Below are 57,671 nucleotides of genomic sequence, written 5' to 3' on the forward strand. Positions count from 1 at the left end.
GGGCGAAGTCATGATGGCGTACCTGTACAAGGTCAAGAAGATTGCCGGCATCGTTCTCGATGGACCGATGCGTGATATCGATGAAATCGGTCATTGGGACTTCCCGGTGTACGCAACCGGAACGACCCCGGGCGGCCCTTACAAGGAAGGCCCCGGCGAAGTCAATGTACCGGTTTCCTGCGGTGAAGTGAGCGTCAATCCCGGCGACATCATCCTGGCGGATCCGGACGGTGTCATCGTCATTCCGAGAAAAGACGCGGCACAGATCCTGAAAGACGCCCAAGCTTTTAAAGCCAAGGACGGCGGCAAACTGGAAGCTACCCTGAACGGGACAATCAACCGCTCCTGGGTAGACAAGCTGATCAAAGAAAAGGAATTTGAGATTATCGACGACGTGTATGATAACGATTAAAACCAATTAGGGAAAGGCTGAGGTGACAATAATGACAATTCGAGCGCTGATGAATTCAATGCTGCTGCTCTCCTTCTTTATGCTGGTGGGCTTCTTTCTTAGAGAAAAAATCAAGATTTTTCAAAAGTTATTCTTGCCATCGTCCCTGATTGGCGGCGTCCTGATGCTTATCCTGGGCAAACAGGTGCTGGGTGTCCTCGAAGTTCCGGCTGCTTTCAAATCCATGCCGGGCGTCCTGATTGATGTCGTTATGGCTTCCCTGGTCTTCGGCGTGACGTTCAACAAAGAACGGCTCAAGGGTTATCTCGATTATGTGTGCGTCCCGATGCCGGCTTATGGCCTGCAAATGGGATTAGGTACGGTCATCGGCGCGGTGCTGACGAACTTCTGGCCCGATCTGCCGAAAGGCTGGGGCGTCATGGGCGTGTTCTCTTTCCACGGCGGGCATGGTACGGCCGCTGCTGCCGGTGCTTCTTTTGCCAAGTACGGTATTGAAGGCAACATGGCCATGGGCATGGTACTTTCCACGCTGGGTCTGATTATTGCTATGGTTGTCGGTATGGCGCTCGTCAACTTTGGTGTCCGCAGAGGCTGGGCGACCTACGTAAAGGAACCGAAAGCACAGCCGGCGTACTTCTACGGCGGTCCGCTGCCGGAATCCGAAAGAAAGCCGACCGGCCACCTTGTGACAACGAGTATCAGCATCAACCATCTGGCGCTGCAGTGCTCCTGGCTTCTGTTCTCCGTCCTGATTGGTAAATATATCTTCACCGGTCTTGGTATGATGTGGGCTGGCTTTAAAGTCCTCCCGAGCGTACTTCACGGCGTAATCGGCGGTGCGGTGCTTTGGAAACTCATTGAAGTCTTCCATCTTGAAAAGTATGTCGACATGAAGACCATTAAGATGCTCAGCGGTTTCTTCCTGGAACTTGTAGTCTTCACGGCAATGGCTACGCTGAATTTGAAATTTGTGTCCACCTTCGCAGTACCTATCATCATCTACACCATTATTCTTGTCACACTGACCCTGCCCCTGGTTGTTTTCTGTGCCCATCGCTTCTGTGCGGAAGAATGGTTTGAAAAGGCCTGCATGGCTTTCGGCGCTGCTACCGGCAACACCTCTACGGGCCTTGCCCTGGTACGTGCCGTCGACCCGGATTCCAAGTCTTCTGCCGGTGACAGCCACGGCGTTTATTCAACGCTGATGAGCTGGAAGGATGCCTTCGTCGGTCTGACTCCGCTCTGGCTCATGAGCGGCATTACGCTGACCGCCGGTGTCGGCTTTGGCATCATGATTGCCTTCCTGGCTATCGGATTTATGTTCTTCAATACCCATAGATCTTTCTCCGGTAAGGTAAAATAAAAATAGAGCAGGGCTGTCGTTACAAGCGGCAGTCCTGCTTACTGCGTCATAAAACAATTGATTTTAAGGCAAGACAATCTTGCCGATTTCCTCTAACCTTTCCTAATCTATCGCAAAATGAGCTGTAAAGGAGTGTGGATGATGCTCAAACTCATGGACTGCACACTACGTGACGGTGCTAACGTGGTCGGCAAAGGCTTTGATGCCGAACTGACCAACCTGATGTTACAAGGTCTCACGGAGTCCCACGTGGATTATATTGAAATGGGCAATGCCGGCGGGGCAGGGGCCTATGAAGTGGCCGGCTTTACCAAGGCACTGCCGGATGAAGAATATTTAAAAATTGCACAGCCCTATCTGCATAAAGGAAGTCTCATCGGCATGTTCCTCAATGCCAAGCGGTACCGCGAAGCATACGTGGAACGGGCGGCTAACGGGGGTCTGGATTTCTTACGGATCGGCCTTGATGCCGATGAAGTGGAGCCGGCACTGGCCCCGCTCAAAAAAATCAAAAGCCTGGGGCTGCGGGCCTTTTATTCAGCTATGAAGGCCTATCTCGTGAAGCCGGAACAACTGGCGGAAACGGCTAAAAAGCTCGAAGCAGGCGGACTTGATGAATTTACAATTATGGATTCGGCCGGCTGCATGCTGCCGGATGATGTGGCCCGTCTCGTGGAGACACTGAAAAAAGCGGTGCAGATTCCGATTGCCTTCCATGGCCATAACAATCTTTCTCTGTCGGCTGCCAACGCACTTGCCGCCTATCATCATGGCGCGGATATCCTGGACTGCGGGCTCATGGGCATGGCAAGAAGCGCCGGCAATATGCCTACGGAAGTCTGCACGGCACTGATGCAAAAGCACGGCGAACTCTCTCATGTGGATCTGTACAAGCTGCTGGATTTCATTGACGGTAAGCTCGAACCGGCAATGAAGGAAAAATACGATTATCATGACCCCATCACGGCCTTTGACCTCGCCTTTGGTATGACGGGCCTCCATTCTTCCAAAGGAAAACTCTTCAGGAAAGTAGCCGCCGAAACGGGTGTCAATGTCTTTAGACTGATGGTAAAGACGGCCGAACAGGATATCAAGAACCCATCGGAGGCACTTATGAACAAGATTGCCGCCGCGCTGCAGAAGGAGGGAAAGTAAAATGCTGAACGTCATCCTGGCAGGAACTTATCCCGAAGGAACCCTGGAAAAATTTCAACAGGCCGTAGCCGGTCTGGATATTGCCATCCGCGCCGCTGTCACGCAGGAAGAATTTGATAAAGAAAACAGGGCCGATGCCATTATTCTGCGCATACTCAAAATGCCGCGTCCGGTCATTGAAAGATTTGCACCGGGGCTCAAGATGATCATGCGCTGGGGCGTAGGGTATGATTCCGTGGATATCAAGGCGGCGAGGGAACATGGCATTGACGTCTGCAACACGCCCGGGGCCAACGCCTTTGCCGTCAGTGAACTGGCCGTTCTCTTGATGCTGGCAGTCGGGCGCAATCTCCTGTGCCACGAAGAAAAACTTCATGCTGGCATCTGGAGCCGCGAACTCTTTACCAAGACGACCCAGTCCCTCAATCGCAAAATCGTAGGCATCGTCGGCGGCGGGAACATCGGCCGCCAGGTGGCAAGAAAAGTACAGGCCTTCGGAGCCAGCGTCCAGTACTATGACCCGTTCCGCCTCAGCCCGGAAAGAGAAAAAGAATTTGCCATGACCTATGTCGACTATGATACACTGCTGCGGACATCCGACGTCATTTCTTACCATGTACCTTTGACCGATGGCACCTTCCATATGCTGAACCGGGAAAACATCAAACAGGTAAAAGAAGGTGCTATCATCGTCAACACGTCCCGGAGCGGCATCATAGAAGATGCCGCCATTGTAGAAGCCGTAAATCAGCACAAGATCCTCGGTGCCGGTCTGGACTGCACGGAAGAAACACCGATTACCAAAGAAAACCCGCTGCTCGGCAATCCGAACATCATCGTGACACCACATGTCGGCGGCACCACAAACGACATTGCTGGCAGCATCATGCCGATGATTGAAGAAAATCTGAAACTCCTGGCACAGGGTGAGCCGTTGAAATATGTTGTGAATAAGTGAAAAGAGTGTTATCAAGGCATACGTTTCTAAATGGGGGCATATGCCTTGATTTTTTATAATGGCAATTGAGTACGAAAAAGCGTACTGCCATGAATCTGGGACAGTATAAGTCTTGACTCTCTAAAATAAAAAGCCCATGATTATGTGGGGAGGCGAGAAAAGTGAAAAGAAAATATAAAAGAGTTCTGTTCCACAGTGCAGGAAAGACAGTCATGTTCGAAATGGAAAATGGCTGGTTTTATAATGTGGATATGAGGCAGCATAAAATCTTTGTTTTCTGGCTTCCGGACTTTTGCATTAAATTCAATCCGTACGTTGAAGATGACGTCCCGGAAGACGTAAAACAGAAGGCAATTAAACTGCTAGACGTATTACCACTCGAAACTGCCATGATTGGCAGATTATACGAGAGAAAATACGGCAGAAAGTACATCGAAGGAACCCCTAACCTCGACCGCATCGACGCTCGAAAGAAAGGTTTATTAAAACCGGGATTTTAGAGATGCTGTCATGAGCGTAATTTGATTAATGAGGAGGTCGCATGATCACCGAAGAAGATATCAAACGCATAGATCCTCTTGGAATGAGTGATATTGATTGCTCACTGGAACAATTTGAAAAAGAAGTGGGCCAGGTAATAAAGGAAATGCTTGAAAGAGAACCGGAGTATTGGAAGAAACAGCCAAAGAAGATTGTCAGGAAATATGCCATAGACGAAGTATGGGCCAGACATTCAAAGCATTATCGGCATAAATTTTGCGAGAGTGGTGCTCCGGACGAAATCTTTAATGAGGATGGTACTCCATATATTCCAGATGATGATGAATAAGTTCATATACAAGTTAAGCCACCTGAACAGGGTGGCTTTTGTTTTAAAAAGTGTCAAGAGACAACAAGACGAGATGAAAATCGTTGCGAAGAAACTAAGGCGCTGAATAGGTGTAGGCACCTAGCTATTGATATGTTGGATATTATAAATGCCTTTCTTGGCTTTGCCAGTCTTTAACTGCACAAGGTCAATGCCATTGGCATTTGTAAATCTCACATAGGAGTTCATCTTGTCCGTAACAAGAGTGGAATTGGTCTTAATCCTACCATCATAAATATGATGTAAATCTCTTGTAGAAACTCTACCAGTATTCGTAATCTTGGAGATAGACAAGCCATTCCTATTAACCGCACAAGGAACACATACCTTTTCTTGGGACAAGCCTCTGATATGTGTAGAATGACCACGCTTATGAGCCTTGCGTGGCATAGCAAATGTCTTACTCTTGCTATGATTGCCCTTGTACGAGATGGCGAAAAAAGTTTCGTCAGCCTCAATAATGCCGTCAAGGGTAACATCGTCTGCCATATTCTGAAGTGCATCCAAAATCTTGTGTCTCCAAAGGAATGCGGTGTTTCTGTGAATCCCACAAGCAACAGCAGTCTTACGAATGGATAAGCCAAATAAAAAAATCTGCCGTCTAGGGGCGGATTTTTTTATTTATTATTCAATTGTCGCTTTTTCGATGACCTGATTCCTGTTTTGGAAGATTATAACAAAATCAGAGTAAAATTCCTGACCGAATCACGATGCCAGGGCGTGAATGCATTGTGATTTCATTTTTCAGAGTATATAATTATTTATTATGAAACGGGATTTACACTGTATTGGGAAAAGGGTTTATTAAAAAGTTGGAGGAGAATGTGTATGGCTAACACAACTGGTAAACAACAATTTTCTTGGGTTCCATTCTACATGGAATTCGCTGACAAGCTCGTTGATTTTGAGAACAGGCAGCCTGAACTGATTGACACGCTTGAACAAGTATTTAAAGATGCATTTCCGGATCAGGATTCATCCGAGGATGATCAAAATCTACCCGAGGATGAAATACTACCTAAGCTTGATAGTAAGGAACCTTATGAAAATATAGACCCTTTTACTGTTTGTGCACTATTTAACAGGGGATATAAGGACGAAAACCGACTTGAATTATGCAAAGAGATAAAGAAAAAATTCGGAATCACAGCTGAAGTTCCTGAGTCGTTTGCGGGGATTCCAACGGTACAAAATTATAATACCGTTTTCTATCCATTTAGTAATGACTCAAATAGAAAAGGAAACGAAATTTCTAACTTATGGTCAATGTTTAAAGCTGCTCTGAATTTGGATAAACAGGATTCAGCGGGGAACCGTCAGACCTTTATGAACGAATACGATACATGCCAGAAGCAGAAGCGAATTAAATTCAATTTGACGATGGGGCTTTTTTGGATTCGACCGTATTTATATTTAAGCCTGGACAGTAAAAATCGGTGGTTCTTAAGTCGCTATGGTAATTTTTCTTCAGACCTATCTGCAAAAGCTCAGAATTTAAAGATTAGTGGAAAAGATAGTGACAAAGTGCCGTCGGCAGAGGAGTATCTTTCTCTTTCTGACATTGTGAGGAAGATGATAGATCAGGGAAATAATGAATTCCGTAGTATTCCGGAAATATCTTATGATGCCTGGAAGACGGCCGGTTATGTTAATTCCATTTTTAGCAACATTGCGGATAAGAAAGGAATGAGCGAACCGCAGAAAGTAGATGCACTGCAGAAGTACAAAGAAGAAATATCGTGGGTAAAACCTGTCATCCAGGTGCTGCAGAAAACAGGCAAACCTACAATGACCAAGGCAATTGAGGACGCACTTCGTAACGATTCAATGTATAGCAGTCAAATTCCTGACGGAACTTGGAAAGAGACGAACTTGAATCTTTTTTCTGCTCTGATTTTTTTCACCTTGGAACTATTGGAACATAAAAAATATATAGAAAGGGAAAATTCATCTGCGGAATGGAAACTTACAGAAAAAGGAAAGATCACTGATTTAGATAAACTGACAGGCGCTGATTTGGTCTTGGATGTCAAACCCGAAGATTCCACACAAGTGCATTACTGGACTTTCTCTCCCGGCGAAAACGCGGCCCTCTGGGATGAATGTTACGAAGACGGTGTCATGCGGATTGGCTGGGATGATATGGGTGATTTGAACCAGTATAAATCCCAGGCTGACACAAAGAATAAGATGAAGGAGCTTTATGGTGGGAATCCTACTAACGACGCTCTGGCGGTGTGGCAGTTTGTCCATGATATGAAAATCGGAGACATCATCATTGCCAAGAACGGAACTACGGAAATCGTCGGTATCGGCAAGGTAATTTATCGCTATGAATTTGATCCTAATCCGCATTATGCTAAATATAAACATGTGCGGCGTGTGGAATGGCTGAAAAAAGGAAATTGGACACTCACTGGAAAAGACCAATTTGCCCAAAAGACATTGACGGATATAACGGACTCGTCCGATTTTATCAACCGAATTCTTGAACTTGTGAAGAAACCTTCTGAATCTTCTGCTTCTCTTGAACCTCCGGCAGCTTCTGCAAACCCGGCATATAATAAATCCAACTTCCTCAAAGAAGTCTACATGGACGAATCCGTTTATGATGACTGCGTGGCTGAGCTCGAAGAAAAGAAAAATATCATTCTCCAGGGACCTCCGGGAGTAGGGAAGACTTTCGCAGCCAAGCGCCTTGCCTATGCCATGATGGGAGAAAAGGACGAAAGCCGGGTGGCTATGATTCAGTTCCATCAGAGCTATTCCTACGAAGATTTCATCATGGGATTCCGTCCTGTTGCAAGTGGTTTTAAGCTGCAAACAGGCGTGTTTTACGATTTCTGTAAGAAAGCGGCCATAGATCCGAAAAAGAAGTATTTCTTTGTCATTGATGAAATTAACCGCGGCAATATCAGTAAGATCTTTGGCGAGCTTTTCATGCTGATTGAGGCAGATAAGCGCGATAAGCGCGATAAGCGCGATAAGCGCAGAGAGTCTGTCCAACTGCTGTACAAGAAGAATGAATCTTTTACGATTCCGGAGAATCTGTACCTCATCGGGACCATGAATACGGCTGACCGGAGCCTTGCCATGCTGGATTTTGCCCTGCGCCGCCGTTTTGCCTTCATTGATCTGAAACCGGGATTTGATATCAAGAGTTTTACGGATTATCAAAAAGCCCTGGGCAGTGGACAACTGGACCGTTTGATTGAAAAGGTGAAAGAACTAAACGATGTCATCGCAAAGGATGATTCCCTGGGCGAGGGATTCTGCATCGGTCATAGCTTCTTCTGCAATCTGACAAAAGAAACAATCAAAGACGGTGTCCTTAAGCGCATTGTGAAGTACGAACTCATTCCGCTCCTCAAGGAATATTGGTTCGATGAATCAAATAAATTTTCCGATTGGAGTGAAGAGTTGCTAAATGCTTTACAGCCGCCGACTGCAACGCAGCCGGTTACACCGTCAACGGGCACGGAACAAAAAGGATAATGCGCTATGATTCCGATTCAGAATGTTTATTACATGCTGGCCTATGCCTTCCGCACACTCCGGGAAAAAGGGTATCAGAAAGTAGGCATGGAAAGCTTCGAGCATGTCCTTGATCTTTATACAGCGCTTTTATGCAAAGGAACTGCCAATCAAATTAAATGGGGACTGTCGCGGGAATATCTCCCACTGGAGGAGAGCACCGGAGCGCCCCATGGAAAGATCCTGCTGAGCGAATCCCTGAAGAGACGGTCGTTATTAAGAAAACAGATTGTCTGTACGTATGATGAGTTTTCGGCAGATGCCTATCTGAACCGTATTCTTAAGACGACGCTGACACTGCTCCTCAAGGCAGACATTTCCCAGAAAAACAGGCACAACATCCATCACCTGCTGCCGTACTTTGAAGGCGTGACACTCCTTGATGCGCGGCGCATTAAATGGCACCGGAGATATAACCGGAACAATCAGACCTACCAGATGCTTGTCGGAATCTGTTATATGGTGATCCACGGCCTTCTGCAGCATCAGGAGGAAGGAAACACCAAGTTGATAGTATTTTCCGATGATCAGGCGATGAGCAGACTGTATGAGAGCTTTTTACGCGCGTACTACAAGGAGGAATATCCGACAGCCAGGGTCAGCGCGAGCGAAATTAAGTGGGATGTAGAAGCAGGCGATACTTCGCTCCTTCCGGAAATGAAATCCGATGTGACGATTGACGCCAGGGAGAAGATTCTTATCCTGGATGCCAAGTATTACCAGCATATGCTGCAGGAGCACTGGAAAAAGAAAACAGTGCATTCCGCCAATCTTTACCAGATTTATGCCTACGTAAGGAACAAAGAAGCAGAGCTTCGAAAAGCAGGCAGGAATGCAGAAGTGTCGGGCATGCTGCTCTATGCCCAAACGGATGAGGGCGTTGTTCCGGACGTAGAATGTAAGATCAGCGGTCACTGGTTCCGCATCCGCGGGCTCGATCTGATGTGTGATTTTCAGGAAATCAAGAACCAGCTTGATAGGATTGCGAAAGAGATTTTGGGAATTAAAAAATCAGACATTGAACTTTAAAGTGATTAGTGAATTGATAGATTTCAAAAGTGCTGCCAGTCAAGAAATTTGACTGGCATTTTTTATTTGTTTTACTCTTATCCACAGCCACAACACCTTTCCGAGTACTATACAACGTACTCTAGATGTATTGTGTTGTTGTTTTAATCTTATCTTATCTAATCTTATCTTATCTAGCGGCGTTACATAACGTTACGGTTACGTTACGCAAATCCATCAGCTGAATTGGAGTGACTGTTCCGGTGAAATTTCCGCAGGTTTCAAGATTTCACCTTTGCCGTGGCAAACGGGACATCGATGGGCAAATTCATGGCCATCTTTTTCTTCGACCACAAATCCGCCTCGGCAATTCGGATTCGTGCACGCGATATATTCTGACTGCTCCTTTTTTATGGCACCGTTGCGAATGAGCGCAATCAGATACGCTGGCGGGTTTGTAATATACCTTTTATCCACGGAAGTGCGGAAATACTGTACCGCGTTTTCGACGGCCTGCGTTCCGAACTCATGAATGAGGTCGTCTGCCATCTTGGGACTGATTTGGTAGGCGGCAAGAGTAGCAATGAGGCCTGACGTTCCTTTGTCTGCAAGTTTCTTCCTGGTTGTGGTAAAGGCCGGCCTCGTGAGAGCAGGCGTACTCCCGGCCTTCTGCGCTGCTGCCTCAGGACGGTGTTCCGGTGCAGCCTTTTTTTGCTCATGGGAAGCGCAGCAAGTTTCTGGCTGCGGAGCCGGAGGCTCTTTTTCGCCGCTTACTTCCATCGGTTCTTCCGGGCACGCATGGACCTCTTCACAGAGCTCTGATGCTGCATTTTCCGGCGCAGGTTCTTCGCTCTTTTTCTCTTCTGCAGCCTGCATCTCATTTGCCGCGTCCTTTTCTTCTTTGCGGCGGGCTCCACGGAATCTTCTCTGGCGTTCCGCGTTAGATTCCTGGTATTTCTTTAATTTTTCGATGGCTTCTTCGTGCTGGTAACGGCCCCAGTTTTTTAACGTAATTATGCCGTGGTCCACGGTAATCATTTTCATTTCTTTAAAAAGGATCAGCGCTTCCTTGACGTCCGTTTCGGAACATTTCCAGATCAAGCTCAGATCTTCCGACGAGTAGGGGACGTCGTCAGTCAGTTCGATTCTCCCGTTTTTGTTGATTTTTCCGGCTAGTACCATGAGCTTGATCCAAAGGAGGGAGTAAAGCGCTCCCTTGGGCTTGGATGCAAGAATGATCATCTTGGGATGGTCAAAAATATTAAGCATCAAATTGATATATTTTAATTCCACTTTCGCAGTACATTTCATATTTCTCGTTCTCCTCTATCATCGGAATCCGATGCCTTTTACGGCACCGGATTTTTTTTGCCTCAAAATTGATCTTTCAGTGCGGCTCTTAAGTCCCTGAGCAGCCTTTTGATCTGGTAGTGTACTTTACTTTTTGAGATGTGGTATTCGTGAGCAATTTCGTCCATGCTTTTATTTTCTCCGTAGTAAGCGACGAGCAGCTTCCGCTCGTAGGGATATAAGTGCTTCAGAGCGAAATGGAGCGCTTTGTGGCCTTCCCAGTCGAAGGCAGTCTCCATGGTATAGGCTTCTTCCACAGGCTCCTGGGCAGCTTTTTCCTTTGTTTTCCGGATGTACTTCTCCGCGTCCTGGTAGTCGCCGGCACAATGGACAAGACACTTCCTGATATACCCCGGAAATTTCGCCGCATCCGTACCTTCGTACTTTTTCGTCTTCTCGAGCAATTTCAGCACAAGGTAAGAATGCATATCTTCCTTATTGCAGGGAATGAATTCCCAGCGCAGGAGGGAGCGGATGAGGGGCTCGAAAGCCTCTATCAACGTCATCTGGGCTTCCTGCTGCCCTTTTTTGACGAGCGGCAGGAGCCTGGCAAAATCGATCTTACGCATCAAAACATACACTTTCACAAGGAGCTTCGATGCACGCAATATCGGAAATCTGGCAGCCGAGGGCGATGCAGATCCTTTCCAAAATCAGGCAGTTGGGAAGGGCGCGTGCATATTTGGGCATAGATAAACCGGACAGATGTCGCAATCGCGAAATCGTGGTTGGATGCAGTCCGGCTTTCAGGGCTAACTCCTTCTGGGAGATATGACGTTGTTTCAATAATTCAAAAAGGGGAGAAAAACTAAGCATTTCAGTATAACTCTTTCTATTGAGAATTTTATTGGGTGTGAAAAATTTGAACCTCAATTTTCATAAAAATTCCTAACTTGGAAAGATTAATGAGATTCTCGTTTTCCTGGGGGTAGCTATTACTTTAGATGTGAGAAGAAACATGATGTAGAGCGTAACTGTTTTTTATACTAGCAAGATAAAAACAAAAAATCAACCACATTTTTCTATATTTTACAAAAACACAAACAAATTAGTATTTCGTTCAAAAATATATAAGAAAAAACTTATAAAATTAGCAAATCTGCTAATTTTTTGGACAAAACCCCATTTTTTGACACTTATATAGTGTAGGGGGTGCGAGAAACATGATGTACGTAACGAGAAAAGATGTCTATCAGATGGGCCTTCGGGCCCGGGGTAAGGTCAACCGTATTTATGTCCACTGGACAGCCGGCCGGTATGACCAGCCTTTCAAGGATTATCACCTGAACCTGACGGATGTCGGCCGGGCCTATGCGTCCTGTGAAGAATTCACGACGACGCTGGCCCACACCTGGCACCGGAACACCGGCGCCATCGGCCTGGCTCTTTGCTGCGCCAAAGATGCCGTAATGTATGCCGACGGGTCTTTTGACCTGGGCGATTATCCACCAACACCGATGCAGATTGAAGAGACAGCTATCTTATGCTTTATTCTTTCTGAAGCCTTGGGAATTCCTATCGACCCCGAGCATATCATGACCCATGCGGAGGCGGCAGATCTTGACGGATACGGGCCAGCCTTGGCGGGAACGTCCCGTTTCGAACGCTGGGATCTGTACAAATTGCTGGATTTTGACGGTGTATGGCGGAGCGGGGGCATGATCTTCCGCGGAAAGGCGCTCTATTACCAGCAGCATGCTTCTTCCGTGCTCTCTTATTTGATGTAAGTATCACACCAGGATGCGGGAGCACCGGAAGGCGCATCGGTTTTGGTTTCTATTATTTTGTCCCAATGGGTGCGCAGGCCTTAAAGGGAAGCTGAAGCTGGTGATACCGGAAGGACTTCCGCCGAACTTTTCAACATTTAAAGGAGGAACCACACATGAACATTGAATCTCTGACTCTGCAGCTTGAAAGTGATTACATGGACGGCGAAAAAGTAAAGACCAGAAAGACTACTTTCTCCGGTCTGCGTCCGGATGCAGCGGACGACAAACTGCTGGAAATGGGCCACGCCGTGGCAGAACTGATGTCTGCCCAGCCTACGGCTATGTACGCCATCAAACGCGAACTGCTCGTAGCGGGCGCTAAGGAGTAAGCCCTTGCGCTTTTTGCAGTAAGTGACTGCCGGCATGATTCCGGCAGCCAGCCCATGATTTTGTAACTTGATAAGGAGGATAACTTATGAGCAACACTCTCGAACTGACTTTCAAACTGACGAACAACAAAACGAAGAGCATCAGCATCACCAACCCGATCATGAACCCGACCCGCGATAAGGTTGAACCGGTCATGAAGAAGCTCCTGGCCCTCAACCTCTACGGCGGCGATGGTGTCGATATGGCATCCATCAAAGGCGCAAAGGTACGCCAGACTGAAGTAGTCTTCGACGCGGAAGACTAATCATGGATAACTTTTCCGTCTTGCTCGGCCAGGCGGCCCAGTACGGTTTTCCTATGGTGATCAGCTGGTATTTGCTGGTGCGTATGGAAGACAAACTGGAACAACTTACGCTGAGTATTGACTCGTTAAAAGATATTCTTATGCATAGGGCATAACTAAAAACCGCTGCAAGTGATTTTTCGCTTGCAGCGGTTTTTGTGTTAAATTATGGCACCTGTTAAGGCAGGTACTCTGTATCGGAGCACACCACGCCTTCTTGTGCGCGAGATATATTGAGCGCATAAGAAGGGGAACCGCAGTGACCGTCAATTGACTTGGCAATTGCGGTCACGTTTGCGGTGGAAAATCAGTTTGATAACAGGAAACCGAACATGATCGCACCACTGCGATTATCGCCTGCTCAAACATCAACGTACCTGTAACGGCCCGCAATATCTGCATAAAAGCAACTGATTTCTTTATTCTGACCGAATATTTACACATATAAAGCATAAATTAACATATACTGCTCTATGCAGGTATGTTATAATTTAACAAGAAAAATCCCCCTTATTGGATTGTCCATACCAGGGGGAATTCTTTTAATTAAAGTTTGAGGAGATTCATATATGTTTGCGAAAACGCATCCGTTTATAAAATGGGCTGGTGGGAAAAGACAATTATTGGATCGTCTGATTCCACTGATACCTAAAGAATATAACAGATATTTTGAGCCGTTTATAGGCGGAGGTGCGCTTTTACTGGCTGTTCAACCAGAAAAGGCAATTATCAATGATACAAACGAACAGCTTATTAATATTTATCGGCATCTCCAAAAGGATGTTGATAAAATTATTTCCTTGATTGAAGAATTTGATTCTGTTTCTTGTGATAAAGAGCGATATTTAGCAATGCGCTCCAGATATAATGAGAAAATTAAAAATCATGAACTCGATTATGAATGTGCCGCATTGATGATTTGGATTAATAAACATTGCTTTAATGGGTTGTACAGGGTCAACTCAAAAGGTCTTTTTAACGTGCCCTATAATAACAAGACGAGTGGAGCATCGATTGAACCAGACAATTTGCGGACAATAGGTAACTATTTCAAAAATTGCAACGTAGAGATCCGCCAGGGCGACTTTGAAAAAGCTTGTTCGGACGTCCAGGCAGATGATTTTGTATATTTTGATTCTCCTTATGTACCTGTGAGTGAGACTGCTTATTTTACTAGTTATACAAAAGATGGTTTTTCGCTTGATGATCATAAAAGACTCGCAGCACTTTTTAGAAAACTGGATGCCAAAGGGACAAAAATTATGTTAAGCAATCATAATGTCCCATTAGTTCATGAACTTTATGAAGGATATCATATTCACGTAGTAGATGTTAGACGAGCTATTAATCGAGATGCAGCAAAACGAACCGGAGAAGAAGTCATAGTAACAAATTACGAAATTTAAGAGGTAAATCATGAACGAATATTTTAAAACTCAAATTACTCCTTATTACACCAGTGAAAATTCTGTATTGCTTCTTGATGATACCTTTCATGCTTTGCAAAATATTCAAGATGAATCTGTTGATATGATTTTTGCAGACCCTCCATATTTTTTAAGTAATGATGGAATTACTTGTCAGGGAGGAAAGCAAGTTTCTGTAAATAAGGGAGAATGGGATAGAGCTGGAACTTTTGAAGAAAAACATGAATTTAACAGACAATGGATTCGCTTGTGCAAAAGAATTCTAAAGCGAGACGGAAGCATTTGGATTAGCGGCACATTGCATAATATTTATAGTATTGGTGTGGCGTTAGAACAGGAAGGATTTAAAATCATTAATAATATTACCTGGCAGAAAACCAATCCTCCTCCTAATTTAGGTTGCAGGTGTTTTACACACAGTACGGAAACAATTTTATGGGCTCAAAAAAATGATAAAAAGGCTCACCATATTTTTAATTACCTGGAAATGAAAGAGGAGAATGGTGGAAAGCAGATGAAAGATGTTTGGACAGGACCTTTAACTCCTCAAAATGAAAAGAAGTTGGGAAAGCATCCAACACAGAAACCTCTCTATCTTTTGAACCGTATAATTCGCGCATGCTGTCAGAAAGGAAATGTTGTCTTGGATCCTTTTTGCGGTAGTTCTACAACAGGTGTAGCTGCAATACAGAACCAGTGCAAATATATCGGTATAGATAGTAATGAGGAATATCTAGAATTATCTAAAAGACGTCTCCAAGAGGTGGAACAGTATGAGAGACTTTTCTAAATGGTTGGGAACCATGAGAAAAAGCATTAATCAGTATGACTACTATGTTGATTTTGATAAAGTATATGGAAATGTAGAAAAAATAAAAGTTGAACTGAACATGCTCAATTCTCTTATAGGTTCTAGGAATATTGAGGATGATCTTCGGCAGATTATATCTAAATACCCGGATGTAATTCATTGTATTCCTATCTTGCTGGCTGTCAGGGAATCTGAAATTTATGCTCAGGATGAAGACGGGGCCTATACTTATAATTTTAAAAAATTAAATTGTACTGTAGATGAGTATATTACCTTTATGAGAAAGACTGGACTTTTGGATTTAATATCTAATCATCTGATCGCTAATCTCTATGACTATGCCATGGGTGTTGAAACTGGCTTAGATAGTAACGGACGCAAAAACAGAGGCGGCCATCAGATGGAAAATCTAGTAGAACATTTTATCGAAAAGTCAGGAGCAGAGTATTATAAGGAAATGTACCTGACAGAAATTGAGGATAAGTGGGATGTAGATTTGTCAGCTATTTCTGCAGAGGGAACGTCAACAAAGCGATGGGATTTTGTCGTAAAAACTTTGCAAACTATCTTTGTGATTGAAACTAATTTTTACACAGGCGGCGGGTCAAAACTAAATGAAACGGCAAGAAGTTATAAAATGCTTGCAGAAGAAGCTAGTACTGTGCCTCATTTGAAATTCGTATGGGTAACCGATGGTGGCGGATGGGTTTCAGCAAGAAGAAATTTAAAAGAAACGTTTGACACGATGGATACTCTCTACAATATCAAAGATTTGGAAGATGGAGCATTTGACAGATTGTTTAAAGAGAGAAATAATCTGAAGCTTGATTACGGGAGAGTAACTAGAGAGATGGGGAAGGCTGCTGAACACCATATTGGGGAGAAGTGATCTCCGTACTTTGTCCTTAAAATTTAAATAACTCATAGCGAGTTTTGCTATGAGTTATCTTTTTGAGAATAGGATGTGACTTATGAAAAGCAAAAAAACTGCTAACGAAGATGCATGGGAAAAATTATTTGAAGAATATAACATTATTGAAAAAATAAATAAAGATGGAATCTTTCAAATTAGTGCAGACCAAATAAAAGAGCACGGGAGTGTAAAATGAAGTGTGTAAGTTACCGGTAACCAATTTACTAACTTACGCACTTCATTTTTTTGTCGAGGTGCGGTACACTATCAGAAAGCAGGTTGAAAGGAATTGAGTACAGCACTGATGAAGAAACGTAGAAACCCGAGTGAGAAAGGCCAGGCAATCGCCAAGCTCATCATGGAACAATACCAGCCGAAGACGCAGGAAGACATGCAGATAGCGCTGAAGGACGTGTTCGGTCCTATCTTCGAAGCTATGCTGCAGGGCGAGATAGATAACCATCTCGGGTATAGCTCCAATGATCATAGCAAGAAGGAAACCTCCAACCGTCGGAATGGCTATACGGAGAAAACCATCCAGACTTCGGTCGGCGAGGTCCCCATCCGCGTCCCACGGGACCGCGAATCTACCTTCGAGCCCCAGGTAGTCCCCAAACGCACCAAGGATGTCACAGGGATCGAGAGCAAGGTACTGGCCATGTATGCACGCGGCATGAGCCAGCGGGATATTGCCAAGACGATTGATGACATCTATGGATTCGAGCTGTCCGCAGAGAGCATCTCGAACATCACAGACCGAGTGATGGACGAAGTCCAGCATTGGCAGACACGTCCTCTGAACCCCTTCTACCCCTTCTTGTTCGTAGACTGCCTGTACGTCTCTGTACGCAAGGATTATGAGACCAAGAACCACGCTGTCTACGTCATCCTCGGCTATGACATCAATGGCTCGAAGGATGTCCTGGGCCTTTGGATGAACGAGACGGAGGGCAAACATAACTGGATGCAGATATTCGATGAGCTGAAGGCCCGTGGCGTTGAAGATGTCGGATTCATCTGCATGGATGGTGTCTCCGGTTTGGAAGAGGGAGCAAAGTCCATCTTCCCCCAGGTGGTCGTGCAGCGCTGCATCGTCCATCTGATCCGCAACTCCATCAAGTACATCCCATCCAAGGATTACAAGGCCTACACGACCCAGCTCAGGAAGGTCTATGGAGCCGTGAACCTGAAGAGTGCTGAGACCGAATTCGAGCGGTTCAAGCAGGCCTGGAGCCAGTACCCCGGTGCAGTAGAAACATGGAAGCGGAACTGGCAGCATGTCCAGCAACTATTCAACTATGGCAGTGCCGTAAGGAAGGTGATGTATACCACCAATGCGATAGAGAGCGTGAATTCCAGCTTCCGAAAAGTCACCAAGAAGGGCTCGTTCTCCAGCGAGGAATCTGTCTTCAAGGTTCTCTATCTCAGGGTAAAGGAACTCTATGCCAAGTGGGAAGGGCATCATATCCAGAACTGGGCGATGGTCAGAAACCAGTTGGCTATGGATGATAAGCTGCAAGCTCGTATCCTGAAATACGAGAAATTTTAAAGCCAGCAATCACTGGTAACGCATCTTCTTTTATGATACCTAAAAAAACTTACACACTTAACTTGACAAACCCAAGAGCACCGTGAACCGAGACTAATGGCTAAGTTTGATCATTCAATTAATCTTCCTGAAATTTTTCACCAAAATCATTTATCCATATTACCTATTACTCGAGGCTACTATGTAATTGCACCTATTAATACGTATGCAAAATTTGAGACTACGCATCGAAATATTACCCATTTGTCCTTACCTGACTCTATTGAAAGTCTTAGTGCAACTAATATTCCTACGGAAACAATCGCTATAAATTGTGCTTACGCCTCAGGAATATTATCTGATTTTTTAGAAGAGCCCAATTTAATGCCTACCGTGAGTGGACGGATGGGTTCCGAGAATTTTAGCTTTTTTATTAATGATACTCGTAAAGATGGAAAGTTTAAAATTGAGGTTGATAGCTCTCAAATAGAAATTGATGCGGCATATGAAGGAGGTCGGAGTTTAAATCTCATTGAAGCAAAACGTGATATTGCCGATGATTTTTTAGTTCGTCAGCTTTATTATCCTTATCGTACTTGGAATGGGAGAATATCTAAAACAGTTCGTCCTATCTATCTTGTGTACTCAAACGGGATATTTATGCTTTATGAATACGTATTTAAGAACCCTGATTTTTATAATTCCTTAGAATTAGTGAAACAGAAAAATTACTCGATAGAGGATACTGCAATTGGGATTAATGAAATCGAAGAGATTGTACATAACAAGCGGGTTCAAAAAGAGCCGGAGATTCCATTTCCACAAGCAGATAGTTTTGAGCGAGTAATTAACCTTTGCGAATTGTTGGATGGAAATAATAGTTGCCTTACTAGGGAAGAAGTAACGGAAAATTATGCTTTCGATGTCCGGCAAACAAACTATTATACCGATGCCGGACGGTATTTAGGATTGATTGATAAGAGCAAAAATGATTCGGGAGATCCTTGCTACTTTTTGACCACAGAGGGACATCGAATTATGAGACTCCCATTCAGAGAACGTCAACTGGCTTTCTGTAGTAAAATTTTAAAGCATCGCATTTTTAAGGACATTTTTAAAATTTACCTCAGTCAAGGGTCTTTACCAGATCGAAATGCAATAATAAAGAAAATGGCGAAAGCAAAGTTGTATAACGTTGGAAGTATTAGCACTATGGCTCGCCGTGCGTCTACAATTAGAGGATGGTTGAATTGGATTGTTGAGCTTACTCAAATGTAGTTTTTACTCGCTTTTTTCGGCTTGAGAAAGTATACGAAAGTAAAAAATCAGATCTCCTTGTGAGGGTCTGATTTTTTTGTCCTACGTTTAGGAGACGGCGGTAACAAGGAGTTATCGTCTATAAGCGAACTATCCTTTCGACGTATTTACCGATTTATTTTCTTGACATCTCATTCCGATCCTTGCTACGATCCATATTGAGTTTACATCCGAAAGGTGGGAATACTATGAGTTGGGAAGACGACCTGCAGCGGTATGATCTGGAAGGATATCCGCAGGAGATGGAGGCGGAGGTCAAGCTGAAGGCGATGCTGCTTCGGGAAGCGGGGATTCCGACTTTTTCGGAGTTTGCGGAAGGGTACACCGATGAATTTGGCCTGGGACCGGACCTGCGCACGCGTTACCGTGAGATGTACGGGCAGCAGATCCAGGCGATTTGCCACGAGGCGACGCGCCGTATCGATGCGGACCGGACGCTTGCCATGATTTCGATTGCGGAAGATCAGGCGTATAACATCTATGATAAATGGATGGCGGTGGAGTTTGGCGCGGCGGAAAGCTACAATGCCTATGCCGAGCATGCCCATTTGCCGCTCGTGATCATAGACCACGGTGACTATCTGTATCTAAACGAGTATTTATCTTTTGATGAGCTCGTGGTGGCGCTGCGGGTGCATGTGGACATGAAGGAATTCATGGAGTTTGTAGTGTATCATGAGTATCCGCAGACGAAGGAACTGATTGCCTACGTGGAAGGGGACAATGCCCATCCACGGCAGAAACCGTATAAGCATCCGGAAAAGGACATCCCGCGGCAGGGTGAGTTCTGGCTGCTTGGAAACCAGACCTTGGTCAAGATCGAGGCCTGCCCGGTGGAGCTTGCCGGGGACGGGAGTCTTTGCGTCGTCTATATGGACTTTGATAACAATAAGCTCATTGCGGAACGGCTGGATACGTTTCTTGCCACGTCCCATCGGATATATGAGAGCTGAAGTTGTGAGTTTTGAGTTGTGAGGCTGAGGTGACGTCACCTCACTATTTATGGTATTTTCGGCCGGTTGCTGCCCTCCTGCGAGGATGGTATGATGTTAGAAAAGGCATCTGCATCTTCAAAGGAGGGTTTATTTTATGTGGAAACGTACCTTATCCCTTGTTCTTGCCCTTGTTTTGTCTCTGACGGCCCTGTGCTTTGCTAGCAGGATCTTTCTTCCCGATGACGAAGCTGCCATCGGCGGGGTGCCGCTGGGAGCCGGCATGAGCTATGTCCGCAGCATTTATGGCGCCCCGGACGGCCGCACCTATGGCTACGATTCATTTCATCAGAAAGTGACCATTTATAGCTACGGGAAATCTTTCTTCCTGTATGCCTACGAGGGCAATGGCCAAAGCTCCGTCGGTGAACTTCTTTCGACGGCCGATAACGGGCTCAAGACCCCGATGGGCGTCACGGTGGGCATGACGGAGGACGAAGTTTTCCGTATTTACGGACAAAAAGAGCCGGAGAACACTTCTTATAGGACAAAGGAATATGTGTATACGACGGAATTAGGCCTTCACATTGAACTCACTATGCGGGAGAGGAAAGGTGTTTACCGCGTTTCCCGCATCCATATGAGATATGCAGGCTGAGTGCAGCGCACCCGTACTGCGTTTCCGGCTATTTCCCGCCGCCTTTGAAGGTGGTATGATGTAAAGAGAGGCACCTGCATCTTAAAAGGAGGGATTGCTTATGTGGAAACGTATGTTATCTCTGGTATTTGCCTTTGTGATGTCACTGTCGGCCTTGTGCTTTGCTGAACAGATTCCGCTCGGCACTGACGAAGCTGCTATCGGCGGGGTGCCGCTGGGGGCCAGTATGGGATATGTGCGCAGTATTTACGGCGTCCCGACCGGGCGCACCAATGGCACTGACACCTTCCGCAACAACGTAACCATCTACAACTACGGCGACAGTTTCTACCTGTATGTATATGAAGATGGCGACCGGAGTTACGTCAACGAACTCCTTACGACGGCGAATAACGGCCTTAAGACCCCGAAGGGCGTCACGGTAGGAATGTCGGAAGCCGAAGTCTTTAAAATCTATGGACAAATCAAGCCGAGCAGAGTCTCGTATAAAACGAGGGAATATGTGTACCTGACGGATAAAGGCATGCATATCGAGCTCACCACGAAAGAGAGCAAGAAAGTGTATTACGTCTCCCAGATCCATATGAGATTTGAAGGCTGAGAGAGCAGGTAAGTTGTGAGTTTTGAGTCGTGAGTTGTGGGGCCGGCCGCTGCATGCTGCCCGATTACAAAGAAAGGAATCTTTTCCATGAATCGTCCATTACCCAAAGCCGGAGAAATCTGGCTGCATTTTAAAAATAAACGGTATAAAATTGTAGCCTGTCCGGTCATCCATACAGAGACCAGGGAACTCTACTGCGTGTACGAAGCCCTGTACGGCGACGGCGGCATCTACTGCCGGCCCCTCGACATGTTCATGTCAGAAGTGGACCACGTGAAATATCCTGACGTGAAGCAGAAGTTTAGGTTTGAGAAAATTGATAAATAAACACAGGTTTGACCAAAACTGGTAAACCAGACTGGGTTGAAGTAATCGCTGTTTTCATTTATCATAAGAAACAAGTAGTGATTCGGAATTGACTATCAAATGGTTTTGAGAGATAAAAGATACTGAATTAGTTTGTGTATTGGGGGTACGGTGGCTGTGGTAGATAAAGATGAGGAATGTAAGGATTCCAAACAGAATAAATCCAAGAGTACTTTCAAGGAACAAGCATACGAAAAAATGAAGAATGCAATCTTGTTCAACCATTTTCGAATCGGGGCTATTTATTCGCAGGAGAGTATTTGCAAGGATTTGAATATCAGCCTTACTCCCCTCAGAGAAGCCATGTTGGAACTTCAGAATGAGGGTTATGTTTCCTATTGTCGTGGCAAAGGTGTCCTGATCAAACCAGTTAGTCGGGAAGAAGCAAGAAATATATTGCAAGCCAGGTTATGGATTGAAAAATTAACAGCCGGAGTAGCTGCTCAGAAAGCCACAGCACAAGACATAGAGGAAATGAGAAAACGGATTGATGAGCTGCAGGAAAAACTGGAAACAAGAGATGCCCAGAATTTGTATCGGATTGATCATGGGTTTCATAAAGCAATAGCCTACAGTACTCACAATCCTTATATTTACCGATTCTGTTGTTCGTTGTTAGACCATTATCTGCGCTTTGAGGTAAAGTCTGTCTACAGTAATTCAATTGATGCTAGACATGTATTTGAGGAGCACTTTAATATTTTTAAATGTATTGAAGCTCATAAGGCGACAAAAGCAGAGGAAATGATGGTAAAGCATTTAAATAATTCTTTCGAGCGTACTTTGTCGATGTATTGGGGTGAGCACCAATAAGGGTGCATCAGAATTTAACAATTTGCTATTCCCGTATGAGATTATAAAGGAGCTGTCACATTCGTTGACAGCTCCTTTTGTAATATATGAAATAGAAATTTGTATCAATAGTAATATATTACTTAATTGCATTATTAATTAAAAACAATATTTTTATTTTTAATTGACAATTCTTATATCCTACTATATCCTTAATATAGAACGAATAATTCAATAAACTTTTCCATTATCTCCGTACTTTAATTTAAACTTAAATTATTACGTTCGGGAAAAATAATAAACGAACGTAATGAGAAATATATTATATACTTTTAGCCCTCATATCGAAATGGGAACAAAAGTATATCCGGATAGCTCTGAGGAGGGTTTGTTATGCTGGTAGCAACATGGATTATTACGTTCTGCTTGATTATCGGTATTGGTGTGTATGCCGGTACCAAAATTAAGTCATCGAACCAATGGTCCGGCGGCGATAAAACGCTGGGGGCTTGGTCTCTTGGGTGCGTTTTTGCTGCTTGGCAGATTGGTGGTATGGCTATCGTAGGGGCAGCCCAAAATGGGTATAATTTGGGAATTGCCGGTTCGTGGTATTCTATCGCTGGTTCGTTTTATTTTATTTTTCTTGCCATCTTTGCCAAGATTATCCGTGAAAACATGCCTGGTCAGTCTGTTCCTGAATATTTGCAGGCTAAATATGATACAAAGACAACACGTCTATATTCCTATGCTTGGATTATATACGGGTTCCTTTATATTCCTATTCAGTTAAAAACGGTTTCCAGTATTATTCAAATTGTTTTACCGGGACTTAATTTGAGTCTTGCCATGCTGATCGGCGTTACGATTGCTGTCGTTTATACAAGCTTTTCCGGCATGCGCGGCGCCTCTGCCGTTGGACGTGTTGTTTGTATCGGTATTTATGTACTCTTAATTGGCTTTGTGGCAATCAATCTTCCTAAAATGGGTGGTTATGGTGGTCTTCTCCAAAAGTTACCTCCGCAGTATAGCAATGTCTTCAATATGCCGACCCATAGAATCATTGCCTGGATTTTTGGCGGATGCATTAGTACCGCTGTAATGCAGTCCGTATTACAGCCGTTACTTTCTGCAAAAGATCCGGATGCGGCTCGTAAAGGTTCTATCCTGGGGTACGTACTGGCTGCCCCGATTTGTATATTGACAGCTCTTTGCGGTATGATGTCCAAGGCTTCCGGCGCCAACCTGGGCAACGGGACTACGGCTTTCGCATACGCAATCAGAACATATTCCAATCCTTTGTTTGCGGGTATCGTTTTCGCATTTGCAACTATGATCATTGCTGCTACGATGGCAACGATGATGCTGGCAACTGGTACGATTATTACCAACGTATATAAAACTCAGATTAATCCCAATGCTTCTGACGAAAAGATTCTTAAGATTTCTAAGATTATTACGTTTGTGTTTGCTTACCTTACGCTGATTCCTGCGAATATTATTCCGAGCAACTCGTTGACTAACTTGTTCCTGACGCTTCAGCACGTAGCGGCAGCTCCTGTAAGCTTCTCCATTTTGGCAGGACTGATGTGGAAGAAAACCACGAAACAGGGCGCCTTTTGGAGCATGCTGTGTGGTATGATTGTTGGTGTCTGCTGGATGCTGTTTGGTTTGACGGATATGTTGGAAGCAGTTTATCCGGTCATCATCGTTACTTACTCTATAGGTATCATTGTTTCTGAGATGACATACAAGAAGGTGGAAGCATGACGGGGGAGAAAAAGAAAATCTATATGTGGCCTTCCTGTTGGGGAAAACCGGTTGCACACGGCCCGGAAGGCGCAATCAGCAGCAATAATGTGTATGCTACGCGTGCGGGTCTGTCTATCTTGGCCTCTGGAGGCAATGCCTTTGATGCAGCTGTAGCTGTTTCTATGGTTCTTTCTGTGGTAGAGCCTCACCATTCTGGAATTGGCGGTGGATGTTTTGGCTTGCTCTACGATGCAAAGAAAAATAAAGTGATAGCTATCGATGGTCGTGGTATTGCTCCTAAAAAGGCAACAAGAGACTTGTTCATTAAGGACGGGGAAGTCCAGGACGAATGGAAGGATTTAGGAGGGCAGTCTGTAGCCCTTCCGGGTCTTTTAAAGACAATGGATGAAGTATTAAAAAAATATGGAACGATGAGTCTGGAGCAGGTGATGGCACCAGCTATCAAGTGTGCTCGTGAAGGTTTTGGTACGAGCTATACTGGGGCTTTGACAATGTACGATGATTCCGTGGAACGCAAACGCAGACTTTCCGCTCCGTTTCGTAAATTGTATTTGAAACCAGACGGCTCCTTCTACAAGTTCGGAGAAGTTCAGAAGAATCCGGAGATGGCCGATTTATTGGAACAAATTGCAGCTCAAGGTGTTGATTACTTTTATAAGGGAAAAGTCGCTAAGAAGATAGTCGATGTCATCAACGAACGAGGTGGTTGCTTTACTATCGAGGATATGGAAGACTATGCCCCCAAATACCGGGACACGGTGAAAACAACTTACCATGGGAATGAAGTCGTTTCTTTCGGTCCGCCTAGTGGTGGCTGTGCTGTGGTTGAGATGTTGAACATCATCGAAAATGCAGATGTTCGTAAGACAGGACATAATTCCGCAGCAACGATCCATAAGCTGGCTGAGGCGATGAAACTGGGATTCGCAGATAGGAGTGTAGCCTTGGCCGATCCTGATTTCGTGCAGATTGATACGGAAAGATTAGCTAGTAAGAAATTTGCTGCAGAACGTTATTCTCTCATCGGAGAAGAAGCAAAAGAGTTTGCATCTGCGGAAGGAATTGAAGCCAAGGAATATCCTGGCAACACTTCTCACTTTGCCATTATGGACAAATATGGTAACGCCTATTCTCAGACGCAAACAGTCAGAGATTGGTTCGGCAGCGGGATTGTTGTAGAAGGATATGGTTTTGTGCTCAACAATGCAATGTCGGATTTCTCGGCGGCAGTAGGTGCTTTGACCAGCCAAGGTCTGACTTATGGCAATGCCAATGCAATTGAAGGTGGTAAAACGCCGCTTTCCAGCATGGCACCCACGATGGTATTTAAAGATGGGAAACCTTTCTTATCCATTGGTGCGGCAGGTGGGCCTAGAATCATAACAGGCATTGTGCAGGGTATCATTAACGCCGTTGATTTTGGTATGACGCCTGAAACCTTGGTAAATATGCCTTATATTAATTGCTTGACGAAGGGGCAAGGCTTGGAGGTTGAATGCGGTATTTCGATAGATACACTGAATTTACTGAAGGCGAAAGGGCATAAAATTGTTCAAGTACCTATTGATCAAGCAATGAGCACGATGCTAAATAGTGTTATGTATAAAGATGGCGAGTACTACGCAGCCGGTACGAAGCGAGTTGATGGTTGCGGCGGCGCCTTGGTAAACGGAAATCATATCGTTCTTGAAGGTGTAAGCCAGGAAAATCTTTGATTAGAGTTCTGGCGCATGTAAAAAAGCTCTCTCAGGTATTTAATCTGAGGGAGCTTTTAAATTTTCTGTTGTGGTTCCTAGGCTGCAGGTTGGGCTGAAAGCCAAAGGCGCTTTTTGTTTTTTCATTCTGCCGAAGGCTGATTAATTCGCCGCCTCCGGCGGCCAAAGCTTTAATTCAGTCAAACCGAAGGTTTGGCTATCTTCTATAATCTCCTTCCACGCAGTCGGAAGGAGGAGGGGCCACGAAGTAGCGGAGGATAGTTTCTTTTCGCGCTCCAGCGCCAAAGCTTTTACTCTACCCATTTCACCCATTCCTCATGATACCGTTCTTCCGGCCCTTTTTCTTCGGCAGGGTAGCCAAGAGCGACCATGGCAAAGGGGATTTCTTTTTTAGAGAGGGAGAGAATTTGCTGGATTTTCTTAGCGCGTTCGGGGCGGGGATAGACACCCATCCAGACGCCGCCGAGTCCCTGGGCATCGATCTCTATGAGGAGATTTTCCGTAGATGCGCTGAGGTCGATGGGCGCAAATTCCGGCACCAGGCAGTCACTGCGGAAGAGGGGAACAATAATGACGGGAGCGTCTTTGGCAAAGACGGAATATTTGCTAACTGCCGCAAGCTGCGCGATTTTGGTCTTGTCAGTGACGACGCAAAAGCGCCAGGGCTGCTGGTTGCAGGCAGAAGGCGCTGCCATGGCAGCTTTCAGGATAGCAGTGATTTTTTCTTTTTCTACAGGTTTATCCATATATTTCCGGATGCTCCGGCGATGAAATAAGTTTTCCATGATGGGATTTTCCTTTCATATAATGCTCCTATTTTAGAATAATTGTAGTTCAGAAAGATGGGGAGGGCAAGGAGAGCGAAGATATGAGTTTTGAGTTGTGAGAAGAAAGTTGTGGGTTGCTGGCCGCGGGTCGCTCTATAGATAGCAAAACAACAAGTGGTTTGCAGCGAATGAAAAATAAAAGAACAAAAATCGGATCCCTTACGGGGTCCGATTTTTTTGTAGCTGAAAGCTATGAGATATGGGTAGTCATGGCCTCTGGATCAAAAACCACGACTCATCTCACCAATTTTCTTTTTTGGGGAACAGTTCGGCCAGGAGAGCTTGGACAGCATGGCGTTTTTGATGAAGATACTGCGTCAGACGCCGTTTGAACAGAGTAATTTCATAACGGCGCAGTTTTTCATTTTCTCTTTCTGTTGCAAGATATACATCATATGTAGGGTTTGTACCGCCAAGACATGCAACTGCGCAGGATTCGCCCTTTGCCTTTTGGTCCATCAAGAAACAGACTGGTGCAAAGAACCAGTAGTCTTTTTTCATGAGACTCCAGGCAAATTGGTAGGAGTCCACTGCATATGTGGGAGAAACACCTTCCGGTACATAGCGCTGGTACCATTTGCGAAAACTGTAGCCGCTGTTGATATAAATCATTTTTTCCATATTAAGTTCCACCGGAGTCAGAACTTTTTTGTGGTGGATTGGTTTGGCACTTAAGATTAGCAGCGGCTCGGTGTAAATGAGTTTCGTATTAATGCCGTTTGTCAGACGTTCCTCAAGGCACATGCCTACATCAATATCACTCATTTGCAGTTCTTCATAAATCGTCGGGGTGTGAGTAGTCCGGATATTGATGTTCCACTTTCTGGTATCTGATCCGAGCTGCAGAAAGAAATCCCGGAGCAGGAAATTATTAATGCTGTTTGTACTTCCGACTTTAATATCCAGCGTATCTTTATGGCTGGCAAAATTTTCCAGCGCCGTGTCCGTATTCATCCAGGCCTGAGCCAGCGGCAAAAAGCGCCTGCCATTCGTGGTCAGCATGGTTTGTCTTGAACCTTTGCTGCGTTGAATCAGCGTTGTGTTCAGCTTTTTTTCCAATAATTTCAAACGGTAGCTGACAGTCGCCTGGGAGACAAAGAGAAGACGAGACGCCTTGCTGACATTCTGGACTTTGGCGACAATAAGGAAGGTTTCGATTAGCTCTTTTTCCACGGCAGACCCTCGCTTTGACTGCTAAATTATTAAAAGTATTGATATCTCCATCATCATACCACTGATAATTCAAACTTACAATTCTTTTCTGAAAATTAAAATCCCGATAAATAGGGGGTTAGAGATGTTGCTCGTAAACAAAAAAATTTAAATATTAATCTGCTTAATATTTTTGCGATTCGATATTTGTTTTTTATTTCTTTAAAGACCTTGTAAACTCTGAAATATAGAAATTGTTAGACAAGTGCGACGATGTTTTGGAGGAGGTTTTGATAATGAAAATCATGGATTGCACGCTTCGTGATGGAGCTAATGTAGTAGGTGCCGGTTTTTCTAAAGAATTGACACGCCTGATGCTGCAAGGTCTCGTTGAAAGTCATATTGATACGATCGAAATGGGACACTGCACTGGTCTGGGCAGCATGAAACATGGCGGCAAGGTTGCTCCCGTTACCGATGAAGAATATTTAGATGTCATGGCGCCTTTTGCGAAGAAAGCACACATTGGTATGTTCCAGTCTGCTGCTAATGCTGATGAAGAACTCATTGCCCTGGCTAAGGAAAAAGGACTTTCTTTTCTGCGTGTCGGCATCAATGCCAGCGATGGGAAAAAGGCAGAAAAGGCCGTGAAAATGGTTCGCAAGGCTGGCTTGGAAGCTAAGTTCAGCCTGATGAAAGCGTATGTTTCTACACCGGAAGAATTGGCCGAAGAAGCCAAGATGTTGGAATCCTTCGGCGCTCAGGCGATTACAATTATGGACTCGGCCGGGTACATGTTCCCGGATCAGGCGGCTGCTTACACAGAAGCGATGGTCAAAGCAGTTTCCGTTCCTGTCGGATTCCACGGTCACAGCAATATGGGACTTGCCATTGCCAACGCCTTGGCAGCGGAGAAAGAGGGTGCTTCCTTTATTGACTGCGGGCTTATGGGCATGGCAAGAAGCGCCGGAAATATCATGACGGAAGGTGCAATCGCTGCTTTCCAGCGTGAAGGTAAGGCTATGGAATATCCGCTCTATACGCTGCTGAAATTTATTGATGATAAATTGATGCCGGCTATGGAAAAGGAAGGTTATCACAATCCGCTGAAACCGCTTGACTTGATTCTTGGTATGGCTGGCTGTCATTCCAGTTTCGTACCGGTTTACAAGGAAGTAGCTGCCGAAAAGAAAGTCAACTTATATCAACTCATTGTAGAAACGTCCAAAATCAACCGCAAGAATCCGGATCGTGCCCTGATGGAAAAAGTAGCCGATTCCCTGAAGTGAGTAGAGGAGGATAGTTATGATTGTATACCTGAGTGAATTCATTGATCCCGCCGCCAGAAAGAGACTGGAAGAAAAGGTTCAGATTGTAGATAATTTTAATGAAATCGAAAAAATTGATGCCATTTTGCTGAGAGGCATTGAAGTCGATGGTGCCTTGATGGACAAGGCTAAAAATCTGAAGCTCATTGCTAAGCATGGCGTCGGTGTCAACAACATTGACCTGGAGGCAGCGAAGAGACATGGCATCATGGTTACGAATACGCCGGGAGCCAACGGAGATTCTGTAGCAGAACTGGTGGTGACTCTGATTCTTGCTTCCGCCCGCAGAATTCTTGAAGTAGATGCGGCCACAAAGGGCGGCCGTGTGACCCGTATTGCACCTCCTGAACTGCGGGGCCATGAAATTGGAGGAAAAGTGCTTGGGCAGCTGGGTATCGGGAACATCGGAGCACGTGTCAGCCGCATTTTGAAGAATGGCTTCGGTATGGACGTCATCGCCTATGATCCGTGGGCGCCTGATGCCCTGTTTGAAAAAGTCGGAGTAAAACGGGCTGATAAATTGGAAGATGTCCTCAAAGCTGCGGATATCATCAACATCAGTTTCGGTCTGACGAAAGACACCAAAAACTTGATTCACGGTGATATGTTTAAGCTCATGAAAAAGACTGTGATTTTGATTAATGCAGCCCGCGGTGGTATCGTGAATGAAGATGATCTTTATAGAGCACTCAAAGACGGAACGATTCTGGCGGCTGCTTGCGACTCCTTTGTGGAAGAACCACCAAGCAAGGATCACCCGCTGCTGACGCTTCCGAACTTTATCGGGACGCCGCATGTCGGAGCCGATACGGAGGAAGCGCTGCAAAAGGTAGGACAAATGGTCGTAGATGATGTACTGCGGTTTGCTGAAGGGAAGGAACCTCTGCATCGCATTGTGTAAGATAAAGGAGGATACAAATGAACGTAGCAGCTGGAAAAGTCTTTATGACTGCCACGAATGATCTGGCGCTCTTAATGGTATTTATGATTGCCGGTGTAATTTTGCTGCAGCTGATTAAACCTCTTCAAAAATTATTCCTGCCGGCCGGACTTATTGGCGGTGTGGTAGCTCTTATTATGGGACCGCAGGTGCTCAATCTGGTGCAGCTTCCTAAAACTTGGAATGGATTGCCTACTCCGATGATTAACGTGGTTCTGACTTGTGCAATTTTTGGTGTAACTATTAACCGCACAAAAATGAAAAACTACCTCGGAGCTATCAACCTTATCGTCCTGACTTATTTTGCGCAGATGTTTGTCGGATGTCTCGTCGGCATTGGACTGGGTAAAATCTGGAAAGATTTGCCGTACAGCTGGGGTCTTATGACAGTATATACGTACTGGGGCGGGCATGGAGCCGCTATGACTGCCGGTACTGTGTTCGAATCCCTGGGTGTCCAGAATATGACAAGCCTCGGCATCATTATGGCAACGTTTGGACTGATTATTGCAATGCTCGCCGGGATTCCCCTCGTGAACTATGGCGTTCACAGGGGTTGGGCTACCCATCTGACCGTCGATCCGGATGCAGGGAAAGAAATGACGATTCTCGTTCCGGAAGAGAAGAGAAAGCCGCTTGGCTTTGCTTCTGTAACTTCTGAATCCGTGAATGGTCTCGTGCTGCAGCTTGGTTTCATCCTGCTCAGCATCTTCATCGGCAGCACGCTTTTCAAAACGCTCGCAAAGGTGCCGATTCCTGCCTTTGCTTCTGTCATGAAAATGATTCCTGCTCTGCTGTACGGCATTGTTGGTGCTATCATTCTGTGGGCCGTCATGCGCAAGACGGGGACGGATAAGTATGCGGATCCAGCATCTGTCAATACGATTTCCGGTGTAGCACTGGACATTTGTGTATGTTCAGCAACGGCCACACTGAATTTGAAGTTATTTGCCTCTTTCCTGGCACCGCTTCTTATTCATCTTGCTGTGATTATCTGCCTCATGCTCTTTATCTGTGTTGTGCTGCTACGTCGCTGGATGAAACACGATTGGTTTGAGCTGTGCCTCATGGCGTTCGGCCAGGGGCATGGCAGTACGCCATCCGGTCTGGCACTGGCCCGCTGCGTGGATGCTGATCATAAATCGACCAGTTGGGAAGGGTTCGGCGTCGCTTTAGGCGTTTTCACACCGATTACGTCAACACTGGCAGCTGTGATGCCATTTGCGGCAGTGCAGTCTGAATGGATTCCTGTTGCCATCGGTCTCGCCGTGACGATTGGTTGCCTGCTCTTTGGTGAATTGGTTATTAAGCGTCAGGCTTAAGACATATTTAATAGGAAAAGTGAAATGTTGAGAAAGCGAAAAAGCAGGGCTGAGGCCCTGCTTTTTCGCTTTGCAATTAAAATCCACGCTGCCGCAGGCCCGCCGCCTCCGGCGGCCATAGCTTTAATTCAGTCAAACCGAAGGTTTGGCTATCTTCTATAATCTCCTTCCACGCAGTCGGAAGGAGGAGGGGCCACGAAGTGGCGGAGGATAGTTTCTTTTCTCCGCGCGTCAGCGCCACAGCTTTTACTCTACCCATTTCACCCACTCATCACGATACCGTTCTTCCGGTTCTTTTTCTTCGGCGGGGTAGCCAAGAGCGACCATGGCAAAGGGGATTTCTTTTTTAGAGAGGGAGAGAATTTGCTGGATTTTCTTAGCGCGTTCGGGGCGGGGATAGACGCCCATCCAGACGCCGCCAAGTCCTTGGGCATCGACCTCTATGAGCAGGTTTTCCGTGGACGCGCTGAGGTCGATGGGTGCGTATTTCGGCACCAGACAGTCACAGCGGAAGAGGGGAACAATGATGACGGGAGCGTCTTTGGCAAAGGCGGAATATTTACTGACGGCCGCCAGCTGCGCGATTTTGGTCTTGTCCGTGACGACGCAAAAGCGCCAGGGCTGTTGGTTGCAGGCAGAAGGTGCTGCCATAGCTGCTTTCAGGATAGCAGTAATTTTTTCTTTTTCTACAGGTTTATCCATATATTTCCGGATACTCCGGCGATGAAATAAGTTTTCCATGATGGGATTTTCCTTTCGTATAATGCTCCTATTTTAGAATAATTGTAGTTCAGAAAGATGGGGAGGGCAAGGAGAGAGAAGTTGGGAGTTTTGAGTTATGAGTTGTGAGAGGAAAAACGCGGGTTTTCCAAAGAGGCTATTCCTCCATCGCAAAAATATATAAAACCGCGGCCTTCGGCCGAATAGGTTCAGTCGGACAACAGAGATTGGTCCGATAGCAACGCTGTAAAATCCACACCAACACCCCAATTTGTGTAGCAGCCCTCTTGTTTTTTGATAAAAAAATAAGAGGGGGGACCGCTTGCGGTGGGTATTCAGTACGATAACAGGGATTGGTTCGATAGCAACGCTGTTAAATCCACACCAATACCCCAATCGGGGCAGTAGTGCCCCTTTCTGCCGAAGGCCAATTGACTGCCCATTCTTTTCTACATTAAGAATCAGCCAAGGCAGCTGCCCGTACGATTGTACTAACCTCTAACCACCAGCCACTAACCACTTTCTGCCTTCTTCTCTCCTTGCAACCCTCCATCCATTATTGATATACTAATCCTGTCATAATCGTACGTTTTCACTTGCATATACAAAAGGTGATTCCTATGGATTATATTTTCGATATGGCCTTCCTTCTCGACGAAGGGGCGACGGTTCGCAAGGTGGAGTTTGGAAGCCGGCTCGGGACGGACGATACTGTCCGTAAGGCTTGTGCGGCGCTGATTGGCAAGCCGCTTCCGGACGTTCCTGAGATGCAGTGGGATAAGGCAAGGGGCGAGGTTACCTGGCAGAACCATCGCTTTACTTATACGCTTTTGACGCTGTCTTATGGTTCGTGCGTACTGATGCGGCACGAACCGGTGCGGGAGAAGCTGATGGAAGCGGCTCTTGACGGGTCGGCAGATATTATACAGCTCTATTCCAAGGACGGGATGATCCAGTTCTTTAACAAAGAGAGCAAGGTGTTCCTGGGGATTCCTCTCAAGGAATCGGCGGAGGGGCAGCAGCTCCTTGATGTGTTTAATCTGGACCCGGACTACAGTTCTGTCTTTACTGCGCTGAAAACGCAGAATTCCGTGTACAATCGTTTCGACCGCTACAAGTCGACGACAGGCAAGGACCTTATGACGGTGGTCGAGGCGCATCCGGTCTTTCGGGAAGACGGCTCGCTCCTTGGGGCGTATTCGGTGGAGCGGGATATGAATTCGGTGAAGCATCAGATCCCGAAGCTGCGTCATATCGAGGAAATCCTGACGAGCCACATGACGGATCACCTGGCGGGAAACCGCGACGTGCGCTATTCTTTTGATAATCTGATTGGCTCTTCCAAAGCGCTGCAGGACGCCATTACGCTGGCCAAGCAGATGGCCGTCAAGGACATTAACATTCTGATTCAGGGCGAGACGGGAAGCGGCAAGGAAATTTTTGCTCAGAGTATCCATCGGTTCAGCTCGCGGCGCAAGGAAAAGTTTATCGCCGTCAACTGCGCGGCTTTTCCGGAATCCCTTATTGAAAGTATGCTTTTTGGCACGGTCAAGGGCGCGTTCACGGGAAGTGTCGATCAGATGGGCCTTATCGAAGCGGCAAACCACGGTACGCTCTTTCTCGATGAAGTGAATTCCATGAGCCCCATGATGCAGGCCAAGCTGCTCCGCGTGCTGCAGGAACACACTCTGCAGCGCATCGGGAGCACGAAGTATATTCCTGTCGATGTCCGCGTGATTTCTTCGAGTAACGAGGATTTGTACCGGCTGGCGGAAAACGGAAAAATCCGACAGGATCTCTTTTACCGTCTGGCGTCTGTGGTCATCGAAATTCCGCCGCTGCGCAGCCGCATGGAAGATCTGCCCGAGCTGGTGGATTACTTTATCAAGAATCATCCTCAGTTTGCCGGACGACCCGTCCGTGAGCTGACGCCGGCCTTTTGGAAGCGGCTCAGGGAGCACAACTGGCCCGGCAACGTGCGCGAGCTGTTCCATATCCTGAGTTACGCCATGAGTGTTTCTTCTGACGGGGTACTCGATGAAGATGATCTGCCCTCGTATTTTCTCCGTCATACCGAAGAAAAACGTCCTTCTTCGCAGCCGAAGCCCCTTGAGTCGAGCACGGCGGAGGAGAAGGGCCTGACCGAGCTCATGGACGAATTCGAGCGCAATATATTGTGGGAAACGTACCTGGTCTGCGGAAAGAACGTAACGAAGGCCGCAGAGAGGTTGAAGATGACGAGGCAGAATTATCAGTATCATTTGCGGAAGTTCGGGATAAAAACTGATCAGGGACGATAAAGGCACCTGCCTCATGCTGGCGTTCGACATGTCTCACGCGCATCATGAGGCAGAGCTTTTTCTAAGGTAGTTTCCGCTGTCCTCTGCAGAATTAGGGAACCAGTGATTCATTCGCAGCTTCATCTACATGTGTCTGCGCCAGTTACGCTGTGTCGACAATTCCTCGAGTTACACCCGGTAACCCTCCGGATTGTCTTCTTGCGTAGCTGGCGCATCCGCATGTATCTGAAGCCGTTCATTGAATCATTGGCTCCCTGCGGCATGGACTTTGTCAGGCGGGCGCGTGACCCATCGAGGTACTATTTGTGTACATCTTCTGGGCCCCGCGCCCGTCTTTCGCGTCCCTGCGGCTGTCTTGCAGCAGAGTCCATCAGAAACAATTAAAAAAGAGGTTTGTTATCGGGGGCATACGTTTCTAAATAGGACATATGCCTTATTTTTATTAAAAGAAGCTATCTTCCCCCGCAAGCGGTCCCTCCTCCTTCCGAAGCCGCATAGCGGCTTGGAAGGAGGTCCCAAAGTAGCAAACCTCCTTACGTCGGTTTGCCTGAAAAAATAAATAAATCGCTGCGGTAAATTTTTTATAATCTTATTTAAAACTGTAGTGCAGTTTGGAAGGGAAAAAACGCATTTTAGCTGGATAACAGGAATTGGTTCGATAGCAACGCTGTTAAATCCAAACCAAACTTGAATTAAGGCACCCTCCCTCTTGTTTTTTGGTAAAAAAATAAGAGGGAGGACCGCTTGCGGTGGGTATTCAGTACGACAACAGGAATTGGTTCAATAGCAACGCTGTTAAATTCACACCAATACCCCAATTGGGGCAGTAGAGACCCTCTTCGACGTCGCTCCGCGACATTGAAGAGGGGGAACCGCAGGAAGGCCCGATATAATCGGGCCTTCCGATTAGCGGTGGGTGATGTGCGCCAGTTCGGCGTGAATAGTATAGTTCGGTGAAAGTCCGAATCCAGTAAAGCCTAGCAAGCAGCTGGTACCGAGTCTTGCATGCAGAGCCGTGAGGTGAGCATGAAGCGTAGACAGGGAGTGTGAGAGCCGTAATGCCAAAATGCGATGAGCAAGGCGTAAAGCAGAATCAGCCTCGTTAACCGTAATATGGAAGCCGATACCTTATCACCGGTCGCAGGCAGAAGCGTACAGTTCGTTAGCAGGAAACTGCGGCGAGAACTGCACAGAGTTCCATCGGGGTCCAAGTGCACGGCGAGTACACAAACACTATTCATGTACCTGGGAGAACTGACTCAGTCCAAGGGACAGTGGTATGCTGACTTAAATACTTAACTGTACGGAGGTTGGCAAAAGCTGAGTCAGTAGTCGGATTGCCTCATAGTAGTGATGAAACCTATGAAAGTAGGCGGAGCGAAGGGGGCAAAGAATAATCGATTTCTGTCTCAAAACAGAAGGTAAGACAAAGAGGTTACCATAATGGAAATTGCGACACAGAAATTAAGGCACCAAGTGCAAGAGTGCAGATATGGTGCTGAAAGATTATTCTAAGAGCCGTATGCGGGAAAACCGCACGTACGGTTCTGTGAGGGGCGGGCGAGGCAACTCGACCCGTCTACTCGACGTGCGCCAGTTCGGCGTGAATAGTATAGTTCGGTGAAAGTCCGAATCCAGTAAAGCCTAGCAAGCAGCTGGTACCGAGTCTTGCATGCAGAGCCGTGAGGTGAGCATGAAGCGTAGACAGGGAGTGTGAGAGCCGTAATGCCAAATGCGATGAGCAAGGCGTAAAGCAGAATCAGCCTCGTTAACCGTAATATGGAAGCCGATACCTTATCACCGGTCGCAGGCAGAAGCGTACAGTTCGTTAGCAGGAAACTGCGGCGAGAACTGCACAGAGTTCCATCGGGGTCCAAGTGCACGGCGAGTACACAAACACTATTCATGTACCTGGGAGAACTGACTCAGTCCAAGGGACAGTGGTATGCTGACTTAAATACTTAACTGTACGGAGGTTGGCAAAAGCTGAGTCAGTAGTCGGATTGCCTCATAGTAGTGATGAAACCTATGAAAGTAGGCGGAGCGAAGGGGGCAAAGAATAATCGATTTCTGTCTCAAAACAGAAGGTAAGACAAAGAGGTTACCATAATGGAAATTGCGACACAGAAATTAAGGCACCAAGTGCAAGAGTGCAGATATGGTGCTGAAAGATTATTCTAAGAGCCGTATGCGGGAAAACCGCACGTACGGTTCTGTGAGGGGCGGGCGAGGCAACTCGACCCGTCTACTCGACGTGCGCCAGTTCGGCGTGAATAGTATAGTTCGGTGAAAGTCCGAATCCAGTAAAGCCTAGCAAGCAGCTGGTACCGAGTCTTGCATGCAGAGCCGTGAGGTGAGCATGAAGCGTAGACAGGGAGTGTGAGAGCCGTAATGCCAAATGCGATGAGCAAGGCGTAAAGCAGAATCAGCCTCGTTAACCGTAATATAGAAGCCGATACCTTATCACCGGTCGCAGGCAGAAGCGTACAGTTCGTTAGCAGGAAACTGCGGCGAGAACTGCACAGAGTTCCATCGGGGTCCAAGTGCACGGCGAGTACACAAACACTATTCATGTACCTGGGAGAACTGACTCAGTCCAAGGGACAGTGGTATGCTGACTTAAATACTTAACTGTACGGAGGTTGGCAAAAGCTGAGTCAGTAGTCGGATTGCCTCATAGTAGTGATGAAACCTATGAAAGTAGGCGGAGCGAAGGGGGCAAAGAATAATCGATTTCTGTCTCAAAACAGAAGGTAACACAAAGAGGTTACCATAATGGAAATTGCGACACAGAAATTAAGGCACCAAGTGCAAGAGTGCAGATATGGTACTGAAAGATTATTCTAAGAGCCGTATGCGGGAAAACCGCACGTACGGTTCTGTGAGGGGCGGGCGAGGCAACTCGACCCGTCTACTCGACGTGCGCCAGTTCGGCGTGAATAGTATAGTTCGGTGAAAGTCCGAATCCAGTAAAGCCTAGCAAGCAGCTGGTACCGAGTCTTGCATGCAGAGCCGTGAGGTGAGCATGAAGCGTAGACAGGGAGTGTGAGAGCCGTAATGCCAAATGCGATGAGCAAGGCGTAAAGCAGAATCAGCCTCGTTAACCGTAATATGGAAGCCGATACCTTATCACCGGTCGCAGGCAGAAGCGTACAGTTCGTTAGCAGGAAACTGCGGCGAGAACTGCACAGAGTTCCATCGGGGTCCAAGTGCACGGCGAGTACACAAACACTATTCATGTACCTGGGAGAACTGACTCAGTCCAAGGGACAGTGGTATGCTGACTTAAATACTTAACTGTACGGAGGTTGGCAAAAGCTGAGTCAGTAGTCGGATTGCCTCATAGTAGTGATGAAACCTATGAAAGTAGGCGGAGCGAAGGGGGCAAAGAATAATCGATTTCTGTCTCAAAACAGAAGGTAACACAAAGAGGTTACCATAATGGAAATTGCGACACAGAAATTAAGGCACCGAGTGCAAGAGTGCAGATATGGTGCTGAAAGATTATTCTAAGAGCCGTATGCGGGAAAACCGCACGTACGGTTCTGTGAGGGGCGGGCGAGGCAACTCGACCCGTCTACTCGACGTCCCTTTCTGCCGAAGGCCAACTGACTGCCCATTTTTTCTACATTAAAAATCCGCCAAAGTATCTGCCCGCACTGCGGTGCTATCCACTAACCACTTTGCCGCAGGCTCGGCCCAAAGCCAAATGCCAAAGGCGCTTTTCCGCTGACCGCAGCTATCGGCTAACTGCTATCTGCTAACTGCCTATTTAGAATCCGCGCAAAGTATCTGCCCGCACTGCGGTGCTATCCACTAACCACTCCCCACTAATCACTTTGCCGCAGGCTCGGCCAAAAGCGCTTTTTATTTCCACACTGCCGTAGGCCCGCCTCCTTCGGCGGCCAAAGCTTCATAGCTTTCTTTTCGCGCGAAGCGCCACAGCTTCCCTCCACAATTTTCTTGCGCCAGATTTCCTTGCAGCAAAGAATCCTTGCATCAAAAATTCATTTTATCGATTAAAATTTTTCATAGCAAATCCCGACAGCCGCATGACAGGCGGCTGCTTCTTTTTTCACGAAAAAAGTAAAATTGGCACGGTATTTGCTGTATATCAAAGCGAGAATGATTTGGTCCTGCAGGGGACAGATGAAAATATTTCAAGGAGGTTTGTGGTGATGGAAGCGAAAAAAGAAAAGGATGTACGTTGGAGCGTGTTTATTCCATGCTTCATCGTCATCGGTGGTGCGGCAATTCTAGGTGTGGTGAACAATGCGTGGCTGACGAAGGTGACGCAGGCCATTTTCGGCTGGTCCCTTGAGACGTTCGGCTGGTTGTATCAGTGGGTGGCGCTCGGCACGTTGATTCTGATTACGGTGCTGGCGTTCTCTCCGCTCGGCAAGATTCGTTTTGGCGGTCCGAATGCGAAGGCCAAGTTCTCCTTCGGTGCCTGGTTTGCTATGACACTGACGGGCGGTATTGCGACGGGCCTCATTACGTACGGCGTCAATGAACCGATTATTTACCTTGGCAATATTTACGGGGAACTGAATACGCTCGGCATTGAGCCTTATTCCCAGGAAGCTATTTTCTTCTCCATGGGCCGCGTGTTCTACAACTGGACGTTCATTCCTTATGCGATGTATGCGCTTTCCGGCGTTATTATTGCTTATATGTATTACAACCGTCATAAGGAACTGTCCGTTTCGGCTTCGCTGACCCCGCTTTTTGGTGAGAAAGTGACGCAGGGCTTCTGGAAGGCGCTTGTCGATACGCTGTCCGTACTGGCTATTGGTCTGGGCCTTGCTGCTTCCCTGGGTGCCGGTCTGGCACTTGTCGGCTCCGGTCTCACGACGGCTTACGGCATTAAACAAGGGCCGCTGGTCTGGGCAATTCTGACGGCTATCATTACGGCTACGTTTACGATTGCTTCTGTATTGGGTATCGATAAAGGCATCAAATGGCTGGCTAATTTGACGACGAAAATTTTCTATGCCCTGCTTTTCATTCTGATTGTTATCGGACCGACGGTCTACATCCTGAACCTTGCCAACGTCGGACTCGGCTACTGGCTTGATCATTTCTGGACCTGGGGTCTCGATCCTTACATTGCAGGCGGCAAGGAACTCGTTACCTGGTGGACTATGTATGACTGGGCGATTTGGATTGCCTACGCTCCGCTGATGGGTATCTTCTTTGCCATCATTGCCTATGGCCGTACGGTGAAACAGTTCCTCCTCATCAACTGGGTGCTGCCGGCTGTATTTGGTATGATCTGGTTTGCTGTCTGGGGCGGCACTGCACTGGATTGGCAGATGGCCGGCCGTGTGGATATCGTGGCAGCCATTAAGGAAGGCGGCGCTGTATCCGGTATCTGGACGTTCCTCCAGGCCGTTCCGTTTGGTTCCATCCTGATTCCTGTGATCATCGTGACCTTGATTGCCGCTTTCTCCACGACGGCTGATACCATGTCCACGACGATCGCCGCACTCTGCACGAAGGGTGCTCGTCACGACGAAGAACCGGCTCTCTGGCAGAAAGTAGTCTGGGGCGTTTCCATCGGTGCCATTGCGTGCATCATGGTAGCTTTCGGCGGCGGTGAACAGGGCGTCGACGGCGTTAAGTTCCTCGCGGCCTGCGGCGGCTTTGTGGTGCTCGTCATCTTTATCCTGCAGGTACTGGCATCTGTGAAGGTATTCTTCTTCGACAAGGAAACGAAGAAAGATGTTGTCGACAGTGAAGACCAGATTGAAACGGAGGCTAAATGATGAAAACGGTACGACTGGGCAAACCGATTGATCTTGATACGTTTATGGCCGTCGTACGCGGTCATGCAAAAGTAGAATTCTCCGCAGATTATAAAAAGCGCGTCAACGCTTCCCGGGCCCTTGTAGAAAAATGGGTCGACGAAGAAAAGGTGATGTACGGCGTTACGACGGGGTTCGGGGCGCTTTGCACGAAGGCCATCAGCAAGGAACAGACGGCACAGCTGCAGAAGAACATTATCTTGACGCACTCGACGTCCGTGGGGAAGCCCCTTACGGAAGAGCAGGTGCGCGGCACGATCCTCATGGTGCTGCAGAATCTGGGTCAGGGCTACAGCGGCGTCCGTCTCGAAGTGCTCGAGCAGTATCGGCAGTTCCTCAATCTGAATCTCATTCCTTTTGCACCGGGCAGCGGCAGCGTAGGTTATCTGAGCCCGGAAGCCCATATGGCCCTTGTCATTACGGGGTTGGGGCAGGCTTATTATGAAGGCGAGCTGATGAGCGGTGAAGAAGCTCTCAAGAAGGCCGGACTGAAGCCTATCCAGCTTATGAGTAAAGAAGGGCTGGCTCTGGTGTCCGGGACGACGAGCCCGACCGCTATGGCGGCCATCGGCCTGTATGATTTTCTCCAGGCAGCGAAGACGGCTGATGTCGTCGGCGCTATGTCCCTCGAAGTGCTGCAGGGCGTCATGAACGCCTTTGATCCGCGCGTCATGGCTGTACGGCCTCACAAGGACCAGGCAGCGACGGCAGAAAATGTCCGGAACCTCCTGGCAGGCTCCGAAGTCATTGAAGCCGCAAAGGGTACCCGCGTCCAGGATGCGCTGTCCCTGCGCTGCATTCCTCAGCTTCACGGTGCCGCCAAGAAGACGCTCAATGATGCCAAGAAGACCATTGAAATCGAAATGAATTCCTGCTGCGATAACCCGATTCTCTGGCCGGAAAAGGGCAACGAAGAAGTCATTTCCGCCTGCAACGCCGATTCTGCTTACGTCGGTGTGGCCATGGACTCCGCCTGCATTGCGGCAACCATGCTGGCCAAGATGAGCGAGCGGCGCAACAATAGAATGATTGATGAAAACCTTTCGGGATATCCGTGGTTCCTGATTCAGAATCCGGGCCTCAATTCGGGCCTCATGATTCCGCAGTACACGCAGGCAGGGCTCCTCAATGAAATGCGGATTCTGTCCACGCCGGCCGTCATCGACAACACGCCGACCTGCGGCAACCAGGAAGACTACGTGGCCATGGGCTATAACGCAGCAAAGAAATCCTGCACCATGGCTGAAAAACTCGAATACATCCTCGCTATCGAACTGCTTTCGGACTACGAAGCACAGCCTTTCGTCAAGAAAGAACTGAAGCGCAGCCCGGCCACGGCAAACGTGCTGAAAGAAATCAAAAAGCAGGTTCCTGTCATGAAAGAAGATATGTTCCTCTATCCGCATATTGAGTGGCTACGGGAGAGGATTCATGACGGAAGTGTTGTTAAGTGGGCTGAGAAGGGGATGGGGAAGAGTCTTAAATAAAGGCACAAAGGCACCTGCCTCACGCTGGCGTTCGACAAGTCTCGCGCGCATCGTGAGGCAGAGCTCTTTCTAAGGAAGTTTCCGCTGTCCTCTGCAGAATCCAACCGCATTTGCTGTGTCAGGAGGCCTTAGGAACCACTCGATATACTATTTTTGTATTATCTCGGGTCCCTAAGGCCTCCTTCCTTGCATCTGCGGCTGTCTTGCAGCAGAGTCCATCAGAAACAATTAAAAAAGAGGTGTGGTATTGGGGTATACGTTTCTATATGGGGCGTATGCCTTATTTTTTTGTTCTTTTATTATATTTTGCCAAAGCGGAGCTTTGGCGACTACGTTCGTGCCTTCTTCGAGCGCAGCGAGGAAGAAGGAGGAACCGCAGTGGGCGTCGATTGCTTCTGCAATCGCGCACACGACCGCGGTGGATATTCAGTTAGATAACAAGTAAGGGTAAATAAGAGAGATTTTAAAACAGCAGCACTCCTGAATGTAGCTGCTGAAATGTCCATTAGTACTTTTATAACCAGAGAAAGACTAAAAATTTAGTAAAAAAATAATAAGATGGTCATCATCCCCCGCAAGCGGGCCCCCTTCCTCAATGTCGCGAAGCGACGTCGAGGAAGGTCCCTAAAGAATATACTGCAGCGATTTTTTTATATTTTTAAGGCAAACCGACGTCAGGAGGTTTGGCTACGTTGCAACCTTCTTCCAAGCCGCCCCGCTCGCCTTAATAAAGCCAAACCGTCAGGTTTGGAATTCCTCTAGGACCTCCTTTCAAGCCGCTCCGCGGCTTCGAAAGGAGACTAACTATCATATGTCAAGTGCAAAATCCTGTGAATCGGAGCCAGTATTTATCTGCCTTTGAAGCATTAATTGAGCAGGTGTTTTGTATGGGATTCCTCTCGTTTGAAGTGCATAGATTAGACGTACTAACTTTTTAACTACGTGAGAGATTGCTATATAGAAATGTTTTCCTTCGCTTAATTTCTTTGCCAAATATTCTTTGTAAGCTGGTTCATTTTGGCAGACGAATCTTGCCGCATTGAAGAGAGCATGACGTAGATATCGTGATCCTCTTTTCTCCATATGGGCACTCGGTCCTATTCCACTCCGCCGGCCTGACTGGTTCTTAGAGGGCGCAAATCCGGCATAGGCCAGTATCTTGTCGGGGGAGGAAAATCTGGAGAAATCCCCAATTTCTCCTAAAATTGCGGACCCTGTAGCAATACTAATCCCAGGGATTGTAAGTAACGGTTCTTTACGTTCCTCTAACAGTTTTTTAATTCTGGACTCAACTTTTTGAATTTGTTCGTTTTTTACCTCAATATCGTGTATTGTTTCCACTACATTAATTTCAGTAGATATATCGCTTTTGCCCAGACCTACGGAATGCCTTGCAGCGTTACGAATCTGCTCAGCCAGATCCATACTTAACCTGCCTTTGGATGTTTTGTAGATAATTTCTTTCATGTGTTTCAAATTTGCGTTCGCCATTTTCTCGGGAGTGGGATACTCCTTAAGGAGAGCGTGAGCGGTAGCAGAATCCAGGTTTATGTACTGTGGAAGTTCAGAAAAGCTAGTATCAATTATACGGGTAAGGGTTTGCTTTTTTAGAGACCGTTCATGAACCCATCCAAAGCGAGTCCTGGTTAGTGACTTCAAGACTTTATTGTGGTATTCTTGGGGTACGTAGGGCTTGAGGTCTAAATCGGACATAAGTATGCAAGCAATGAAGTGTGCGTCAATGCGATCGGTTTTAGTTTTGCGAAGGCTATGACTCTTTCTGTATTGATCCGTCAGCAGAGGATTGAGAACGCAGGTTGCTAGGCCATTGTTCAACAGGAATCTGGTGATGTTCACACTATACTCTCCGGTGGCCTCCAGCCCTGCTTTTATATTTTTTACCGATTGATTGTAGGAAAAAATTCGCTTTAGCAGGTGGTCATAACCATTCCGGGTATTGGGGATCGTGAATTCCTCGTAGTCGTCCTTATGCTCAGAATCAAGGATGCAGCAGTCGTGTTTGCTCTTAGATACATCAATTCCAACGTAGATCATAAAAAGACCTCCTCAAAGATAAAGATATGATGCTGAGTCCACAAACTCTTTGCCATGTATCCTTGTTCTATATAAACCGTCTGGCGGTATCTAACTTATTAACATCGCTGCAAAGAGCTGTGGTCGGAATCTCCATAAAACCGTTTATCGGTAGGAGGACATTAACCAATCCACAGCATCTTTTACAGTGTAGCACTTTATCCCCAAAAGGAGGTAAAGTCCTTATTCATATGATACAAGGAGAACCGCAGTCAGCACTGACGTAAGGAAGCGGTGACAATTGCGATGGAGGGATAGCTTCTTTGGTTTTACAACTTTTTTAGCAACGCTGTAAAATCCACACCAATCCCCAATCAGGGCAGTAGTGACCCTCTTCGACGTCGCTGCGCGACATTGAAGAGGGGGAACCGCAGGAAGGCCCGATGTCATCGGGCCTTCCGATTAGCGGTGGGTGATGTGCGCCAGTTCGGCGTGAATAGTATAGTTCGGTGAAAGTCCGAATCCAGTAAAGTCTAGCAAGCAGCTGGTACCGAGTCTTGCATGCAGAGCCGTGAGGTGAGCATGAAGCGTAGACAGGGAGTGTGAGAGCCGTAATGCCAAATGCGATGAGCAAGGCGTAAAGCAGAATCAGCCTCGTTAACCGTAATATGGAAGCCGATACCTTATCACCGGTCGCAGGCAGAAGCGTACAGTTCGTTAGCAGGAAACTGCGGCGAGAACTGCACAGAGTTCCATCGGGGTCCAAGTGCACGGCGAGTACACAAACACTATTCATGTACCTGGGAGAACTGACTCAGTCCAAGGGACAGTGGTATGCTGACTTAAATACTTAACTGTACGGAGGTTGGCAAAAGCTGAGTCAGTAGTCGGATTGCCTCATAGTAGTGATGAAACCTATGAAAGTAGGCGGAGCGAAGGGGGCAAAGAATAATCGATTTCTGTCTCAAAACAGAAGGTAACACAAAGAGGTTACCATAATGGAAATTGCGACACAGAAATTAAGGCACCGAGTGCAAGAGTGCAGATATGGTGCTGAAAGATTATTCTAAGAGCCGTATGCGGGAAAACCGCACGTACGGTTCTGTGAGGGGCGGGCGAGGCAACTCGACCCGTCTACTCGACGACCCTTTCTGCCGAAGGCCCACTGACTGCCCATTCTTTTCTACATCAAGAATCCAAAGTAGCTGCCCGCACTACAGTACTAACCTCTCGCCACTATCCACTACCCACTTTCTTTTACTAATGTGCTAAAATATTACTAGTGATGTGCGTTATTTAATCTAATCCGATAATTCCATAGAAGAAGGTGCCTAAAAAATGCCGCTTACGATGAAACTCCAGCTTAACCAGAAACTTCAGCTTTCCGCACGTCTTGTCCAGCAGATGCAGCTGCTCCAGATGAATGGGGAGGAGCTTGACGATTATATTGCCAAGGCCGTCGCCGAAAATCCTGTTTTGGAATTTCCCGAGGAAACGGTGGCACCTTCTTTTCGCGAGATGGGGCCTTCGTTTAGGCAGGTATGCCGGCGTCCCGTGGACCCGGACGATGACCCGCTGCCGGATCCGGTAGAAAATGCGGGGCGGCGGGAAGTGACGCTCGAAGAGGCACTGGATGAGCAGATCGGCTGCCTGAAGCTTTCTGAAAAGGAACATCGTTTTGCCTGCTATATTGCGGGGACGCTCGATGCCCGCGGTTATTGGACAGAAAACCTGGCGGAGACGGCGGCCCTTTTTGAACTTTCGGAAAAAGAAGCCGCAGGGATTCTGCACCGAATCCAGCAGATGGAACCTGCCGGCGTAGCTGCACGAAATCTCACGGAATGCCTTCTCCTGCAGCTGGAGCCTGAGACGCAGGATAACGTACTGGCCCGAAAAATCATTCGGGACGGGCTGGAACTCCTTGCCGGCAATCAGATTCCGGCACTGGCTGCCCGCTTTCATGTATCACAGCAGGAAGTCCTCGCGGCACGAGAGCAGATCCGCGCCTTGAACCCGAAGCCGGGAGCAGGGTATCTGCAGCAGGGCCCTGTGGAATTTTTGCATGAAGATGCTTTTGTGGAAGCAAAAAAGCAGGGACTGACGCTTACCGTCTATAATTCCTGGGGCGGGAGGCTGGTGCTGAACCAGGATTATTTATCCATTGCGGAAACGACGGATAATGCGAAAATCAAGGCCTATCTGAAGGAACAGATTGGCAAGGCCAAAGAGCTTCAGCAGATCATCAAGGGCCGCACGGAAACGCTGCAGATGGTATTGCAGGCGCTTGTAACGCATCAGGAAGCCTTCTTCCGTTACGGGCCTGGGCATAAAGTGCCGCTCAAACTGGCGGATCTCGCCGAAGATACAGGACTTGCCATTTCTACGGTGAGCCGGGCGCTGCAGCACAAAGTCATTGCCTGCCGCTGGGGTTCCTTCCCTGCGGGGGATTTCCTCGTGGGCGTCAGTGCCGCTGATACTGCGGAAACAGCACAGTGTACAGAGGAGCAGGTCGAACTGCAGATTCGGAAGCTCATTGATGCAGAAGATAAGAAACATCCCATGAGCGATCAGGCTATTTCGGATACACTGAAAGAAAGAGGCATTTGTATTTCCAGAAGAACGGTGAATAAATACAGAGTACGGATGGGCTTGCCCGATAAGGCGGGAAGGAAGAGCTGGGAATAAAAGGCACAAAGGCACCTGCCTCACGCTGGCGTTCGACAAGTCTCGCGCGCATCGTGAGGCAGAGCTCTTTCTAAGGAAGTTTCCGCTGTCCTCTGCAGAATTAGGGAACCAGTGATTCATTCGCAGCTTCATCTACATGTGTCTGCGCCAGTTACACTGTGTCGACAATTCCTCGAGTTACACCCGGTAACCCTCCGGATTGTCTTCTTGCGTAGCTGACGCATCCGCATGTATCTGAAGCCGTTCATTGAATCATTGGCTCCCTGCGGCATGGACTTTGTCGAACCGGGCTGCGACCAGTCGTGCGGCCTTCGGCCGAAAAGGAAACTCACGCAGCTCCTCCTCGTCGCTGCTTCTGAGAAACTTCGCGACGACAACTCCCACGGCGCTGCGCTTGTGGATCGTTGGCGCTCAGTTCCGCCTTCGTGGCCCCAATCCGGTCTTTCGCGTATCTGCGGCTGTCTTGCAGCAGAGTCCATCAGAAACAATTAAAAAAGCAGTGTGGTATTGGGGTGTACGTTCCTTTATGAGCGTATGCTCTTATTTTTTATTATATTTTGCCAAAGCGGAGCTTTGGCGACTACATTCGTGCCTTCTTCGAGCGCAGCGAGGAAGAAGCTATCTGGTAATAAGTCAAGTACCTAAAGTGGGTAGTTTTCTTATTCTTTTTCTAAAAAAGGGTATACTTAATAAGACTTTCCTTAATCGTTGAAAAAAAATAAGGAAAATCTGGATAATATTACTTCTTATCTATTTTTTTGTACTACTCCTCTTTGCGGGGAGTAGAGCTGATCATTTGCCAGTAATCTATAGATCAGCCTGGTCAATTTACGACCGGTCAAAGCGAGTGCACGTTTATGCTGATGTGTCTTCACTTCAGCTAATTTTTTGTGGAAGTATTCGGAATAAACTTCATCCTTGTCCTTCACATGGCTGGCGCCTTCGAGTATGTAATATCTCAAGAATGGATTCCCTGCCTTGCTTAATGGAGTTTCTTCCGATTTAAAAGAACCTGACTGGTTCTCGCGCCAAACAAGCCCTGCTTGTTTGGCCAGCGCTTCTTCCGAGTAAAATGCAGTAATGTCCCCAATTTCTGCAATGAGTCCACCGGCGGTGACTGGCCCAATCCCTGGGATTGACATCAAAGCCTCAAAGGCATTGGGATTCAGCCCCCGGATAGTCTTCTTGATAGCATTTTCTATGACCCTGATCTGCTGCTGATAGGTATTGACCAATACGTATGAGGAAGCAATTGCTAACGTAATTGGTTCATCAAACTGCCTGTCCAGGTGATAGGAATTCTCGGCAGCTTTCTTCAAAAGTTCAGCTGCAGCCTTGGGGTCCGGACAAGTATGCTTACTTTCTTTGCAGATGAAATGAATGAGCTCTTCCGTGGGAGTCTCAATAATTTCCTGCGTACTTAGAAAATTAGTGAGTACGGCCGAACTCGTCACTCCGTACATATCGGAGAAGGGACGTTCTCCCTTGGCGAGTAAAGGCAGCTCACTGAATTTGAGAAAAATATTGCTGAGCATATAGTTTTTCTCACGTGCCAGCTCTCTGGTGAAATGGAGACGCTGCCGGGTCAATCTTTGTAAAGCAAGGTATTGACTTCCCCTCCAGGGAGAGGTCGTGATCCGGTTGGCCCTGGCAAAGTCGGCAATGACGAAAGCGTCAATTTTGTCGTTTTTACCCAGGTCGATGAAAGATTTCTTGTAGTTACGGATTGTTTTGGGATTGAGACAAAATACAAGCGTTCCAAAAGGAAGCAACTCCTTACACGTAGAGAGATAGTTGGCAAGATGAATGCCGTACAAGGCTGTGGATTCGAAAGCAATTCGAATCCTGGTAAGATTTCTATGTCCTTTCATGAAGATTAACAACTTCTGGACTAATTCCTTAGTACCGGGTGTGTTGTTTGCTACTGTGAATTTTTCAAGCGGCTTATTGGACTCAAAGTCTAAAAGGGCAACGACGTTATTTCGAGAACCAACGTCGATGCCGACAAAGAGAGTAGTGAGAAAGTCTTTAGTCTTCACTTGAATCACCACCTTTCCGGCTAAGGATGAGAGAAGATAGTCAGGGGTATCCTGATCTCGGCTGCTGACCGCACCCTCGCTAACGAGCGTACACCTGTGAGAATAAAAACGGTACTGGCACCACTCTCGCCCAAGGACGCAATATCTGTGTTCGCGGAATATGGCAACCGAGGCAGGCGTCAAGCTTCTTGAGCGATCACCGATAGAATCGGGTCGCAGGGGGGACCAAAGACGTTGCCTGGCCATAATCTCCATACAGAGATTGTAGCATCAGGATAGTTGACTATGAAGGGAAATGTTTATTTTATGCAAATAAAAAATTCTCCCTCATACGCTATTGTACGAGGAGGGACCGGAACTGAGCGCCAACGATCCGCAAGCGCAGCGCCGCGGGAGTTAGGGGAGCCACTGGCTCATTCAACATCCCATCTTCGCACATCTATGCCGTTCTCTCGTTGTCGACAAGGACTGGGCTTACGCCCGGTAAACCGGCACCTTGTCTCCTAGAGAGAAAGGACATATCTGCGTGAATCTGGAGATATTTCATTGAGTCAGCGGCTCCCCACGCCGCGAAGTTTCTCAGAAGCAGCGACGAGAAGGAGCTGCGTGAGCTTCCTATTCGGCCGAAGGCCGCGTTTTTTTATTATTGGCGTCGATTGCTTCTGCAATCGCGCACACGACCGCGGGGGATATTCAGTTAGATAACAAGTAAGGGTAAATAAGAGAGATTTTAAAACAGCAGCACTCCTGAATGTAGCTGCTGAAATGTCCATTAGTACTTTTATAACCAGAGAAAGACTAAAAATTTAGTAAAAAAATAATAAGATGGTCATCATCCCCCGCAAGCGGGCCCCCTTCCTCAATGTCGCGAAGCGACGTCGAGGAAGGTCCCTAAAGAATATACTGCAGCGATTTTTTTATATTTTTAAGGCAAACCGACGTCAGGAGGTTTGGCTACGTTGCAACCTCCTTCCACGCAGTCGGAAGGAGGAGGGGCCACGAAGTGGCGGAGGATAGTTTCCTTCTTTACGCGCGAAGCGCCACAGCTTTCCCAATTATCATCTGCCAAAATAAATTCCACTACGATTGTACATACAACTCGCCACTACTCACTTTTTTTACCTCAATTTCACCTTTTCTTCATTTTCCCTGTGTATAGTAGAAATAAACGATTTCGATTGAAGAGGAGTAAATGGATATGAAATATTCCAAGGTGCTTGCAATTTTATGCGCACTTTCTATCGGGACGGCTCTGCCGGTATTTGCTGAAGAAAGCCAGACAAATACCAGTGCGCAGACTTCTGTTTCCACTACGAACAAAGGGCTGCCTCCGGGACCGCCGCCAGATGGAAAAATGGCTCCGCCCGACGGCAAAATGATGCCCCCGCCTGATGGCAAGATGATGCCTCCTCCCGGCGGCGGACAAGGGTTTCAGCCTCCCGATCACGTGACGCAGGGAAGCTCGAAAACGACGATCAAAAAGAACGATTCGATTTCCGATAAATCATATACTTCTTCTTCCGATGATGAAAACGCGCTGCGGGTAGACGGTGCCAAAGTCAGCCTGAGCGATGTCAAAATCAGTAAAAACGGCGGTGCTTCTTCCAGCACGGAAGGCGGCGATTTTTATGGTATGAACGCTGCACTTCTCGCTACGGATAAGGCACAGCTCAAGATCAAAAATTCCACGATCGAAAGCAATGCGAAAAACGGCAATGCCCTTTTCAGCTATGGCAAGGGCACGGTCGTCAAAGCAAAGAATGTGACAATCAACACCAAGGGAGATAACTCCGGCGGTCTGCAGACGACGGGCGGAGCTACGATGGAAGCTGAAAACGTCAACGTGACGACGGCGGGCAATTCTTCCGCTTCCATCCGTTCCGACCGGGGCGGCGGTACCGTAAACGTAAAGAAAGGCACGTTCCATACGACGGGCTACGGCTCTCCTGCCATTTATTCAACGGCTCAGATTTCCGTGGAAAAGGCAGCTCTCTCGGCAGAAAATTCGGAAGCCGCCGTCATTGAAGGTAAGAACAGCATTTCCCTCAAGGACTGCACGCTGGAAGGCAACATGGCTGACAAGCGCAAGATGGGGGACCGTACGATTGAAGAAGAAAACGTGCGCGGTGTCATGATCTACCAATCCATGAGCGGTGACGCCGAGCCGGGAACGGCGAAATTCTCCATGGAAGGCGGCAGCCTGGTCGCCCATAAAGGGGACGCTATCTACGTTACGAATACGGACTGCGAGATTTCCCTTAAGAAAGTCGATATCAAGACCGACGATTCTTCCGCCCTGTTCCTCCGCGTCAATGGCAACAGCGGCGAACGCGGCTGGGGCCAGGCCGGCGCTAACGGCGGTAACTGCAAACTGACGACGAAAGACCAGATCATCAACGGGGATATCGAAATCGACTCCGTTTCTTCCCTCGATATGACCCTGGGCAAAGGTTCTCATTTTACGGGCAGCCTTAACTCCATGGACAACCTCTATGGCTCGTCGTCCGATTCGCACATCAATTTGAAGATTGAAAAGGGTGCTGTGTGGACCCTCGACAACGATTCGACCGTAACGACATTGGATAACCAGGGCACCATCAATACCAACGGGTACACGCTGACAGTACTGAAAAAGTAAAATCCAAACCAAACCGCAATGTTGCCACCCGGACCTCCTTTCAAGCCGCCATGCGGCTTCGAAAGGAGGAGGGGCCACGAAGTGGCGGAGGATAGCTTTTTTCTTCGCCGCCGTTGGCGGCCACAGCGTCAAAGCTTTCTTTATGCGCGACAGCGCCAAAGCGTTGTTCATTGCGTGGCTATTTTTTGGGTTATACCACACCGATGTGCGTTGTGCCCTCATTTGACAAAAGCCCACTCGGGTGCTAAAATAACACCGTTATGGTAGCCCTGCTACTGTAGCTGCCGAAGTGGCGGAATTGGCAGACGCACTTGACTCAAAATCAAGCGCCCAAACAGCGTGCCGGTTCGAGTCCGGCCTTCGGCACCAAAAATACAATAAAATGGGCTGTGAAATAATGCGTACGCATTGTTTCACAGCCCATTTTTTCACGCTTTCCGCAGCCCGCTGTCCGCATTCCGCCCGTAGAAGAAAAATGACTAAGGCATTTTTCTTTGAACTTATAAAAATAAAACCTGAAATTTAGGTTAGCTGCTAAATTTTAGGTTTTATTTTTTTCTTTGAATCAAAAGTCCTACCACACTGCTGCAGATGAGGCTAAATGCCAAAAGCCAAAAGCGCCTTTTTATTTTTACTCTCCCAGGCAGCTTGATGACTGGGGTTTTATATGTTCAGAGCAAAATTGCCTTGGCAATTTTGTATCCATGGGCGACCTGCGGTCAGCGACACATGAAAAAGAGACCGTGAAACAATGGCAGTCATTGTTTCACGGCCTCTTTTCTGTCGTGGGCGGGATGCCTGTGATTTTAGAAGTCGGTTGCACAAGAAGGATAGAGGGTTACAGGCCCGCCGATGGCGATGGACTGCAGCTTGCCGCCTGTCACATCAGCCATGATATCAATGGGACCACCCGGCTCATGGAGGGTGGTTTTGAAGGATTTTCCATTTTTGATTCCCAGGGCTGCCGCGAGTGCCGCAGACCCGGAGCCGCAGCTATTTTCCCAATAGAGGGTACCCGTCGCCGTCACAAAGACAGCCGGTACCATGCGTCCGGATTTTGCTTCGTAGAAAATGAGTCCGTACGCTTCCGGTTCCTTGCCTTCGCGGACGTGGGCCTGGAGTGCTTTCCACCAGGCTTTCTGGTCGAGCTCGTCAAGGGAGTCCGTCAGGAAGATATAGTGGTCAATTCCCGGAAGGACGACATGCGTGATTTCGTGTGTTTCACCATTGCACGTAATCGTCTCAGCCGTTACGGAAAGCGGCAGGGAAAGATTGATCGACGCGTTAAAAACAGTATCGGAAACTTTGCTGATTTTTGCTGGGAGTGGTTCGTCGCATCCGGAGCAGTGGACGGTAAAGGTACCGTTATCCTTACCGGACTGCTGCAGGGCATACGCTGCCGCCGAGCGGGAAGCATTGCCGCAGAACTCGCCGCCCATCATAGCGACATAGACATCGTTTCCTTTTTGCGAATAGCAGCCAACCTGCTCTGCCGTCTTATCAAGATTCAGCAGCGCCGCATTGACCTTTGCTTTGTCAGCATCTGGAACATTTTCTAGTACGAAAAGAGTAATATTGCCGCTTGGATCGGCTTTGACATAGTGGAGTAACATTGCTTCACAACCTTTTCCTTTCATAATTCAGTAATATCTGACTTTTCTTACTATTATATACTGCTTTTTTGTTGTAGACAATGAATTTTTTGTAAAAAAAGACGCTGGCCGCAGGTCGCGGGTCGCCGGTCGCCACTGAAGGAAGCTAAAATAGGAGCACTTGCCCTCTTGTTTTTTGATAAAAAAATAAGAGGAGGACCGCTTGCGGTGGGTATTCAGTCGGATAACAAGAATTGGTTCAATAGCAACGCTGTAAAATCCAAACCAAAATGTAATATAGTACACCCGGACCTCCTTTCAAGCCGCTCCGCGGCTTCGAAAGGAGGGGTACCGCAGTCAGCACTGACGGTAGGAAGCGCTGACGAATGCGGTGGAGGATAGCTTTTTTTGATGCCGCTTAGCGGCATTAAAAAAAGGTGGGTGACGTCCCTTTCTGCCGAAGGCTAACTAATTCGCCGCCTTCGGCGGCCATAGCGACACAACTTTCCTTTCCGCGCGAAGCGCCACAGCTTCCCATCTTCATTTTTTTCCACTTGCATCATATGGTACAATAGGAACGTGTGCATTCTATGAATATTTCTAATAAGGAGAACAGTTTACATGAATTTTACGAAAAGCGGTTTATTGCCGATTTTTGCCATACTCTTGTGTGTTCTTTTCTTCACTCCCTCTATCTCAAAGGCAGAAGGCCGCAACTGGGACAACGGGGTGCCTGAGTACAAGGAAGCAAAGGTCACCATTCGCAAGGAAGGGCCGAAGCTGATTTTCTCGGACAGCCCGGAAAATGTAACCCAGAACGGTGTCATGTACCGCGATACGGTGGAAGGCCCTGTCCGTCTCTTTTTCCATCACGTCAACAAGACGCCTTTCAATCAGAGACTGGCGGTGGTCTTTAAAAGAACGACGAGCCGTCCTGCCCGCGTTACCCTGAAGGAAATGGGTATCTCCGAGCCGCGTCAGGATTGGTTAAAGGCAGGCAAGGAGGCGGAGCAGCGTTATTATAAAGCGGGACAACGGAACAATTCGTTTCGTTTGATCCGCATATTTGATCTCCTGGAACACAAAGGCAATCCCACTGTTTTACATCCCGGTGACCTCGTAACGGGTATTGTCGATGTAACCTTTGACCGGCCTGTCGAGGTTTCCGTTATGATGATTCCTGTGAAGGCGGATCTTTCCCTGTCCCTAGAAGCTTACGGTATTCTGCCGCCTGATAATGACGGACAGCACGTTCTTCGCGGCACTTTTGAAGAAGCAAACCGCCACGTGTCCCTGGACGAACCTTTTCATACGCAGGGCCGCGCCGTCTGGTGCATCAAGCTTGCTGATGACCAGCTCGATCCCTATATTCGCGGAATTGACGCCACGACGGGCAAGAAAGTCGTCAATTACGGGAATTATGGCGTCATGTATGATGTAACCATACCGACCGTGGGAAAACATGACACGCTTGTCCGGTTTAATCCCATGGGCGGTGAATACGCCGGGGCTGGTATCTTTGGCGTGGCAGGAGAGAAGGATTACCGCATTAATATCCCTTCCGGCAGCACCTATTTCGGGCAGGTAGGCTTTGATGGCACGACGGAGGTCATCGGAAAGATCCCCGCCGGCAAGACCGGTGTCCTCTTATTTTCACCCCCCGGTTCCTCCAACTTACCAGTAAGAATTTTTCTCGAACGAAAGTCGTAAGTATAATCAGAACCTATTGCAATTTTTTAACAGCCAAAATTTAGGCTTAATTTTCTGTACAAAATAATTCTTATATTTAGATATAGAACCGCGCCGGTGCGAAAAATTGCGTATTAAAAAAATCACAATTAATAATGATTATTAGTTATTGACATCTCACGAATCTTAGGGTACAATTGATGTGTAACAAAGATTGACACATTTCTTGTAGAAAAGGAGAGAATGAGATGAAAGAATTAAAAGGTACGCAAACTGAAAAAAATCTGCAGACTGCTTTTGCCGGCGAGTCCCAGGCCTATACCAAGTATGGTTATTATGCTTCCACGGCGAAGAAGGAAGGCTATGAAAAAGTAGCTGCCAACTTCCTCGAAACTGCGAAGAATGAAAAGGAACACGCCAAGATCTGGTTCAAAGCCCTGCATGGCGGTTCTATTCCCGATACCGTAACGAACCTCAAAGACGCTGCCAGCGGCGAAAATTACGAATGGACCGAAATGTATAAAGAGTTTGCGGAAACCGCTGAAAAAGAAGGCTTCCCCGAACTGGCCTATAAATTCAAAGCCGTCGGCGCTATCGAAAAACATCACGAAGAAAGATACAAAGCCCTGCTGAAGAAAGTAGAAGAAGGCACGATGTTCAAGAGAAGCGAAAAGACGGTCTGGATCTGCTCCAACTGCGGCCATATCGTAGAAGCAGAACAAGCTCCGGAAATCTGCCCGGTCTGCGCTCATCCGAAATCCTACTTCATGGTGAACTGCGACTGCTTCTGATTAAATGATAAAAAAGACTGTGAAACAATGTGATTGCTCGTTGTTTCACAGTCTTTTTTTCGCTGACCGCCGTTTATTAGTAGAATCAAGAATAGCCTCACCAGCCCTCAGCCTTCTTATGCTCTCGCGTCGTTTCATGCACAAGAAGGCTTGGTGTGCCCATTAATTGATCATTACAGTATTTTGTTTCTTCCATATGCCGCCAAAGGCGGCTTTCTTTGTTTCTGATGGACTCTGCTGCAAGACAGCCGCAGATACGCGAAAGACTGGATTGGGGCCACGAAGTCGTACAAAAACAGTACGTCGAGTGGTCACAATCCGGTCTGACAAAGTAGATGCGGTTGGATTCTGCGGAGTCAGGAAGAAACTTCCTTAGAAAAAACTCTCAGATAAGATGCGTGCGAGGCCAGCCGAGCACCAGATTATCTGAGGTGCTTTTTTTATCTTTCTTTTGGAACAAGATCCTCATCCTTCAGCGTCCCATTCTTCGCTCTTTCCGCAAACTCAGCGGTTGCCGTAAAGAGCACATCACTGGAGCTGTTGAGGGCCGTTTCGCAGGCATCTTCCAGTACACTGATGATGAAGCCGACGCCGACGACCTGCATGGCAATATCATTGGTGATACCAAAGGAAGCGCAGGCTACCGGAATCAGCAGCAGGGAACCACCGGCTACACCGGAAGCACCGCAGGCACCAATCGTGGAGATGATGCAGAGCAGTAAGGCCGTCAGAAGGTCGACCTTGATGCCCAGGGTATTCGCGGCAGCAAGTGCCAGCACGGAAATCGTGATCGAAGCACCGGCCATGTTGATGGTTGCGCCGAGCGGAATCGAAATGGAATACGTATCCGGATTCAGGCCGAGGCGCTTGCAGAGGGACAGGTTCACCGGAATGTTAGCGGCAGAACTTCTCGTAAAGAAGGCGTAGATGCCGCTTTCACGCAGCGTAGCGAGTACCAGCGGATAAGGATTGCGGTGAATCTTGGCATACACGATAATCGGGTTCATGACGAGTGCTACCAGGAAGTAAGCACTGATCAGAACGGCGAGCAGTTTGACATAGGACAGCAGAGCGGAGAGACCGCTTGCGGAAATGGACTGGGTAACGAGGCCCATGATGCCGAGCGGGGCAAAACGGATGACCCAGCCGACGACGATGGTGATGCCTTTGGAAAGTTCATCGAAGACTTTTTTCGTTTCGTCACTGGCGACGGCATGCATGGCAAGACCGATGATGATGGCCCAGGCCAGGATACCGATGTAGTTGGCTTTCAGAAGGGCATTGACCGGGTTATCTACAATGTTCATCACGAGCGTGTGCAGCACCTGAGCAATACCACTCGGCGGATTCAGCTTCGTGTTGCCAACCTGCAGATGCAGGGTAACAGGAAACAGGAACGAGAGGCAGACGCCGACGAGAGAAGCAGCAAACGTACCAAGAATATAAAGTGTGACAATCGGCTTCATTTGTGTGTTGCCGTTGCTTTTGCGCTGCGTCATGGCGTTCATAACGAGAATAAAGACAAGAACCGGGGCAACGCCTTTCAGGGCGCTGACGAAGAGATCGCCAAAGATGCTGACAAAAGGTACAACGGAGGGAACAAATACAGCGAGCAGGATACCAATGACCAGGCCTACAGCAATTTGTTCGATTAGGGGGACTTGCTTGACGAAACGCACAATTGGATTCATAACTTCCATCCTTCCTTCCAAAAAACCATAATGTAGTGCGAATTACGGAATCTAGTATACTCTGTTTATTCAATAAGCACAATAGTATTTATTGACAAAATCTAAGAAAGACAAAAGAAATATAAATACAAAATTAGTAGAAATTAGTATGAAAAGTGTAAACATTAGACTTGACTAACAAGACAAAATGCTAAATCCGCCGCCTATAGAAGCAAAAAATGATGACCCTCTCTGCCGAAGGCTAACTAGCTGCCCGCAGCAATCCTCGTCAAGAATCCGCCAATGAATCTGCCCGCACGATTGTACTAACCCACCAACCACTCGGCCGAAGGTTCGCTAACTGCTTCTATCTATCATCTGCTATCGGCTATCTGCCCCCAAATGTTTTACAAAAACTCAAAATCATAGTATATTAAAAGATATGAAAATTTCGCACGGAAGTTGCTTGTGCGCAAACGAAGCGAGGAGTTGTTTACATGAAAAAGATTATTCTTACGGGGGATCGTCCTACGGGTCATCTCCATGTAGGTCATTATGTCGGTTCTCTGGCTAACCGCGTTGCCCTGCAGAACTCCGGAGAATTTGATGAGATTTACTTTATGATTGCCGATGCTCAGGCACTGACTGATAATGCCGAGAATCCTGAAAAAGTACGTCAGAACGTACTGCAGGTAGCACTCGATTATCTGGGTGTAGGAATCGACCCCGA

46 protein-coding genes, 1 tRNA gene and 1 pseudogene (2 of these 48 cut by a window edge) are annotated in these 57,671 nt (G+C 47.2%); 38 read left to right on the forward strand and 10 right to left on the reverse strand.

Features of this window, described 5'->3' with window-relative positions; genetic code table 11:
- From LKE33_07570 to LKE33_07595, 6 genes are all read left to right on the forward strand, one after another.
- Window positions 1–412 carry the 3' portion of an RraA family protein gene (locus LKE33_07570; GenBank protein ID MCH3950773.1) on the forward strand. It extends 293 nt beyond the left edge of the window, so the window shows 412 of its 705 coding nt (coding positions 294–705); its start codon lies beyond the left edge, outside the window; its stop codon occupies window positions 410–412.
- A 31-nt stretch (window positions 413–443) separates the two neighbouring features.
- Complete coding sequence (locus LKE33_07575) at window positions 444–1,775, forward strand: sodium:glutamate symporter (protein MCH3950774.1); 1,332 nt, start codon at window positions 444–446, stop codon at window positions 1,773–1,775.
- 138 nt (window positions 1,776–1,913) lie between these two features.
- A complete protein-coding gene (locus LKE33_07580; GenBank protein MCH3950775.1) occupies window positions 1,914–2,930 on the forward strand; it encodes a hypothetical protein in 1,017 nt (338 codons plus the stop codon).
- 1 nt (window position 2,931) lies between these two features.
- Entirely contained in the window at window positions 2,932–3,888 is a 957-nt protein-coding gene (locus tag LKE33_07585) for a hypothetical protein (protein MCH3950776.1), read from the forward strand.
- 161 nt (window positions 3,889–4,049) lie between these two features.
- On the forward strand, window positions 4,050–4,388 hold the full coding sequence (locus LKE33_07590; protein ID MCH3950777.1) for a hypothetical protein: 339 nt from the start codon (window positions 4,050–4,052) through the stop codon (window positions 4,386–4,388).
- A 41-nt stretch (window positions 4,389–4,429) separates the two neighbouring features.
- On the forward strand, window positions 4,430–4,717 hold the full coding sequence (locus LKE33_07595; protein MCH3950778.1) for a hypothetical protein: 288 nt from the start codon (window positions 4,430–4,432) through the stop codon (window positions 4,715–4,717).
- A 123-nt stretch (window positions 4,718–4,840) separates the two neighbouring features.
- Here the strand turns inward: LKE33_07595 and LKE33_07600 are convergent.
- Window positions 4,841–5,338, reverse strand: a pseudogene (locus LKE33_07600) (IS1595-like element ISSag10 family transposase).
- Between the two features lie 990 nt (window positions 5,339–6,328).
- On the opposite strand from LKE33_07600, the gene LKE33_07605 reads away from it, so the two are divergent.
- The gene (locus tag LKE33_07605; GenBank protein ID MCH3950779.1) at window positions 6,329–8,251 is read left to right on the forward strand and encodes an AAA family ATPase; all 1,923 of its coding nucleotides are present in this window, start codon (window positions 6,329–6,331) and stop codon (window positions 8,249–8,251) included.
- Between the two features lie 6 nt (window positions 8,252–8,257).
- On the forward strand, window positions 8,258–9,319 hold the full coding sequence (gene mcrC / locus LKE33_07610) for a 5-methylcytosine-specific restriction endonuclease system specificity protein McrC (protein MCH3950780.1): 1,062 nt from the start codon (window positions 8,258–8,260) through the stop codon (window positions 9,317–9,319).
- 216 nt (window positions 9,320–9,535) lie between these two features.
- Here mcrC and LKE33_07615 read toward each other — a convergent pair whose 3' ends face one another.
- Entirely contained in the window at window positions 9,536–10,609 is a 1,074-nt protein-coding gene (locus LKE33_07615; protein ID MCH3950781.1) for a phage replisome organizer N-terminal domain-containing protein, read from the reverse strand.
- Window positions 10,610–10,671: 62 nt separating this feature from the next.
- Window positions 10,672–11,217, reverse strand: coding sequence for a sigma-70 family RNA polymerase sigma factor (locus LKE33_07620; GenBank protein ID MCH3950782.1), 546 nt, complete (start codon window positions 11,215–11,217; stop codon window positions 10,672–10,674).
- 594 nt (window positions 11,218–11,811) lie between these two features.
- On the opposite strand from LKE33_07620, the gene LKE33_07625 reads away from it, so the two are divergent.
- The 17 genes from LKE33_07625 to ggt all read left to right on the forward strand — a co-directional run bounded on the left by LKE33_07625 (window position 11,812) and on the right by ggt (window position 25,920).
- Complete coding sequence (locus LKE33_07625; protein MCH3950783.1) at window positions 11,812–12,375, forward strand: N-acetylmuramoyl-L-alanine amidase; 564 nt, start codon at window positions 11,812–11,814, stop codon at window positions 12,373–12,375.
- Between the two features lie 155 nt (window positions 12,376–12,530).
- Entirely contained in the window at window positions 12,531–12,746 is a 216-nt protein-coding gene (locus tag LKE33_07630) for a hypothetical protein (protein ID MCH3950784.1), read from the forward strand.
- 86 nt (window positions 12,747–12,832) lie between these two features.
- Window positions 12,833–13,051, forward strand: a complete 219-nt coding sequence (locus LKE33_07635) for a DUF2922 domain-containing protein (GenBank protein ID MCH3950785.1) — start codon at window positions 12,833–12,835, stop codon at window positions 13,049–13,051.
- Window positions 13,052–13,053: 2 nt separating this feature from the next.
- A complete protein-coding gene (locus LKE33_07640) occupies window positions 13,054–13,206 on the forward strand; it encodes a YvrJ family protein (protein MCH3950786.1) in 153 nt (50 codons plus the stop codon).
- Window positions 13,207–13,659: 453 nt separating this feature from the next.
- Window positions 13,660–14,496 carry a DNA adenine methylase gene (locus LKE33_07645; protein MCH3950787.1) on the forward strand — a complete coding sequence of 279 codons (837 nt, stop codon included), beginning with the start codon at window positions 13,660–13,662 and terminating at the stop codon, window positions 14,494–14,496.
- A gap of 10 nt (window positions 14,497–14,506) precedes the next feature.
- Window positions 14,507–15,307: a site-specific DNA-methyltransferase gene (locus tag LKE33_07650; protein ID MCH3950788.1), complete on the forward strand. Its 801-nt coding sequence runs from the start codon at window positions 14,507–14,509 to the stop codon at window positions 15,305–15,307.
- Window positions 15,291–16,217, forward strand: a complete 927-nt coding sequence (locus LKE33_07655) for a type II restriction endonuclease (protein MCH3950789.1) — start codon at window positions 15,291–15,293, stop codon at window positions 16,215–16,217. Before LKE33_07650 ends, LKE33_07655 begins: the two co-directional genes overlap by 17 nt.
- Window positions 16,218–16,299: 82 nt before the next feature.
- Window positions 16,300–16,437 carry a hypothetical protein gene (locus LKE33_07660; GenBank protein MCH3950790.1) on the forward strand — a complete coding sequence of 46 codons (138 nt, stop codon included), beginning with the start codon at window positions 16,300–16,302 and terminating at the stop codon, window positions 16,435–16,437.
- 108 nt (window positions 16,438–16,545) lie between these two features.
- Window positions 16,546–17,790: an IS256 family transposase gene (locus tag LKE33_07665; GenBank protein MCH3950791.1), complete on the forward strand. Its 1,245-nt coding sequence runs from the start codon at window positions 16,546–16,548 to the stop codon at window positions 17,788–17,790.
- A 96-nt stretch (window positions 17,791–17,886) separates the two neighbouring features.
- Window positions 17,887–19,047, forward strand: coding sequence for a hypothetical protein (locus tag LKE33_07670; protein ID MCH3950792.1), 1,161 nt, complete (start codon window positions 17,887–17,889; stop codon window positions 19,045–19,047).
- Between the two features lie 227 nt (window positions 19,048–19,274).
- Entirely contained in the window at window positions 19,275–20,039 is a 765-nt protein-coding gene (locus tag LKE33_07675; protein MCH3950793.1) for a hypothetical protein, read from the forward strand.
- Window positions 20,040–20,175: 136 nt separating this feature from the next.
- Complete coding sequence (locus tag LKE33_07680) at window positions 20,176–20,676, forward strand: hypothetical protein (protein MCH3950794.1); 501 nt, start codon at window positions 20,176–20,178, stop codon at window positions 20,674–20,676.
- A gap of 100 nt (window positions 20,677–20,776) precedes the next feature.
- On the forward strand, window positions 20,777–21,277 hold the full coding sequence (locus LKE33_07685) for a hypothetical protein (GenBank protein ID MCH3950795.1): 501 nt from the start codon (window positions 20,777–20,779) through the stop codon (window positions 21,275–21,277).
- Window positions 21,278–21,364: 87 nt separating this feature from the next.
- Window positions 21,365–21,604 carry a DUF1653 domain-containing protein gene (locus LKE33_07690; protein ID MCH3950796.1) on the forward strand — a complete coding sequence of 80 codons (240 nt, stop codon included), beginning with the start codon at window positions 21,365–21,367 and terminating at the stop codon, window positions 21,602–21,604.
- Between the two features lie 156 nt (window positions 21,605–21,760).
- Complete coding sequence (locus tag LKE33_07695; GenBank protein MCH3950797.1) at window positions 21,761–22,456, forward strand: GntR family transcriptional regulator; 696 nt, start codon at window positions 21,761–21,763, stop codon at window positions 22,454–22,456.
- 372 nt (window positions 22,457–22,828) lie between these two features.
- On the forward strand, window positions 22,829–24,202 hold the full coding sequence (locus tag LKE33_07700; GenBank protein ID MCH3950798.1) for a sodium:solute symporter family protein: 1,374 nt from the start codon (window positions 22,829–22,831) through the stop codon (window positions 24,200–24,202).
- Window positions 24,199–25,920 carry a gamma-glutamyltransferase gene (gene ggt / locus LKE33_07705; protein MCH3950799.1) on the forward strand — a complete coding sequence of 574 codons (1,722 nt, stop codon included), beginning with the start codon at window positions 24,199–24,201 and terminating at the stop codon, window positions 25,918–25,920. Before LKE33_07700 ends, ggt begins: the two co-directional genes overlap by 4 nt.
- Window positions 25,921–26,210: 290 nt before the next feature.
- On the opposite strand, the gene LKE33_07710 is transcribed toward ggt, so the two are convergent.
- Together LKE33_07710 and LKE33_07715 are read right to left on the reverse strand one after the other, a co-directional pair.
- The gene (locus tag LKE33_07710; GenBank protein MCH3950800.1) at window positions 26,211–26,705 is read right to left on the reverse strand and encodes a nitroreductase family protein; all 495 of its coding nucleotides are present in this window, start codon (window positions 26,703–26,705) and stop codon (window positions 26,211–26,213) included.
- Window positions 26,706–26,987: 282 nt separating this feature from the next.
- Window positions 26,988–27,920, reverse strand: coding sequence for a LysR family transcriptional regulator (locus tag LKE33_07715; GenBank protein ID MCH3950801.1), 933 nt, complete (start codon window positions 27,918–27,920; stop codon window positions 26,988–26,990).
- Between the two features lie 275 nt (window positions 27,921–28,195).
- Between LKE33_07715 and LKE33_07720 the strand changes: the two genes are divergently transcribed.
- The 3 genes from LKE33_07720 to LKE33_07730 are packed head-to-tail and all read left to right on the forward strand — an operon-like array spanning window position 28,196 to window position 31,489.
- A complete protein-coding gene (locus tag LKE33_07720; GenBank protein ID MCH3950802.1) occupies window positions 28,196–29,188 on the forward strand; it encodes a hypothetical protein in 993 nt (330 codons plus the stop codon).
- A 16-nt stretch (window positions 29,189–29,204) separates the two neighbouring features.
- Window positions 29,205–30,128, forward strand: a complete 924-nt coding sequence (locus LKE33_07725; GenBank protein MCH3950803.1) for a hydroxyacid dehydrogenase — start codon at window positions 29,205–29,207, stop codon at window positions 30,126–30,128.
- A 17-nt stretch (window positions 30,129–30,145) separates the two neighbouring features.
- On the forward strand, window positions 30,146–31,489 hold the full coding sequence (locus tag LKE33_07730) for a hypothetical protein (protein MCH3950804.1): 1,344 nt from the start codon (window positions 30,146–30,148) through the stop codon (window positions 31,487–31,489).
- A gap of 246 nt (window positions 31,490–31,735) precedes the next feature.
- On the opposite strand, the gene LKE33_07735 is transcribed toward LKE33_07730, so the two are convergent.
- A complete protein-coding gene (locus LKE33_07735; protein MCH3950805.1) occupies window positions 31,736–32,230 on the reverse strand; it encodes a nitroreductase family protein in 495 nt (164 codons plus the stop codon).
- Between the two features lie 599 nt (window positions 32,231–32,829).
- Here LKE33_07735 and LKE33_07740 point away from each other — a divergent pair.
- The 3 genes from LKE33_07740 to LKE33_07750 all read left to right on the forward strand — a co-directional run bounded on the left by LKE33_07740 (window position 32,830) and on the right by LKE33_07750 (window position 41,803).
- The gene (locus LKE33_07740) at window positions 32,830–34,509 is read left to right on the forward strand and encodes a sigma 54-interacting transcriptional regulator (GenBank protein ID MCH3950806.1); all 1,680 of its coding nucleotides are present in this window, start codon (window positions 32,830–32,832) and stop codon (window positions 34,507–34,509) included.
- Between the two features lie 4,178 nt (window positions 34,510–38,687).
- Window positions 38,688–40,277, forward strand: a complete 1,590-nt coding sequence (locus LKE33_07745) for a BCCT family transporter (GenBank protein ID MCH3950807.1) — start codon at window positions 38,688–38,690, stop codon at window positions 40,275–40,277.
- Complete coding sequence (locus LKE33_07750; protein MCH3950808.1) at window positions 40,274–41,803, forward strand: aromatic amino acid ammonia-lyase; 1,530 nt, start codon at window positions 40,274–40,276, stop codon at window positions 41,801–41,803. Before LKE33_07745 ends, LKE33_07750 begins: the two co-directional genes overlap by 4 nt.
- Before the next feature lie 807 nt (window positions 41,804–42,610).
- Here LKE33_07750 and LKE33_07755 read toward each other — a convergent pair.
- Window positions 42,611–43,858 carry an IS110 family transposase gene (locus LKE33_07755; protein ID MCH3950809.1) on the reverse strand — a complete coding sequence of 416 codons (1,248 nt, stop codon included), beginning with the start codon at window positions 43,856–43,858 and terminating at the stop codon, window positions 42,611–42,613.
- Between the two features lie 1,317 nt (window positions 43,859–45,175).
- Between LKE33_07755 and rpoN the strand changes: the two genes are divergently transcribed.
- Window positions 45,176–46,522 (forward strand): RNA polymerase factor sigma-54, encoded by a 1,347-nt coding sequence (gene rpoN, locus LKE33_07760; protein ID MCH3950810.1) that lies wholly within the window; start codon window positions 45,176–45,178, stop codon window positions 46,520–46,522.
- Between the two features lie 228 nt (window positions 46,523–46,750).
- Window positions 46,751–47,014 (forward strand): hypothetical protein, encoded by a 264-nt coding sequence (locus LKE33_07765; GenBank protein MCH3950811.1) that lies wholly within the window; start codon window positions 46,751–46,753, stop codon window positions 47,012–47,014.
- Window positions 47,015–47,268: 254 nt separating this feature from the next.
- On the opposite strand, the gene LKE33_07770 is transcribed toward LKE33_07765, so the two are convergent.
- A complete protein-coding gene (locus LKE33_07770; GenBank protein MCH3950812.1) occupies window positions 47,269–48,561 on the reverse strand; it encodes an IS110 family transposase in 1,293 nt (430 codons plus the stop codon).
- Window positions 48,562–49,759: 1,198 nt separating this feature from the next.
- On the opposite strand from LKE33_07770, the gene LKE33_07775 reads away from it, so the two are divergent.
- A complete protein-coding gene (locus LKE33_07775) occupies window positions 49,760–51,199 on the forward strand; it encodes a hypothetical protein (GenBank protein MCH3950813.1) in 1,440 nt (479 codons plus the stop codon).
- A 283-nt stretch (window positions 51,200–51,482) separates the two neighbouring features.
- Window positions 51,483–51,568, forward strand: a tRNA-Leu gene (locus tag LKE33_07780).
- A 437-nt stretch (window positions 51,569–52,005) separates the two neighbouring features.
- Here LKE33_07780 and LKE33_07785 read toward each other — a convergent pair.
- The gene (locus LKE33_07785) at window positions 52,006–52,812 is read right to left on the reverse strand and encodes a hypothetical protein (GenBank protein MCH3950814.1); all 807 of its coding nucleotides are present in this window, start codon (window positions 52,810–52,812) and stop codon (window positions 52,006–52,008) included.
- Window positions 52,813–53,412: 600 nt separating this feature from the next.
- On the opposite strand from LKE33_07785, the gene LKE33_07790 reads away from it, so the two are divergent.
- Both LKE33_07790 and LKE33_07795 read left to right on the forward strand, forming a co-directional pair.
- Window positions 53,413–54,501 (forward strand): copper amine oxidase, encoded by a 1,089-nt coding sequence (locus LKE33_07790; protein MCH3950815.1) that lies wholly within the window; start codon window positions 53,413–53,415, stop codon window positions 54,499–54,501.
- 227 nt (window positions 54,502–54,728) lie between these two features.
- On the forward strand, window positions 54,729–55,271 hold the full coding sequence (locus LKE33_07795; protein MCH3950816.1) for a rubrerythrin family protein: 543 nt from the start codon (window positions 54,729–54,731) through the stop codon (window positions 55,269–55,271).
- A 440-nt stretch (window positions 55,272–55,711) separates the two neighbouring features.
- Here the strand turns inward: LKE33_07795 and sstT are convergent, their stop codons facing one another.
- Window positions 55,712–56,962 (reverse strand): serine/threonine transporter SstT, encoded by a 1,251-nt coding sequence (sstT, locus tag LKE33_07800; protein MCH3950817.1) that lies wholly within the window; start codon window positions 56,960–56,962, stop codon window positions 55,712–55,714.
- Window positions 56,963–57,438: 476 nt separating this feature from the next.
- Here sstT and trpS point away from each other — a divergent pair, with 476 nt between their 5' ends.
- On the forward strand, window positions 57,439–57,671 hold the 5' end (the start) of the coding sequence (gene trpS, locus LKE33_07805; GenBank protein ID MCH3950818.1) for a tryptophan--tRNA ligase. The gene runs 829 nt beyond the window's last position; the window shows 233 of its 1,062 coding nt (coding positions 1–233); it begins with the start codon at window positions 57,439–57,441; the stop codon falls past the right edge of the window.

It is taken from the genome of Acidaminococcus sp., assembly GCA_022482815.1.
Classification (GTDB): Bacteria; Bacillota; Negativicutes; order Acidaminococcales; family Acidaminococcaceae; genus Acidaminococcus.

Excerpts from the sequence above, each read along its gene's own strand:
- LKE33_07660 (MCH3950790.1), top strand. The coding sequence starts at position 16,300 with ATGAAAAGCAAAAAAACTGCTAACGAAGATGCATGGGAAAAATTATTT.
- LKE33_07585 (MCH3950776.1), top strand. The coding sequence starts at position 2,932 with ATGCTGAACGTCATCCTGGCAGGAACTTATCCCGAAGGAACCCTGGAA.
- LKE33_07720 (MCH3950802.1), top strand. The coding sequence starts at position 28,196 with ATGAAAATCATGGATTGCACGCTTCGTGATGGAGCTAATGTAGTAGGT.
- LKE33_07750 (MCH3950808.1), top strand. The coding sequence starts at position 40,274 with ATGATGAAAACGGTACGACTGGGCAAACCGATTGATCTTGATACGTTT.
- LKE33_07765 (MCH3950811.1), top strand. The coding sequence starts at position 46,751 with ATGTATCTGAAGCCGTTCATTGAATCATTGGCTCCCTGCGGCATGGAC.
- LKE33_07725 (MCH3950803.1), top strand. The coding sequence starts at position 29,205 with ATGATTGTATACCTGAGTGAATTCATTGATCCCGCCGCCAGAAAGAGA.
- LKE33_07710 (MCH3950800.1), bottom strand. The coding sequence starts at position 26,705 with ATGGAAAACTTATTTCATCGCCGGAGCATCCGGAAATATATGGATAAA.
- ggt (MCH3950799.1), top strand. The coding sequence starts at position 24,199 with ATGACGGGGGAGAAAAAGAAAATCTATATGTGGCCTTCCTGTTGGGGA.
- LKE33_07795 (MCH3950816.1), top strand. The coding sequence starts at position 54,729 with ATGAAAGAATTAAAAGGTACGCAAACTGAAAAAAATCTGCAGACTGCT.
- LKE33_07675 (MCH3950793.1), top strand. The coding sequence starts at position 19,275 with ATGAGTTGGGAAGACGACCTGCAGCGGTATGATCTGGAAGGATATCCG.
- LKE33_07575 (MCH3950774.1), top strand. The coding sequence starts at position 444 with ATGACAATTCGAGCGCTGATGAATTCAATGCTGCTGCTCTCCTTCTTT.
- LKE33_07680 (MCH3950794.1), top strand. The coding sequence starts at position 20,176 with ATGTGGAAACGTACCTTATCCCTTGTTCTTGCCCTTGTTTTGTCTCTG.
- mcrC (MCH3950780.1), top strand. The coding sequence starts at position 8,258 with ATGATTCCGATTCAGAATGTTTATTACATGCTGGCCTATGCCTTCCGC.
- LKE33_07735 (MCH3950805.1), bottom strand. The coding sequence starts at position 32,230 with ATGGAAAACTTATTTCATCGCCGGAGTATCCGGAAATATATGGATAAA.
- LKE33_07640 (MCH3950786.1), top strand. The coding sequence starts at position 13,054 with ATGGATAACTTTTCCGTCTTGCTCGGCCAGGCGGCCCAGTACGGTTTT.
- LKE33_07670 (MCH3950792.1), top strand. The coding sequence starts at position 17,887 with ATGGCTAAGTTTGATCATTCAATTAATCTTCCTGAAATTTTTCACCAA.
- rpoN (MCH3950810.1), top strand. The coding sequence starts at position 45,176 with ATGCCGCTTACGATGAAACTCCAGCTTAACCAGAAACTTCAGCTTTCC.
- LKE33_07645 (MCH3950787.1), top strand. The coding sequence starts at position 13,660 with ATGTTTGCGAAAACGCATCCGTTTATAAAATGGGCTGGTGGGAAAAGA.
- LKE33_07755 (MCH3950809.1), bottom strand. The coding sequence starts at position 43,858 with ATGATCTACGTTGGAATTGATGTATCTAAGAGCAAACACGACTGCTGC.
- LKE33_07730 (MCH3950804.1), top strand. The coding sequence starts at position 30,146 with ATGAACGTAGCAGCTGGAAAAGTCTTTATGACTGCCACGAATGATCTG.
- LKE33_07615 (MCH3950781.1), bottom strand. The coding sequence starts at position 10,609 with ATGAAATGTACTGCGAAAGTGGAATTAAAATATATCAATTTGATGCTT.
- sstT (MCH3950817.1), bottom strand. The coding sequence starts at position 56,962 with ATGAATCCAATTGTGCGTTTCGTCAAGCAAGTCCCCCTAATCGAACAA.
- LKE33_07625 (MCH3950783.1), top strand. The coding sequence starts at position 11,812 with ATGATGTACGTAACGAGAAAAGATGTCTATCAGATGGGCCTTCGGGCC.
- LKE33_07650 (MCH3950788.1), top strand. The coding sequence starts at position 14,507 with ATGAACGAATATTTTAAAACTCAAATTACTCCTTATTACACCAGTGAA.
- LKE33_07605 (MCH3950779.1), top strand. The coding sequence starts at position 6,329 with ATGATAGATCAGGGAAATAATGAATTCCGTAGTATTCCGGAAATATCT.
- LKE33_07595 (MCH3950778.1), top strand. The coding sequence starts at position 4,430 with ATGATCACCGAAGAAGATATCAAACGCATAGATCCTCTTGGAATGAGT.
- LKE33_07635 (MCH3950785.1), top strand. The coding sequence starts at position 12,833 with ATGAGCAACACTCTCGAACTGACTTTCAAACTGACGAACAACAAAACG.
- LKE33_07580 (MCH3950775.1), top strand. The coding sequence starts at position 1,914 with ATGATGCTCAAACTCATGGACTGCACACTACGTGACGGTGCTAACGTG.
- LKE33_07655 (MCH3950789.1), top strand. The coding sequence starts at position 15,291 with ATGAGAGACTTTTCTAAATGGTTGGGAACCATGAGAAAAAGCATTAAT.
- LKE33_07745 (MCH3950807.1), top strand. The coding sequence starts at position 38,688 with ATGGAAGCGAAAAAAGAAAAGGATGTACGTTGGAGCGTGTTTATTCCA.
- LKE33_07775 (MCH3950813.1), top strand. The coding sequence starts at position 49,760 with ATGAAATATTCCAAGGTGCTTGCAATTTTATGCGCACTTTCTATCGGG.
- LKE33_07740 (MCH3950806.1), top strand. The coding sequence starts at position 32,830 with ATGGATTATATTTTCGATATGGCCTTCCTTCTCGACGAAGGGGCGACG.
- LKE33_07665 (MCH3950791.1), top strand. The coding sequence starts at position 16,546 with ATGAAGAAACGTAGAAACCCGAGTGAGAAAGGCCAGGCAATCGCCAAG.
- LKE33_07630 (MCH3950784.1), top strand. The coding sequence starts at position 12,531 with ATGAACATTGAATCTCTGACTCTGCAGCTTGAAAGTGATTACATGGAC.
- LKE33_07700 (MCH3950798.1), top strand. The coding sequence starts at position 22,829 with ATGCTGGTAGCAACATGGATTATTACGTTCTGCTTGATTATCGGTATT.
- LKE33_07620 (MCH3950782.1), bottom strand. The coding sequence starts at position 11,217 with ATGCGTAAGATCGATTTTGCCAGGCTCCTGCCGCTCGTCAAAAAAGGG.
- LKE33_07690 (MCH3950796.1), top strand. The coding sequence starts at position 21,365 with ATGAATCGTCCATTACCCAAAGCCGGAGAAATCTGGCTGCATTTTAAA.
- LKE33_07790 (MCH3950815.1), top strand. The coding sequence starts at position 53,413 with ATGAATTTTACGAAAAGCGGTTTATTGCCGATTTTTGCCATACTCTTG.
- LKE33_07785 (MCH3950814.1), bottom strand. The coding sequence starts at position 52,812 with ATGTTACTCCACTATGTCAAAGCCGATCCAAGCGGCAATATTACTCTT.
- LKE33_07685 (MCH3950795.1), top strand. The coding sequence starts at position 20,777 with ATGTGGAAACGTATGTTATCTCTGGTATTTGCCTTTGTGATGTCACTG.